General features: G+C 69.7%; 55 protein-coding genes and 1 riboswitch (1 of these 56 cut by a window edge). Of the genes, 27 read left to right on the top strand and 28 right to left on the bottom strand.

The window, feature by feature from the left end; genetic code table 11:
* Together A5700_RS25355 and A5700_RS12715 are read right to left on the bottom strand one after the other, a co-directional pair.
* The coding region (locus A5700_RS25355; protein WP_156671207.1) for a helix-turn-helix domain-containing protein at positions 1-217 on the bottom strand (217 nt) is incomplete at its 3' end.
* 2 nt (positions 218-219) lie between these two features.
* A complete protein-coding gene (locus A5700_RS12715) occupies positions 220-1,203 on the bottom strand; it encodes a pirin family protein (protein ID WP_068068574.1) in 984 nt (327 codons plus the stop codon).
* 141 nt (positions 1,204-1,344) lie between these two features.
* On the opposite strand from A5700_RS12715, the gene A5700_RS12710 reads away from it, so the two are divergent.
* The gene (locus A5700_RS12710; RefSeq protein WP_068068573.1) at positions 1,345-2,811 is read left to right on the top strand and encodes a chloride channel protein; all 1,467 of its coding nucleotides are present in this window, start codon (positions 1,345-1,347) and stop codon (positions 2,809-2,811) included.
* Between the two features lie 6 nt (positions 2,812-2,817).
* Here the strand turns inward: A5700_RS12710 and A5700_RS12705 are convergent, their stop codons facing one another.
* Both A5700_RS12705 and A5700_RS12700 read right to left on the bottom strand, forming a co-directional pair.
* Positions 2,818-3,357: a Dps family protein gene (locus A5700_RS12705; RefSeq protein WP_068068572.1), complete on the bottom strand. Its 540-nt coding sequence runs from the start codon at positions 3,355-3,357 to the stop codon at positions 2,818-2,820.
* A gap of 87 nt (positions 3,358-3,444) precedes the next feature.
* A complete protein-coding gene (locus A5700_RS12700; RefSeq protein WP_068068690.1) occupies positions 3,445-4,356 on the bottom strand; it encodes a DNA-3-methyladenine glycosylase in 912 nt (303 codons plus the stop codon).
* 63 nt (positions 4,357-4,419) lie between these two features.
* Between A5700_RS12700 and A5700_RS12695 the strand changes: the two genes are divergently transcribed.
* The gene (locus A5700_RS12695) at positions 4,420-4,821 is read left to right on the top strand and encodes a nuclear transport factor 2 family protein (protein WP_068068569.1); all 402 of its coding nucleotides are present in this window, start codon (positions 4,420-4,422) and stop codon (positions 4,819-4,821) included.
* On the opposite strand, the gene A5700_RS12690 is transcribed toward A5700_RS12695, so the two are convergent.
* A complete protein-coding gene (locus A5700_RS12690; RefSeq protein ID WP_068068687.1) occupies positions 4,815-5,195 on the bottom strand; it encodes a DUF427 domain-containing protein in 381 nt (126 codons plus the stop codon). The two genes, A5700_RS12695 and A5700_RS12690, sit on opposite strands and share 7 nt — an antisense overlap.
* A gap of 129 nt (positions 5,196-5,324) precedes the next feature.
* Here A5700_RS12690 and A5700_RS12685 point away from each other — a divergent pair, with 129 nt between their 5' ends.
* Positions 5,325-5,723 carry a PPOX class F420-dependent oxidoreductase gene (locus A5700_RS12685; RefSeq protein ID WP_068068567.1) on the top strand — a complete coding sequence of 133 codons (399 nt, stop codon included), beginning with the start codon at positions 5,325-5,327 and terminating at the stop codon, positions 5,721-5,723.
* Between the two features lie 9 nt (positions 5,724-5,732).
* Here the strand turns inward: A5700_RS12685 and A5700_RS12680 are convergent, their stop codons facing one another.
* Both A5700_RS12680 and A5700_RS12675 read right to left on the bottom strand, forming a co-directional pair.
* Entirely contained in the window at positions 5,733-6,755 is a 1,023-nt protein-coding gene (locus A5700_RS12680) for an NAD-dependent epimerase/dehydratase family protein (protein WP_068068683.1), read from the bottom strand.
* 14 nt (positions 6,756-6,769) lie between these two features.
* The gene (locus A5700_RS12675; RefSeq protein WP_068068565.1) at positions 6,770-7,279 is read right to left on the bottom strand and encodes a nuclear transport factor 2 family protein; all 510 of its coding nucleotides are present in this window, start codon (positions 7,277-7,279) and stop codon (positions 6,770-6,772) included.
* A gap of 103 nt (positions 7,280-7,382) precedes the next feature.
* Between A5700_RS12675 and msrA the strand changes: the two genes are divergently transcribed.
* Positions 7,383-7,895: a peptide-methionine (S)-S-oxide reductase MsrA gene (gene msrA / locus A5700_RS12670; RefSeq protein WP_068068562.1), complete on the top strand. Its 513-nt coding sequence runs from the start codon at positions 7,383-7,385 to the stop codon at positions 7,893-7,895.
* 63 nt (positions 7,896-7,958) lie between these two features.
* On the opposite strand, the gene A5700_RS12665 is transcribed toward msrA, so the two are convergent.
* Complete coding sequence (locus A5700_RS12665; RefSeq protein ID WP_068068559.1) at positions 7,959-9,284, bottom strand: cytochrome P450; 1,326 nt, start codon at positions 9,282-9,284, stop codon at positions 7,959-7,961.
* 129 nt (positions 9,285-9,413) lie between these two features.
* Between A5700_RS12665 and A5700_RS12660 the strand changes: the two genes are divergently transcribed.
* The 3 genes from A5700_RS12660 (at position 9,414) to A5700_RS12650 (ending at position 11,368) form a co-directional block, all read left to right on the top strand.
* Positions 9,414-10,031 carry a TetR/AcrR family transcriptional regulator gene (locus A5700_RS12660; RefSeq protein WP_068068555.1) on the top strand — a complete coding sequence of 206 codons (618 nt, stop codon included), beginning with the start codon at positions 9,414-9,416 and terminating at the stop codon, positions 10,029-10,031.
* Between the two features lie 71 nt (positions 10,032-10,102).
* Positions 10,103-10,315 (top strand): molybdopterin-binding protein, encoded by a 213-nt coding sequence (locus tag A5700_RS12655; protein WP_068068552.1) that lies wholly within the window; start codon positions 10,103-10,105, stop codon positions 10,313-10,315.
* A 9-nt stretch (positions 10,316-10,324) separates the two neighbouring features.
* Positions 10,325-11,368: a zinc-binding dehydrogenase gene (locus A5700_RS12650; protein ID WP_068204780.1), complete on the top strand. Its 1,044-nt coding sequence runs from the start codon at positions 10,325-10,327 to the stop codon at positions 11,366-11,368.
* Here the strand turns inward: A5700_RS12650 and A5700_RS12645 are convergent.
* Both A5700_RS12645 and A5700_RS12640 read right to left on the bottom strand, forming a co-directional pair.
* On the bottom strand, positions 11,358-12,242 hold the full coding sequence (locus tag A5700_RS12645; protein ID WP_068073863.1) for an alpha/beta fold hydrolase: 885 nt from the start codon (positions 12,240-12,242) through the stop codon (positions 11,358-11,360). The genes A5700_RS12650 and A5700_RS12645 overlap by 11 nt on opposite strands.
* Positions 12,243-12,246: 4 nt before the next feature.
* Positions 12,247-13,431, bottom strand: coding sequence for a sulfotransferase (locus A5700_RS12640; protein WP_082960650.1), 1,185 nt, complete (start codon positions 13,429-13,431; stop codon positions 12,247-12,249).
* 115 nt (positions 13,432-13,546) lie between these two features.
* Between A5700_RS12640 and A5700_RS12635 the strand changes: the two genes are divergently transcribed.
* Both A5700_RS12635 and A5700_RS12630 read left to right on the top strand, forming a co-directional pair.
* Positions 13,547-14,122 (top strand): TetR/AcrR family transcriptional regulator, encoded by a 576-nt coding sequence (locus A5700_RS12635; RefSeq protein WP_068073864.1) that lies wholly within the window; start codon positions 13,547-13,549, stop codon positions 14,120-14,122.
* On the top strand, positions 14,119-15,216 hold the full coding sequence (locus A5700_RS12630) for a DUF1214 domain-containing protein (RefSeq protein ID WP_068073866.1): 1,098 nt from the start codon (positions 14,119-14,121) through the stop codon (positions 15,214-15,216). The genes A5700_RS12635 and A5700_RS12630 overlap by 4 nt, the downstream gene beginning before the upstream one ends.
* On the opposite strand, the gene A5700_RS12625 is transcribed toward A5700_RS12630, so the two are convergent.
* Genes A5700_RS12625 through A5700_RS12610 form a run of 4 tightly spaced genes read right to left on the bottom strand, consistent with a single transcriptional unit; the run spans position 15,213 to position 19,068 of the window.
* Entirely contained in the window at positions 15,213-16,262 is a 1,050-nt protein-coding gene (locus A5700_RS12625; protein WP_068073867.1) for an LLM class flavin-dependent oxidoreductase, read from the bottom strand. The genes A5700_RS12630 and A5700_RS12625 overlap by 4 nt on opposite strands.
* Positions 16,262-16,786 (bottom strand): SRPBCC family protein, encoded by a 525-nt coding sequence (locus A5700_RS12620; protein ID WP_197502928.1) that lies wholly within the window; start codon positions 16,784-16,786, stop codon positions 16,262-16,264. The genes A5700_RS12625 and A5700_RS12620 overlap by 1 nt, the downstream gene beginning before the upstream one ends.
* A gap of 56 nt (positions 16,787-16,842) precedes the next feature.
* On the bottom strand, positions 16,843-17,949 hold the full coding sequence (locus A5700_RS12615; protein ID WP_068073868.1) for an acyl-CoA desaturase: 1,107 nt from the start codon (positions 17,947-17,949) through the stop codon (positions 16,843-16,845).
* Positions 17,950-17,973: 24 nt separating this feature from the next.
* On the bottom strand, positions 17,974-19,068 hold the full coding sequence (locus A5700_RS12610) for a ferredoxin reductase (protein WP_068073870.1): 1,095 nt from the start codon (positions 19,066-19,068) through the stop codon (positions 17,974-17,976).
* Between the two features lie 70 nt (positions 19,069-19,138).
* Between A5700_RS12610 and A5700_RS12605 the strand changes: the two genes are divergently transcribed.
* A complete protein-coding gene (locus A5700_RS12605) occupies positions 19,139-19,813 on the top strand; it encodes a TetR family transcriptional regulator (protein WP_068073871.1) in 675 nt (224 codons plus the stop codon).
* 40 nt (positions 19,814-19,853) lie between these two features.
* On the opposite strand, the gene A5700_RS12600 is transcribed toward A5700_RS12605, so the two are convergent.
* Positions 19,854-20,237: a hypothetical protein gene (locus A5700_RS12600; RefSeq protein ID WP_068073874.1), complete on the bottom strand. Its 384-nt coding sequence runs from the start codon at positions 20,235-20,237 to the stop codon at positions 19,854-19,856.
* 36 nt (positions 20,238-20,273) lie between these two features.
* Entirely contained in the window at positions 20,274-20,879 is a 606-nt protein-coding gene (locus tag A5700_RS12595; RefSeq protein ID WP_068073993.1) for a GNAT family N-acetyltransferase, read from the bottom strand.
* A 64-nt stretch (positions 20,880-20,943) separates the two neighbouring features.
* Here A5700_RS12595 and A5700_RS12590 point away from each other — a divergent pair, with 64 nt between their 5' ends.
* Positions 20,944-22,044, top strand: a complete 1,101-nt coding sequence (locus A5700_RS12590) for a F420-dependent hydroxymycolic acid dehydrogenase (RefSeq protein ID WP_068073875.1) — start codon at positions 20,944-20,946, stop codon at positions 22,042-22,044.
* Between the two features lie 110 nt (positions 22,045-22,154).
* Positions 22,155-22,733 carry a hemerythrin domain-containing protein gene (locus A5700_RS12585; protein ID WP_068073876.1) on the top strand — a complete coding sequence of 193 codons (579 nt, stop codon included), beginning with the start codon at positions 22,155-22,157 and terminating at the stop codon, positions 22,731-22,733.
* A 78-nt stretch (positions 22,734-22,811) separates the two neighbouring features.
* On the opposite strand, the gene A5700_RS12580 is transcribed toward A5700_RS12585, so the two are convergent.
* A complete protein-coding gene (locus A5700_RS12580; protein ID WP_068073878.1) occupies positions 22,812-23,708 on the bottom strand; it encodes a manganese catalase family protein in 897 nt (298 codons plus the stop codon).
* Positions 23,709-23,870: 162 nt separating this feature from the next.
* Between A5700_RS12580 and A5700_RS12575 the strand changes: the two genes are divergently transcribed.
* Together A5700_RS12575 and A5700_RS12570 are read left to right on the top strand one after the other, a co-directional pair.
* A complete protein-coding gene (locus tag A5700_RS12575; RefSeq protein WP_068073879.1) occupies positions 23,871-24,593 on the top strand; it encodes a GAF and ANTAR domain-containing protein in 723 nt (240 codons plus the stop codon).
* Positions 24,594-24,660: 67 nt separating this feature from the next.
* The gene (locus A5700_RS12570; protein ID WP_068073995.1) at positions 24,661-25,956 is read left to right on the top strand and encodes an acyl-CoA dehydrogenase family protein; all 1,296 of its coding nucleotides are present in this window, start codon (positions 24,661-24,663) and stop codon (positions 25,954-25,956) included.
* A 9-nt stretch (positions 25,957-25,965) separates the two neighbouring features.
* Here the strand turns inward: A5700_RS12570 and A5700_RS12565 are convergent, their stop codons facing one another.
* Positions 25,966-26,421 (bottom strand): MaoC family dehydratase, encoded by a 456-nt coding sequence (locus A5700_RS12565; RefSeq protein ID WP_068073880.1) that lies wholly within the window; start codon positions 26,419-26,421, stop codon positions 25,966-25,968.
* 124 nt (positions 26,422-26,545) lie between these two features.
* Here A5700_RS12565 and A5700_RS26595 point away from each other — a divergent pair, with 124 nt between their 5' ends.
* The 6 genes from A5700_RS26595 to ag85C all read left to right on the top strand — a co-directional run bounded on the left by A5700_RS26595 (position 26,546) and on the right by ag85C (position 30,674).
* Entirely contained in the window at positions 26,546-26,719 is a 174-nt protein-coding gene (locus tag A5700_RS26595; RefSeq protein ID WP_197502929.1) for a hypothetical protein, read from the top strand.
* Between the two features lie 37 nt (positions 26,720-26,756).
* Entirely contained in the window at positions 26,757-27,257 is a 501-nt protein-coding gene (locus tag A5700_RS12560; protein WP_068073881.1) for a metallophosphoesterase, read from the top strand.
* Between the two features lie 47 nt (positions 27,258-27,304).
* Positions 27,305-27,760 carry a MarR family winged helix-turn-helix transcriptional regulator gene (locus A5700_RS12555; protein ID WP_068073883.1) on the top strand — a complete coding sequence of 152 codons (456 nt, stop codon included), beginning with the start codon at positions 27,305-27,307 and terminating at the stop codon, positions 27,758-27,760.
* The gene (locus tag A5700_RS12550) at positions 27,757-28,572 is read left to right on the top strand and encodes an ATP-binding cassette domain-containing protein (RefSeq protein WP_068073884.1); all 816 of its coding nucleotides are present in this window, start codon (positions 27,757-27,759) and stop codon (positions 28,570-28,572) included. Before A5700_RS12555 ends, A5700_RS12550 begins: the two co-directional genes overlap by 4 nt.
* Positions 28,562-29,392 carry an ABC transporter permease gene (locus tag A5700_RS12545; RefSeq protein WP_068073886.1) on the top strand — a complete coding sequence of 277 codons (831 nt, stop codon included), beginning with the start codon at positions 28,562-28,564 and terminating at the stop codon, positions 29,390-29,392. Before A5700_RS12550 ends, A5700_RS12545 begins: the two co-directional genes overlap by 11 nt.
* A gap of 244 nt (positions 29,393-29,636) precedes the next feature.
* A complete protein-coding gene (ag85C, locus tag A5700_RS12540) occupies positions 29,637-30,674 on the top strand; it encodes a diacylglycerol acyltransferase/mycolyltransferase Ag85C (RefSeq protein WP_068073887.1) in 1,038 nt (345 codons plus the stop codon).
* A 75-nt stretch (positions 30,675-30,749) separates the two neighbouring features.
* On the opposite strand, the gene A5700_RS12535 is transcribed toward ag85C, so the two are convergent.
* The 4 genes from A5700_RS12535 to A5700_RS12520 all read right to left on the bottom strand — a co-directional run bounded on the left by A5700_RS12535 (position 30,750) and on the right by A5700_RS12520 (position 35,805).
* Positions 30,750-31,439, bottom strand: coding sequence for a YoaK family protein (locus A5700_RS12535; protein WP_068073889.1), 690 nt, complete (start codon positions 31,437-31,439; stop codon positions 30,750-30,752).
* Between the two features lie 50 nt (positions 31,440-31,489).
* Entirely contained in the window at positions 31,490-32,830 is a 1,341-nt protein-coding gene (locus A5700_RS12530; protein ID WP_068073891.1) for a phosphotransferase, read from the bottom strand.
* Between the two features lie 49 nt (positions 32,831-32,879).
* Positions 32,880-34,652, bottom strand: coding sequence for a maltose alpha-D-glucosyltransferase (gene treS / locus A5700_RS12525; protein ID WP_068073996.1), 1,773 nt, complete (start codon positions 34,650-34,652; stop codon positions 32,880-32,882).
* A gap of 100 nt (positions 34,653-34,752) precedes the next feature.
* Entirely contained in the window at positions 34,753-35,805 is a 1,053-nt protein-coding gene (locus A5700_RS12520; protein WP_068073998.1) for a S1C family serine protease, read from the bottom strand.
* A 189-nt stretch (positions 35,806-35,994) separates the two neighbouring features.
* Here A5700_RS12520 and A5700_RS12515 point away from each other — a divergent pair, with 189 nt between their 5' ends.
* The gene (locus A5700_RS12515) at positions 35,995-36,423 is read left to right on the top strand and encodes a TIGR03668 family PPOX class F420-dependent oxidoreductase (RefSeq protein ID WP_068074000.1); all 429 of its coding nucleotides are present in this window, start codon (positions 35,995-35,997) and stop codon (positions 36,421-36,423) included.
* A 105-nt stretch (positions 36,424-36,528) separates the two neighbouring features.
* Positions 36,529-38,682 carry an elongation factor G-like protein EF-G2 gene (locus A5700_RS12510; RefSeq protein WP_068073893.1) on the top strand — a complete coding sequence of 718 codons (2,154 nt, stop codon included), beginning with the start codon at positions 36,529-36,531 and terminating at the stop codon, positions 38,680-38,682.
* A 5-nt stretch (positions 38,683-38,687) separates the two neighbouring features.
* On the opposite strand, the gene A5700_RS12505 is transcribed toward A5700_RS12510, so the two are convergent.
* Positions 38,688-40,262, bottom strand: coding sequence for a FadD7 family fatty acid--CoA ligase (locus tag A5700_RS12505; RefSeq protein ID WP_068204778.1), 1,575 nt, complete (start codon positions 40,260-40,262; stop codon positions 38,688-38,690).
* A 251-nt stretch (positions 40,263-40,513) separates the two neighbouring features.
* Here A5700_RS12505 and oxc point away from each other — a divergent pair, with 251 nt between their 5' ends.
* Positions 40,514-42,250, top strand: a complete 1,737-nt coding sequence (gene oxc / locus A5700_RS12500; RefSeq protein WP_068073897.1) for an oxalyl-CoA decarboxylase — start codon at positions 40,514-40,516, stop codon at positions 42,248-42,250.
* Here the strand turns inward: oxc and A5700_RS12495 are convergent.
* Entirely contained in the window at positions 42,234-43,166 is a 933-nt protein-coding gene (locus A5700_RS12495; RefSeq protein WP_068074001.1) for a LysR family transcriptional regulator, read from the bottom strand. The two genes, oxc and A5700_RS12495, sit on opposite strands and share 17 nt — an antisense overlap.
* A gap of 219 nt (positions 43,167-43,385) precedes the next feature.
* Here A5700_RS12495 and A5700_RS12490 point away from each other — a divergent pair, with 219 nt between their 5' ends.
* Both A5700_RS12490 and car read left to right on the top strand, forming a co-directional pair.
* Positions 43,386-44,141, top strand: a complete 756-nt coding sequence (locus A5700_RS12490; protein ID WP_068074003.1) for a L,D-transpeptidase family protein — start codon at positions 43,386-43,388, stop codon at positions 44,139-44,141.
* A gap of 142 nt (positions 44,142-44,283) precedes the next feature.
* Positions 44,284-47,820, top strand: coding sequence for a carboxylic acid reductase (gene car / locus A5700_RS12485; RefSeq protein WP_068074005.1), 3,537 nt, complete (start codon positions 44,284-44,286; stop codon positions 47,818-47,820).
* A gap of 10 nt (positions 47,821-47,830) precedes the next feature.
* Here car and A5700_RS12480 read toward each other — a convergent pair whose 3' ends face one another.
* Complete coding sequence (locus A5700_RS12480; protein WP_068073899.1) at positions 47,831-48,439, bottom strand: hypothetical protein; 609 nt, start codon at positions 48,437-48,439, stop codon at positions 47,831-47,833.
* Positions 48,440-48,592: 153 nt separating this feature from the next.
* Here A5700_RS12480 and A5700_RS12475 point away from each other — a divergent pair, with 153 nt between their 5' ends.
* Positions 48,593-49,531, top strand: coding sequence for an NADP-dependent oxidoreductase (locus A5700_RS12475; RefSeq protein ID WP_068073901.1), 939 nt, complete (start codon positions 48,593-48,595; stop codon positions 49,529-49,531).
* Between the two features lie 19 nt (positions 49,532-49,550).
* On the opposite strand, the gene A5700_RS12470 is transcribed toward A5700_RS12475, so the two are convergent.
* Positions 49,551-49,766, bottom strand: a complete 216-nt coding sequence (locus A5700_RS12470) for a hypothetical protein (RefSeq protein ID WP_068073903.1) — start codon at positions 49,764-49,766, stop codon at positions 49,551-49,553.
* A 232-nt stretch (positions 49,767-49,998) separates the two neighbouring features.
* Positions 49,999-50,178: riboswitch (M-box (ykoK) riboswitch) on the bottom strand.
* Positions 50,179-50,255: 77 nt separating this feature from the next.
* Here A5700_RS12470 and A5700_RS12465 point away from each other — a divergent pair.
* Positions 50,256-50,912, top strand: coding sequence for an O-methyltransferase (locus A5700_RS12465; protein ID WP_068073905.1), 657 nt, complete (start codon positions 50,256-50,258; stop codon positions 50,910-50,912).
* Between the two features lie 4 nt (positions 50,913-50,916).
* Here the strand turns inward: A5700_RS12465 and A5700_RS12460 are convergent, their stop codons facing one another.
* Positions 50,917-52,914 (bottom strand): acyltransferase family protein, encoded by a 1,998-nt coding sequence (locus tag A5700_RS12460; RefSeq protein ID WP_068074006.1) that lies wholly within the window; start codon positions 52,912-52,914, stop codon positions 50,917-50,919.
* 227 nt (positions 52,915-53,141) lie between these two features.
* On the bottom strand, positions 53,142-53,385 hold the 3' portion of the coding sequence (locus A5700_RS12455; RefSeq protein ID WP_068073907.1) for a CaiB/BaiF CoA-transferase family protein. Its footprint extends 941 nt past the window's final position; only the last 244 of its 1,185 coding nucleotides appear in the window; its start codon lies beyond the right edge, outside the window; its stop codon occupies positions 53,142-53,144.

Below are 53,385 nucleotides of genomic sequence, written 5' to 3'. Positions count from 1 at the left end.
CGTCCAGCACTTCCCGATACAACGTCCGCTTGCTGGAGAAGTAGTGGTTGATCGCCGGCCGGGTCAGGTCCGCGCGCGCCGCAATGGCCTGAAAAGTGGCGCCGTCATAACCCCGCTCGCTGAAAACCAGACGTGCAGCGTGGATTATGCGCTGACGTGTTTCGTCAGCCTTCGCGGCGGGTGGGCGACCCGGCCGGCGATTACCCCTCTGCGGCACCGCTAAATTGTGCCACCGCCTCGGTGCGGCATTAGCGCATTCGCCGGAATGGTGCCGAATTTCCCGCTTCGGTAGTCCTCGAGGGCCTCGATCAATTCCACTCGGCTGTTCATCACGAAAGGCCCGTAGTGGAATACCGGCTCGCGGATCGGGCGGCCGCCCAGAAGCAACACCTCGACGGCGGTGGTGTGCCGCGACTCCTGCACGGTGCCGGCGCCCACCGAGATCCGGTCACCGGGACCGAACACCGCCAGCTGACCCTGGCGGATGGGGGCGGCCGCCGGACCGACGTGGCCGCTCCCCGACAACACGTAGAGCAGCGCGTTGAAATCCTTGCGCCATGCCAGGTTGAGCTGCGCGCCCCGCTCGATGGTCGCGTGCGCAAGCGTGATCGGGGTGTGCGTGACCCCGGGCCCACTGTGGCCGTCGATGCCGCCCGCGATGATCCGGATCAGGGCCCCGCCGTCGTCGGACGCCAGCAGCGCGGCCTGCTCACCCTCGATGGCCTGGTAGCGCGGCGGTGCGAACTTGTCCTTCTTGGGCAGGTTCACCCATAACTGGACGCCGTGGAACAGGCCGCCGCTGCCGACCAGTTCGGCGGGCGGGGTTTCGATGTGCAGGATGCCCGACCCGGCGGTCATCCACTGCGTGGCGCCGTCGGTGATCAGGCCGCCACCGCCGTGGGAGTCCTGGTGTTCGAACTTCCCGTCGATCATGTAGGTCACGGTTTCGAAGCCCCGGTGGGGATGCCAGTCGGTTCCTCGCGGCTCGCCGGGCTGGTATTCGACCTCGCCCATCTGGTCCATGTGCACGAACGGGTCCAGGGCGGCGCTGCTCACACCGGCGAACGCCCGGACGACGGGGAAACCCTCCCCCTCGAAGCCGCGGGGACCGGTCGTGATGGAGCGGACCGGCCGTTCGACGTCGGCGGGACCGGGGCGACCCAGGCGGGGCAGCGTGAGCGTGTTGGCGGTGATGGCGGGCATATCGACCCCTTTCTTCGATGGTCACCCGTATAACCGGACTTCGGTCCGGTTATTCCGCGGGCGGCCCGGCGCGGCGGCTGCCTAGGATGACGTGATGGTGTCTGGGGGGCGGGACCGCGCTGTGGGCGCCGGATCGGCGACATGAGCGAGCCGGCCGACGATCAAGCCCACCCGTCATTCGCGCCGGCGCCGGCGGCCGGCGGCCGCTTCGGAGCGCGCATCCGGCAGTCCGGCTATCTGCAGAAATGGCTGGTGCTCGGCACCGCGATCGGCGTGATCTCCGGACTGGGTGCCGTCGTGTTCTACATCGGGCTGCGCTACACGGGTCAACTCCTGCTCGGCCACCTAGCGCTGTATGACACCCCGACGCCCGTCGGCGAAGGCGGCAGGCACGGATCCGCCGGCTTCGCCCGGCCGTGGGCGATCCCGTTGCTGACGACGGCCGGCGCCCTGCTGTCGGCCCTCATCGTCACCCGGCTGGCGCCGGAGGCCACCGGTCACGGCACGGACGAAGCCATCGAGGCGGTGCACACCAACCCGCGCGGCATCCGCTTCCGGGCGGTGCTGGTGAAGATGGTGAGCAGCATGCTGACCATCGGTTCCGGTGGCTCGGCCGGCCGCGAGGGGCCGACCGCCCAGGTCTCGGCCGGCTTCTGCTCGCTGCTGACCCGGCGGCTGCGGCTGTCCGACGAGGACGGCCGGACGGCGGTGGCCCTGGGCATCGGGGCGGGAATCGGTGCCATCTTCGCCGCGCCCCTGGGCGGCGCGGTGCTGGCGGCGTCGATGCCCTACCGCGACGACTTCGACTACGGCTGCCTGCTCCCCGGATTCATCACGTCCGGAACGGCCTACGCGGTGCTCGGCGCGTTCCTCGGGTTCGACCCGCTGTTCGGCTACATCGACGCCGAGTACCGCTTCGAACGGCCCTGGCCGTTGCTGTGGTTCGTCGTGTTGGGTCTGGCCGCGGCCCTGATCGGCTACCTGTACGCGCGGACCTTTCACGTGGCGGTGTCACTCACCCGCAAGCTGCCCCTGCGGCCGGTCTTCAAGCCGGCCCTCGGGGGGCTCCTGGTGGGCTCGTTGGCGTTGCTAATCCCACAGATCCTGGGCAGTGGATACGGGTGGGCGCAGCTGGCGGCCGCCCGCGATTCCCTGCTGCACATCCCGCTGTGGGTCGTGCTGGTGTTGCCGATCGCCAAGATCGTGGCCACGTCGCTGTCGATCGGCTCCGGCGGGTCGGGCGGGTTGTTCGGCCCCGGCATCGTCATCGGCGCCTTCGTGGGCGCGGCGATCTGGCGCCTGGGCGACCTGTTCGCGCTGCCGGGGATCCCGCACGAACCCGGGGCCTTCGTGGTGGTCGGGATGATGGCGTGCTTCGGCAGCGTCGCGCGCGCGCCGCTGGCGGTCATGATCATGGTCGCGGAGATGACGGGCTCGTTTTCCGTCGTGCCCGGGGCCATCCTCGCGGTCGGCATCGCCGCGCTGCTGCTCTCGCGCAGCAACGTCACCATCTACGAGGCGCAGCGGCTGAATCGCGAAACCGCCGAGGCCGAACGCGCTCGCTCGGCCTCGGCGGTCTCCGACGATCAATCGGCTAGCGCCGCATAACGATTCCTACCGGGCCGCGCTCGCGGCGTCCTTCTCGGAGCTGGCGCCCTCGTGGGTCAGCTGGCCGCCGGCGCTCTCCAGGTGCGCCCGCACGAACCACTGGAACTTCTCCAACTGCCCGGCCTGCCCGATCAGCAGGTCTTGCGTCACCTGGTCGAGCTCGTCGGTCTCGGCGATGGACTGCCGGATGTCCTCGATGACTCCGGTGTACACCAGATCCAGGGCCGCCAGATGCGCCTGCACCGTGTCGCGGCCGACGGAGTAGTCGTCCCAGGACCGGTCCTTGATGATCGCGCCCGGCGTTCCCTGTGGCGATGCACCAAGGGCCGCAATGCGTTCCGCGACGTCGTCGGCGTAACCGCGCACCGCGTCCACCTGCGGGTCGATCATCTCGTGCACGCCGATGAAGTTGGGGCCCACCACATTCCAGTGGATGTGCTTCAGGGTGAGATGCAGGTCGTTGTACGTGCTCAGTTGCTTTTGCAGGAGCTCGGTGAGTCGCGCCGCCTGCTTGTCGCTCAGGCCCGGAATGGTGAACTGAGTCATGCTGGGTTCCTAGCTTCCTTCCTCGGAATTCACACTCGTTGCTTGCGGTGAGGTGTACCCGATGGCCACCGGCGAAAACACCTGCGCTCACAGCGAGTGGATGTGCTGCACGGCCAACCGCGCGCCGCGCCGGGGCTCGTAGGCCAGTCCGCTGACCTCCAGCAGGCGCACCACCCGGTGGCGGTGCGGCCGCATCGGCTCGAGCAGTTCCAGCATCAACGCGTCGTCGCCCCGGCGGCCCGCCAGGGTCCAGCCGATCATCTTCGGCACGTGGTAGTCACCCACCGACAACGCGTCGGCGTCGCCGAAGGCCCGCTGCGCGGTCTCGGCCGCCGTCCACTCCCCCACGCCCGGCAGCGAGGTCAACGCCGCCCGGGCCGCCGCCGCCGGCCGCGTCGTCAACCGTTCGAGCGCGTCGGCGCGGCGGGCGCAGCCCACCACGGTTTGCGCGCGCCGCGGGTCGACGTTCGCGCGGTGAAACTCCCACGACGGAATGTGCCGCCAGGCCTCCGGTGACGGTGGCACCCGCATGCCGGCGGGCGCCGGTCCGGGCGCGGGCGTCCCGTACTTCGACACCAGCAGCCGCCACGAGGAGAACGCGTCGGCGCCGGGCACCCGCTGCTCGATCACCGCCGGGATCAGGGCCTCCAACACCGACCCGGTCCGCGCCAGGCGCAGGTGCGGCACCCGCCGGTGCGCGGCGGCCACGGTCGGGTGCTGCGGCTGGAAATCCGACGCGTCGTCGTCGAGGCCCAGCAGCGCCGGCAGCCGGTCGAGGAACTCCTGCGCGCCGCCGCCCCAGGCCTCGCAGTGGGCGGCGTTGACCGCCGCGCGGTTCACGCGCGCGGTGACCGGCCCGCTCGGCAGCAGGCTGGTGCGCCAGATCGCGCCGTCACCGGCCGTGCGGAAACACGGGTCGCGGTGTCCCCGGCGCAGCGGCGCCAACGTGTGCCCGAAGCTGGCCACTCCGGGAAACACCACCGTGCGTGCGCCGTGCACCGCCACCCCTTCCTGCGCCGTTGGTGATTGACCGTCAACTGCGTCCCACGTCAATATTGCGGTGTGATGACGCCGTTCGATGACCCGCAGGGCGAATTGGCGTGGATGTTCCTGCAGAGCACCTGCGACGGCGGCGACCTGGACGAGGGCTTCGCGCTGCTGCGCGACGACTTCTCCTACTGGACGCTCTACACCCGGACCGCCTGCGACAAGGCCACCTTCCGGCGGGCGATCGAAGAGCGCAAGCGCGATCTCGAACTCACCATCGACCTGGTGCGGTGCGTCAACGAGGGCGAGACGGTGGTCGTCGAGGCGCAGGCCGCCGGCACCACCGCCGACGGTGCCGCGTACGACAGCCCGTTCGTGTGCATCTTCGAGACCCGTGACGGGTTGATCGTCTCGATGCGCCTGTACAGCGACACCCGGGCGGTGGCCACCGCCCTGCCGGGATGGAATCCCTACTGAGCGGCGACGGTGATGTCGGCCTTGTCCGCGTAGAACGCGACGTGCCCGGCGATCGCCGCGACGGCGGGGTAGGGCTGCTCGTAAGTCCAGATCACGTCGTCGACGGTGTCGCCGTCGGAAGTGGTCACGCTGTAGTAGCTGGCGTCGCCCTTGAACGGACAGTACGTGCTGGTGTCGGTGCGGGTGAGCCGTTCCTGCACCACGTCCGACAGCGGGATGTAGCGCACCACAGGCAAAGTCGCCTCACGCAGTTCCAGTGCCGCCGTGGTGTCCGCGACGAGCTCGCCGTTCACGCGGACCTGAACGCGGCCGTTGGCCGGTTCGATCGTGATCGGGTGCCCGGCGGACGGTTCGAGTACTTGCCGATGACTCATGGTCGATTCCTCCTCAGACGCGAGTGCTTGGTGCAACACCCCGCGGGCCGCGCGGCTTCCCGGGACCGCCGTGTCGAACATACATTCGTGTAGCTTCAACCGGAAAAATCTGTCGCAGAAGGAGTCCCGTTGCCCGTACCCCTGCCCGCCGGACTGCTCGACCTGCTCCGCCGGCCCAGCCCGTGTTTCGTCGCCACGCTGATGGCCGACGGGTCGCCGCAACTCACGCAGACGTGGGTGACCACGGACGGCGAGCACCTCGTCATCAACATCGTCGAAGGCATGCAGAAGGCGCGCAACATCGCCCGGGACCCGCGGGTCGCGGTCAACGTCGTCGACCCCGACAACACCGCCCGCTTCTACGCCGTGCGCGGCCGCGTGGTCGCGACCACCACCGAGGGCGGCGCGGCGAGCATCGACGCACTGTCGCACAAGTACCTGGGCCGGCCGTACCCCAATTTCACCGGCAGGCCCGAAACCCGGGTCATCGTCACCATCGCAGCCGACTCGGTGGCCGAAACGGGCTGACGGGCCGCCTCACTCGGCGCCGGTGCGGCTGGCGTCCCCGGCCGGCGACCGCATCGCCGCCCAGAACCGGGCCGCCTCCCGAATGGACTCCTCGGTCGGGCTTGGCCGCCAACCCAATTCGCGGACGGCCTTGCTGTGGCCGACGGGCGCCTCGGCGCGCATCATCTTCACCGACGCGAGGCTGAGCTCCGCGTCCTTCCCGGACAGCCGGGCCCGCAGGCTGCCCAGCGCGCCCAAAGCGTAGAGCACCGGGACGGAGATCGAGCGGCGTGGCGGCGGCACCCCGGCCTCGTCGGCCGCGATGCGCACGACTTCCTTGAGCGGCATCATCCGTTCCGAGATCAGGTACCGCTCACCGACGCGACCGCGCTCGGCGGCCAGGATCATCGCCCGGGCGGCGTCGTCAACCCCCACGACTTCGAGCGCGATGCCGTTCATGATCACCGGCAGCTTGCCGAAGACGGCGCCGGCGATGAACGCGCCGTGCGGGGTGCGGCCCCAGTCGCCGCTGCCGTAGGTGGTGGACACGCACATCGCCACGGCGGGCAGCCCGGCCTCCTTGGCGTATCGCAGCACCATGTCCTCGGCCTGCACGCGGGATCGCACGTACGCGCTGACCCGGCGGGAGCCGATCGCGTCCCGCTCGGTCGCCACGTGCCCGCGCCGGCGGCCGACCGTCGCGTACGTGCTGGTGAAGACGAACCGGCGCAGCGACCGGGTGACGGCGACGTCGAGGACGTTGCGCAGGCCGTCGACGTTGGTGCGGAACAGCGGCGCGGTGTCGCGCAGCCACGCCCGGGTGTCGACCACGCAGTAGTACACGTCGTCGACGCCGTCCATCGCCTCCCGCAGCGCGGCGGTGTCGAAGACGTCGCCGTAGCAGCGGGTGACGTCCAAATCGTCGATGGCTCGGGTGTTCGCCGACGGCCGCACCATGGCGCGCACCTGCGCGCCGTCGGCGACCAGTTGGCGCGTCACGTGCGAGCCCAGGAAGCCGTTGGCGCCGATGACGAGTTTGGGCTTGGTGCCCACCGATCCCTCCTCGGTCACTGTTGGCCGCCGCCGTTCTCGCGCATCCAGCCGGCGGCCGCGTCGTCCAGCGTGCCCAGCGCCTGGGCCGTGCGGCACCATTTCATCGCGGCGCGCAGGAAGCGCAGCGGGTTGTAGACGTCCTCCTGGCGGCACCACTGGCCGTCGCCGGCGTAGGTAAGGATCGAGATGTTGGTGGCGGTGATGACGCTGCCGTCGCCGGGGTCGCGCATCGGGTTGTCCAGTTCGCAGATGATCCGGCCGGTCGGCTCGTCGATCACCGACCACAACGACGGGAACGCCACCATGTGGCTGCCGGGGAAGGTCGTCATGGTGCGCTGGATCCACGTACGCACCTCGTCGCGGCCGCGCATGGTGCCGGCGGCGTGCTCGACGTAGTCGACGTCGGGGGTGTAGTGCTCGACCCAGGCGTCCCAGTCGCGGGTCTCGGCGGCACGGGCGACGGTGCGTTCGAACGTTTCGAAGGCGTCGGACAATTCGTCGCGGGTGAAGTGACGCGCCGTCACGACGCGACGTCTTCCGGTCCCGCGGCCGGCCTCAGCGCACCGTTGCACGTCATCGGCGGAGTGTAGCCTGGGCGGCAGTGCGCCGATGAGGAGGACGAGCCAAATGACGACTCAGAAAGCGATCCTTGCGGGCGGCTGCTTCTGGGGCATGCAGGAGCTCATCCGCAAGCAGCCGGGCGTGGTGTCCACCCGCGTCGGGTATACCGGCGGCGACGTGCCGCACGCGACCTACCGCAACCACGGGACGCACGCCGAGGCCATCGAGATCGAGTTCGACCCCGCGGTCACCGACTACCGCACCATCTTGGAGTTCTTCTTCCAGATCCACGACCCGACAACGAAGAACCGCCAGGGCAACGACCGGGGCACCAGTTACCGGTCGGCCATCTTCTACCTCGACGAGGAGCAGAAGCGCGTCGCCCTGGACACCATCGCCGACGTCGACGCGTCCGGCCTGTGGCCCGGCAAGGTGGTGACGGAGGTCAGCCCGGCGGGGGACTTCTGGGAGGCCGAGCCCGAACACCAGGACTATCTGCAGCACTACCCGAGCGGGTACACCTGCCACTACATTCGCCCCGGGTGGAAGTTGCCGCGCCGCGCCTCGTTGAACCAGTGACCCCGCGCGACGTCGAATTGCGTTGTCGCGCTTGACTTATCGCATGGGCTTCGTCGCCACGGCCTAGCGCCGGTGCACGACCACCCGGCCGCCGCCCTTCGGTGTGTAGGCGACGCCGCGGCAGTGCCGGCGTTCGTCCGGCTCTGCGGTGGTCTCGATGACGAAGTGGCGCAACACCGTTCGCAACACCACATCCATCTCCATGTTGGCGAACGCCGCGCCCACGCACCGGCGGGTGCCCCCGCCGAAGGGGATCCAGGCGAAGGACGACGGCTTGGTGTTGAGGTAGCGGGACGGGTCGAAGCGTTGCGGCTCGGGGAACACAGCGGGGTCCTCGTGGATCTTGGCGATGGCCACCAGCAGCGAGTGCCCCTGCGGCAGGACCCACTCGCCCAGGCGGTAACGCGGGACCAGCACGCGGCGGGGGGCGAAGTCGATGACGGTCCGCACCCGCTGCACCTCCAGGATCGTCGCCTGCCGCAAGTCGTTGCCGCCGTCGTCGGCCTCGCGCGCCAGCGCGGCCAGCGTGTCCGGGTGCCGGGTCAGCCGCTCGAACGCCCACGCCAGGGTGGCGGCCGTCGTCTCGTGGCCGGCGGCCAGCAGGGTGAGCAGCTCGTCGCCGATGTCCTTGGCGGACATGGCGCTTCCGTCCTCGTAGGTGCTGCGCAGCAGCAGCGCCAGAACGTCGGTACGGTCCTCGAAATGCGGGTCCGCCCGCTCGGCGTCGATCAGCGTGCCGATGACGCGGTCGTACTGGCTGCGCCACAGTTCCAGCCGCCCCCAGGGCGTGTAGCGCCCGTAGCTGCGTTTGGGTTTGGGCACCGTCGCCATGCGCGACCCCAGCGTGACCCACGGCGGGATGAGCCGGCGCAGCTCGTCGAGTTCGGCGCCTTCGGCCCCGAACACGGCGCGCAGGATCGCGTTGAGCGTGATGTGCATCATCGACGGCAGCGTCGCGAAAGGCTCGCCTTCGGGCCAGCCGGCGGCCTCACGCAACGTCTCTTCCTCGATGATCGCCTCGTAGTTCTTCATGCTCTTGCCGTGAAACGGCGGGGCCAGCAGGCGCCGCCGGCGGCGGTGCGCCTCGCCGTCGAGCCCGAAGACGGATCCCGACCCGAACAGGCGGCTGAGGTTGGGTTGGATGTTGCCCAGCTCGTCGGGGCTGGTGGTGAAGACCTGCTTGGCCAGCTGCGGATCGCCGACCACCACCACGCGGCCGTACATGGGCAGCCGCAGTCCGAACACGTCCCCGTGACGGCGGCTCAGCCACTGCATCATGCTGCGTCGCGACGCGGCAAAACCCAGACCCTGCGCCATCTTTGGGAGACGCGTGGCCGGGGGCAGGTGGACGGCGGGCGACGCCGGTGCGGCGGTCACTAGTTCGCTCATGGCGCTGCTGCTCCCAACTGTGCGCAAGCGGCCGCAGGCTTGGTACTGCGATGTACCGCGGTTCTAGACAGGGACGGTACTCTGGTGTACCGAGCGTGACAAGCTTCTGCCGGAAAGGGGGCCACCGCTATGACGGCAGCAGCGCGCACCGCGACGGGCGATCCGGCCGCCGCGACGGTCGATCCGTTCCGGCTCCGGCTGCTCGACGGTCTGGCCGCCTCGATCACCGAGCGTGGCTACCGCGCCAGCACCGTCGCCGACGTCGTCCGTCACGCCCGCACGTCCAAGCGCACGTTCTACGACCAGTTCGCCGGCAAAGAGGAGTGCTTCCTCGAGCTGCTGGCCACCGACATCGAGCGGCTCGGGGGTCGCATCCAGGCGACGGTGGATCCCGAGGCCGATTGGCACGAGCAGATCCGGCAGGCCGTCGAGGCCTACGTCGGCTACATCGAGTCCCGCCCGGCCATCACGTTGAGCTGGATCCGCGAGCTGCCCTCGCTGGGCGCCGCCGCCCGCCCGGTGCAGCGGCGCGGGCTCGAACTGCTGTCGAGCCTGCTCATCGACCTCAGCGCCAGCCCGGGCTTCCGGCGCGCCGAGCTGCCGCCGCTGACCACGCCGCTGGCCGTGATCCTGCTCGGCGGCCTGCGGGAGCTGACGGCGCTGGCCGTCGAGGACGGCAAGCCGGTGCGCGGCATCGTCGACCCCGCAGTCGACGCGTCGATCGCCCTGCTCGGCCCGCGGCGTTAGCCGCCGCAACGACGCGTCGCGGGGCTAGGCTCACCGCAGTCCCCGACCCACCCTCACCTAAGGACCTTGCGATGCGGCTATCGACGCGAAACCAGCTCAAGGGAATCATCACCGAGGTCGACCTCGGCGCCGTGATGGCCGTCGTGAAGGTGCAGCTCGACGGCGGCGACCAGGTCATCACCTCCTCCATCACCAGGGACGCCGCGACCGACCTCGATTTGCAGGTGGGCCAGTCGGCGACGGTGTTCATCAAGTCGACGGAAGTCACCATCGGCGTCGAGTAACATCGCGACATGGCTTCGACCATGCGCGCCGAGCGCTTCTACGCGGACACTAAAACGGTTGTGCTGGAAGATGTTCCGATTCCGCAGCCGGGCCCGGGCGAAGTTCTGGTCAAGGTCGCGTTCTGCGGCATCTGCCACTCCGACCTCAGCCTGATCAACGGGACGTTTCCGGCCCAGCGTCCGGTCGTGACGCAGGGCCACGAGGCGTCGGGCACGATCGCGCAACTCGGACCCGGGGTGACCGGTTGGACGGAGGGCGACCGCGTCGTCGTCGCGGCGGGCCGGCCGTGTCAGTCCTGCGCCAACTGCCGGCGCGGGGACGCGGTGAACTGCCTGCGCATCCAGTTGATGGCGTTCGCCTACGACGGGGCGTGGGCCGAATACACCGTGGCCCAGGCCGCCGGCCTCACCCGGGTCCCCGACAACGTCCCGTTGGAGCAAGCCGCGATCCTGGCCGACGCCGTGTCCACGCCGTACGGCGCCGTGGTCCGCACCGCGCGGGTGGCCGTCGGGGAATCGGTCGGCGTGTGGGGCGTCGGCGGGGTCGGCACGCACATCGTGCAGCTCGCGCGATTGGTCGGCGCCGTCCCGGTGATCGCGGTCGACATCAACCCCGCGGTGCTCGAGCGCGCCCTCGACATCGGCGCCGACCATGCGTTCGACGCGGCCGACGCGGGGCTGCACGACAAGATCGCCGAGGTCACCGGCGGCCGCAAGCTCGACGTCGCCTTCGACGCCGTGGGGCTCAAGAGCACGTTCGAACAGGCCCTGGGCTGCCTCACCTCCGGCGGCCGCCTGGTGGGCGTGGGGATGAGCGCCGAGTCACCGACCGTCGGGCCCACCGCCATGTTCGGGCTCAGCCGCAAGCAGGTGCTCGGCCACCTCGGTTATCAGAACGTCGACGTCGAGACCCTCGCCAAGCTGGTTTCCCTTGGCCGGCTTGACCTTTCCCGTTCGATCAGCGAGGTCGTCGCGCTGGAGGAGCTGCCGCTGGGCATCGAGAAGTTGGAGCGCCAGGACGGCAACCCGATCCGGATCCTGGTCAGGCCTTGAGAAACGCCCGCAGCCGGTCGAGGACCAGCTCGGGCCGCTGCTCGACGATCCAGTGGCCGACGCCCTCGACCAGCTCGACCTCGAAATCGCTGATGTGGTCGCCGTATCCGCTGATCAACTCCGGCCTCATCACCGGGTCTTCGGTGCCGCTGAGCCAGCGCACCGGGACGTCAACGCGGGCGTCGGCGTACTCCCCACGCATCCAGCGCAGCATCTCCGTGGTCTGGAACGTGCGATACCAGCGGGACCCCGCCTCGGCGTGCCCCGGCTGCTGCATGCACTCGGCGTAGAGGCGGACGGCGTCGTCGGGCAAGGAGAAGCCGGCGCCCACCCACGAGCCCAACATCTTCAAAAACCGCGAGTTGGGATGGCGGATCACCCGGGGGCCGATGCCGGGCAGCGATATCGGGATCTGGTACCAGAACCGCCAGATGTTGCGAACCGTGGCGAGGTCGCGCTTGACGAACGGCGCCGCGGTGTTGAGCCCGAAGAATCCGGAGACCTTCTCCGGGTGGCGCAGCATCATGATGAACGCCACCGGCCCGCCCCAATCGTGCGCAACCAGCCGCACGGTCGAGACGCCCAGGCGGTCCAGGACGCCCGCGAGGTCGTCGGCCATCTCGTCCTTGCGGTAGCTGCTGCGCGGCGCCGAACTCCATCCCGCCCCACGCAGGTCCGGGCACAGCACCCGGTACCCCTCGGCCGCCAGCGGCGTGATCAGATTGCGCCACTCCCACCAGTTTTCGGGGAAGCCGTGCACCAGCATGACCGCGGGCCCGGCGGCGGGACCCGCGTCGGCGACGTGAATCGTGACCCCCTCGCCCAGTTCGACGTAGCGATGTTCGACCCCGTCCAGGGCGGGCATGGTGACCATGTGTTCAGAAGGTAGCGCCTCGGGCGCCGTTGAGGAAGCGGTCGGTGTAGGCGGCGAACCGCGCGCGCAGATCGGCCTCGTCGAGGCCGAACATCTCGCAGGACGTCGCGACGTTGCCCAGCCGGCCGCGGCGGTGCCCCGCGAGGTAGTCGGCGACGGCCGCGCGCGCCTGGTCGGCGAACGGCTCGCCGGACAGCTCGTAAACCCGTTGGGCGACCGCCATTTCGTCGGCCATGAAGTCGTCGAAACGCACGTCGGTCGAGCGGTCGGCACCGAGCACGTCGCGGTCGCGCAGCAGTGCCGCGAGCATCTGGCCGAGCCGGTCGACCCAGGAGGCGGCGATGTCGTGCACCGGCACGGCCGAGCGGTGCATGCGCGCGGAGTAGGTGATCATGGCGATCATCGACAGCGCGACGGGCACGGGATCGCGGTGGGTGAACACGACGACGCTGCCGGGAAACACCCGGTTGAGCACCGGCACCTGCTCCAGGTGCTGCGGGGACTTCAGCAGCCAGCGCCGCCCTCCCCGCAGGAACTGCATGGCCTTGAGCTGGCGGGCCAGGTATCGGTAATGCGGTGTCTGGTCGTGGCTTTGGTAGTAGTCCCGCCAGGCCGGCACGTCGGCCAGGGTTTCGAACAGCATCGTGGAGAAATCGTTGGCCAACAGCTGGATCTCTTCGTGGACGTGGTCGGTCGTCATCTCGTGCATCAGCGCGAAGTGGGGCATCACCACGTCGAGCACGCCGACCGCGACGTCCATGCGCGCGCGGCGCGGGTCGGGCACCACGCCCCGCTCGGCCGGCATGGGAAACGGCTCGACGCTTTCCCAATACGGCATGGTGCGAAAGGTGGGCGCCGCCGCCAGCATGTTGTGCAGATGGGTGGTGCCCGTGCGCGGCAACCCGGCGATCACCACCGGCGGCTCAAGTTCGATTTCGTCGATCTCGGGGTGGCGGGTCAGCAGATCCGTCAGCAGCAGCCGGTTCTTCAGCAATTGCAGCAGTTGGGCGTAGAAGTTGACCGTACCGGCGGGGTGGCGTCCCGGGATGTCCCGCAGCGCCGCGAGATAGACGTCCAGGCGCTCGCGGTAATCCTGCGGCCCGAAATCCCGGAGGCCGGTATCGGCGCTCGCCCGCGCGTGCAACGCGTCGGCATCGAGGGCGCAGTCGGGTTCCAGCGCGGCCATCATGTCGAGGATCTGCTGGGCCTGCGCGCTGTAACGGGGCGCGGCGAGGTCGTCCAGATGCACGGGCGGGTCGACGGTGATGTCGGTCACGCCGACTTATGTTACTCTAGGTTTCGTAATGGTTGTAGATTTTGGCCGGCCCCGCGATCCGCGCATCGACGCCGCGGTGCTGCGGGCCACGGTGGAGCTGCTCGCCGAGACCGGATACCAGGGCCTGCTGGTCTCCGCCATTGCCCAGCGCGCGGGCACCAGCAAGCCGGCCATCTACCGGCGCTGGCCGAGCAAAGCGCACCTGGTGCACGAGGCGGTGTTCCCGATCGACGCCGCCACCTCGGTGCCCGACACCGGGTCGCTGCCCGACGACCTGCGCGAAATGGTCTGTCGCACAGTCACTTTCTTAGCCACCCCGGCGGCCAGGGCGGCGCTGCCCGACCTGGTCGGAGAGATGGCGGCCGACCCCACGCTGCACGCGGCCCTGTTGGACCGGTTCGCCGACATCATCACCGGCGGCCTCGCCGCGCGCCTCCGCCGCGCCGCGGCCGACGGCGTCATCCGGGCGGACGTCACCGCCACCGAACTGGCCGAGACCATCGCCGGAGTCGCGCTGGTCGCCGTGCTCACCCGAGGCGACGTGCTCGACGACTCCTGGGTCGAGCGCACCACAACCCTGCTCCTGAAGGGAATCAGCGCATGACACACCAGTCGACGGCCGCGTGGCGCGACCTGCTGAGCACGCTGGGCGACCTGGACGGGTCGTTTCTCTCCGGTGACCGGGCCGTCACCGACGACCGACACGTCGCCGACGGCTACCGCATGCTCGCCACCTCGCTGGGCGTCGCGCTGGACACGTACCTGTTCACCGAGCCCGGGCGCCCGCAGTTCGTCGCCGTCAACACGCCGTTTCGCCGGGACCGCCGCTGGGGTGGGGACAACACCGACGCCTACTATCACCTGTGCCCCGTCGATCCGCGGCGGCGCTACCGCGTCAGCGGCAATGCCGGTGACAGCGTGTATTTTTCGGTGACCGCCTACAACGAGCCCACCCCCGGGGCGTGGTCGGACCGGGTGGTCGCCATCGTCCGCGACACCGATCTCGACGTCGACGCCGACGGCAACTTCACGTTCGACTTCCCCGCGACGCCCGACGCGGCCGTCCTGATGACCCGCGATTATCAGGCCGACCCGCTGACCGGCCGGCCCGTCACGTGGCGCATCCACGCGCTCGACGAGCCGGACCCCATCCGCCACGGTGACGCCGAGACCGCCGCGCGGCTGCGGGCCGCCGCGACCTGGATGCGCACTCTGTTCGCCATCGTGCCGCTGGCCGTCGGTAGCCGCGCCACCGAGGAGCACGCGCTCGGCCACGAAACCGCCCACACCGCAAACCAATTCGCCGAGCCCTATCAAGTCCCGGACGCAAATTTCGGCTGGTCGGCCCGCGACGCCTGCTATTCCTACGGCAGCTTCGTGCTCGACGACGACGAGGCGCTGGTGATCACGCACCGGCCACCGGCGTGCCGGTTCTGGAACCTCGTGGTGTGGAACCAATTCATGGCCACCTACGGTGCGGCCGACGCGCGCTGCTCCATCAACGGCCACAGCGCCGTGCCCAACGGTGACGGCTCGGTGACGGTGGTGTTGTCCCGCGAGCCCACCGCGCACCCCAATTCGCTGACGACGCTGGGCTATCCGCGCGGCAACCTGGCCTTCCGCTGGTTCCTCGCCGACGAGGTGCCGGCGCGGCCCGACGTCCGCCTGGTCAAGGCCGCCGACGCGCCGACGGCTTAGACCGCGCGTACCAGGTCGATGGCCCGGCCCAGCGTGGTCAATCTGGCGTCCAACGTGTCCCCCGCCGGGTACAGCCGCACGGTGTTCACCCCGGCGTCGCGCCACACCGCCAACCGGGCCCGCACCATCTCCTGGGTGCCGATCAGCGTCGTAGCCAGCACCATCTCGTCGGTTACCACGTCGGCCGCCCCCTCGCGGTCGCCGCGCTGCCAGCGCCGGCGCACCTCGGCGGCGGCCTCGGCCCAGCCCTGCCTGCTGTAGGCCCGGTTGTAGTAGTTCGTGCTCGACGAGCCCATCCCGCCGAGGCTGAACGCCAGCTCCTTCTTGCGGCCGGCGACCATGCGGCGCAGCTCGTCGTCACCGGCGGCGAAGGCTACTTCGGCGCCCTGGCAGATGTCGATGTCGGCGCGGTTGCGACCGGCGGCGTTCAGGCCCGCGTCGAGATGCGCGAAGTAGGCGGCGCCGGCTCCCTCGGGGACGAAGCTGGTGCCCAGCCAGCCGTCGGCGACCCGCCCGGTCAGCCGCAGCATCGCCGGTGACAGGGCCGCGAGGTAGATCGGGATGTGATGCTCCACCCGGGTGGACAGACGCATCGGCACCGCCTCGCCGCCCGGCCGGGGGATGCGAAATTGCTCGCCCTCGTACGCGATCTTGCCGCCCGCGAACGCGTCCCGCACGATGTCGACGGTTTCGGCGATGCGGGCCAGCGGGTGATCGAACGAGGCGCCGTGCAGTCCCTCGATCACCTGCGGGCCGGAGGCCCCCAGCCCGAGCATGAACCTGCCGCGCGACAGATTGGACAACGTGATCGCGGTTTGCGCCACCAGCACCGGGGACCGCGTCCCGGCCTGCAGCACCCCCGAACCCAGCAGCATCCGGTCGGTGCGCGCGGCGACGTAACCCAGCGCGGACACGGCGTCGGCGCCCCACGCCTCGGCGACCCAGCACACGTCGAGGCCGAGCCGCTCCGCCTCGACGGCGAACGTCGCCACGTCGGCGACCTCGGCTGCGCCGCCGGAGAATTCGACCGTGGTAGCCGTGCGCATCAGCGCACTCCGTGCTCGGCCAGCCGTTTGATTGCCGCCAGGGTCTTGTCGATCGCGGCCTCGAATTCGCGCATCCGCACAAAGACGATCTTCTGTTCCTTGTCGGGCATCGAATCGATCGCCACCGACAAGCCCGACCGCCCGGGCCCCATCTGCATCCAGTAGTTCAGGGCGGTGCCCCCGTCACGCGGCGTCAGCCTGAAGCGCCAGGTCGCCGACGGGCGCTCCGGATCGCCCACCACCCAGCCGAATTCGCGCTGCCGCTCGCAGGCAAAGATCTGCGAGGTGGTGCTCCACACCCCGAACGCGTCGTGTTGGTTGTGCCCCACGAACCGCGCGCCCACCCGCGGCCCGTCGGCGCCCTCGGCCCACTGCACCGACTGCAACTCGTTGCTCAGGCTCGGCATCAGGTTGATGTCGGCGACCAAGCTCCACACCCGGGCGGGGTCCGCGTCGATCCACGTCGAGGCTTCCACCGTCGGGGTATCCGCGTAACGGGCGCCGGTCCACTCCACGCCCGCCATTGTGCCCCGCCCGGGACCGCGTCGATCCGCGGCCCACGGGCGGGGCGACACCGGGGTCAGGCGGCGACGAGATCCCGCTCGGCGGGCTTGTCCGGCGCCACCACCCGCAACACCTGATCCGGCACGGTGAGGCGGACGATCTTGCGCACGACGGTGCCGAACTGCCGCAGCAACGGGCCCTTGTTGTAGGGAATCCCGTAGCGCTCGCAGACCTCCTGCACCTGGGGCGCGATCTGGGCGTACCGGCGGGCCGGCATGTCCGGGAACAGGTGGTGTTCGATCTGGTGGGACAGGTTGCCGGAGAGCAGGTGGAACAGCTTGCCGCCGGTGAGGTTGGCCGAGCCGAGCACCTGGCGGAAATACCACATGCCCCGCGACTCGTCCTTGGTCTCCTCGACGGTGAATTCCTGTGTACCGTCCGGGAAGTGGCCGCAGAAGATGATCATGTACGACCACACGTTGCGCATCAGGTTGGCGGTCAGGTTGCCGGTGAAGACGAACGGGGCGAACGGCCCGGCCAGCAGCGGGAAGGCCACGTAGTCCTTGAGCGTCTGCCGACGAGTCTTCTTCCAGATCTCGCGCAGCACCTCACGCTTGTCCTCCAGCCGGATCTCGCCGGCGCGGATCCGCTCGGTTTCGAGTTCGTGCAGCGCGACGCCGTACTGGAACAGCACCATCAGGAGGAACGCGTAGAGGGGGTTGCCGAGAAAATACGGCTCCCAGGGCTGGTCCTCGCTCATCCGCAAGATGCCGTAGCCGATGTCGCGGTCCATCCCGACGATGTTGGTGTGGGTGTGGTGCATGTAGTTGTGCGAGTGTCGCCACTGGTCGGCCGGGCAGGCGGTGTCCCATTCGAAGGTGCGGCCCGAGATCGTGGGGTCGCGCATCCAGTCGTACTGGCCGTGCATGATGTTGTGGCCGATCTCCATGTTGTCGAGGATCTTGGCCACGCCCAGCATCGCGGTGCCCGCCAGCCAGGCGGGCGGCAGGAAGAGCAGCATCCGGCCGCCCACCTCCAGCCCCCGCTGGATCTTGATGACCCGACGGATGTAGTCGGCATCCTCTTCGCCGAGCTCGGCCATGATGCGTTCCCTGATGGCGTCGAGTTCGCGGCCGAAGGCGTCGGCCTGCTCGGGGGTAAGGGCGATCTTGTTCTGCGACATGATGTTTCCCTTTCTAAGCGTTGGTTACAGCGATAGGTCGACGTCGCCGACCGGGACGGATACGCAGATCTGCACGTCCTCGTCGGGGGCGGTGGAGACGGCGCCGCTGATCAGGTTGCGCACCGTGCCCGCGGTCTTGCGGCGCGTGCAGGTGTGGCAGATGCCCATCCGGCAGCCGTTCTCGGGTGTCAGGCCCGCGGCCTCGGCCTGTTCCAGCAGGGGGCGGCCGTCGTCGATCACGTCGATCCCGCTGTCGGAGAAGGTGACTCGCCCGCCCGTCGGGTTGGCCGGCGGCTCGAAGGTCGGCGGCACGAAGCTTTCGGTGTAGACGTTGTCGCATACCGCCCGGGCGGCGTCGACCAGAGGCGTTGGGCCGCAGACGAACACCGCATCGGGCGACGGCAGCGCGGCGGCCAGGTGCGCCGGCCCGAAGCGCCCGGTCAGGTCGCCGTCGGCCGAGCGCGTGTAGCCGTGCAGGACCCGCACGCCGGCGAGCGTGGCCAGCTCGTCGCGGTAGCAGGCCTCCTCGGGCGTCCGCGCGTAGTGCACGAACGCCAGCTCGCCGCGATACCCCTCGGCGAGCAGGGTGCGCAGCATCGCCAGCACGGGCGTGATGCCGCTGCCGCCCGAGACGAACAGGATGCGGCGCGGGCGCTGCGCGGGCAGCACGAAGTCCCCGCCGACACCGGTGAGCCCGACCACCATGCCGCGGTGGGCGTGCTCATACAGGTAGTTCGACACCAGACCGCCGTCGTGGCGGCCGATGGTGAGTTCGAGATCGGCGGCGCCTTGGGCGTTGGCCGGCGAGTAGCAGCGGGAGTGCCGGCGGCCGTCGATGTCGACGGTGAGGTTGACGTACTGGCCGGCCTGGACCGGTCCGCGCGACCGGAAGGCGGCGTTCGGCGCCAGGGTGAGCGTGACGCTGCGCGGTGTGGCGCGGCGCACGGCCACCACCTTGGCGCGCGGCTCGCCGAGCGTCCACGTCGGGGCGACGAGCTCGGTGTAGCGGTCGACACCGTGCGGTCCGGTGAGCAGGTCGAGGAGGTCTGAACCCAACACCCGCTGCCCAATGGTCCGGGCGAGGGAGCGCCGCGGAGTGTGCGTGGTTTGAGTAAACATATGTACACCGTGCGCGGTGATCGCCCAGGCAGTCAAGGGTTTACTGCCTCGTTGTGGTAGGCTTCACATAGTGAACAGCCGTACTCCTAGCTCACGGGCGCGGAGCTCGGGCCGGGAGCGTGTTCGCGAAAGCCAGTCGCGCGAGGAGCGCAAGGAGGCGACGCGCCGGGCCATCATCGCCGCAGCCCTCAAGTTGCTGCAGGACCGCAGCTTTTCCAGCCTGAGCCTGCGTGAGGTCACCCGCGAGGTCGGCATCGTGCCGGCGGCCTTCTACCGCCACTTCGAGTCGATGGAGGCGCTGGGGCTGGTCCTGATCGACGAGTCGTTCCGCAGCCTGCGCGACACCTTGCGGGATGCGCGGGCGGGCAGGCTGGATCCCAACCGGGTGATTGAGTCGTCAGTCGAGATCCTGGTGGCCAGCGTCGCCCAGCGGCGCGAGCACTGGCGGCTGATCGGTCGCGAGCGCAACAGCGGGCTGTCGGTGTTGCGCTACGCCATCCGCACCGAGATTCGGCTGATCACGTCCGAGTTGGCCACCGACCTCGCGCGCTTCCCCGGCCTGCACGAGTGGACCACCGAGGACCTCAACGTGCTGGCGAGCCTGTTCGTCAACGCGATGATCCTGATCGCAGAGGCCATCGAGGACGCGCAGAGCGGCGAGGCGCTCGAGGACATCCGCCGCACGGCCGTCAAGCAGCTGCGGATGATCGCCATCGGGATAGCGGGTTGGCGCTCAACCCCCTGACGCCGCGCCGCGCCCGGGCAGTAAACAGCCGAGCACTGAACTACTCGTCGACGACCTCGTAGAGCGAGTCGCCGTCCTCGGGCGCGCCGTCGATCTGGCCGCGGTGCGCGCGCCCCGGGGGGCCGTCATCGAGCGAATCGTTCGACGCGTCGTCGAGCGCCTCGACCGGCACCTCGGACACGTCCGGCTCCTCCTCCGCGAGCCGGGCGTCCAAGGACTCCCCCTCGCGCTCTTCGCGCGCCGTCACGCCGAACCGATTCGCCTCGCTCCAGCGCTCCGGGGGGTCGACCACGATGTCGCCGTCGTCGTTGTGCAGCTCGTCGGAGTCGGTGCCTTCGCTGGCGTTCAGGGTGTCGCCCGGACCGCCCTCCTCGGGGAAGTCGGCGGGGTCCACCAGATCGTCGGCCTGGGGGTTATCGCTCATGGCCCACGGTTGCCCGCCCGATCAGGGCGTTAAACGCTAGCGCGGTTCTCGCCACATGGCCCACAGCTTCGGGCCGCCGTCGGGTAGCGGGATCTCGCGGGTCACCGCGAACCCGAAACGCTGGTAGTACGGGACGTTTTCGGCCTTGCTCGACTCGAGGTAGGCCGGGCTGTATTCGGCGTCGCAGCGATCCAGCCGCGACCGCATCAGCGCCTGGCCGAAACCCTGGCCGCGCACCGTCGGGTCGCTGCCGATGACGGCCAGGTACCAGTGCGGTTCCTCGGGATGTAGGCGTTTCATCAGGTCCTGCACCGCGCGCCCGCGCATCGACTGCGCGCCGAAGACCCGCAGGAAGGTCGGCGTCATCAGCAGTTGCGCCAGGGTGGACTCCTGCCACTGGTTCGGCGGATCCCACAGCGACGCCGCGCCGATGGCGGGCCCCGCGCAGGCCACCTCGACGCCGCCGCGCGCCAGGTGGTGGTGCCGGGTCATCGTCGCGAACAACCGGCGCAGGTTCGCCGTGCGGGTCCGCGCGTCCGGGAGCAACCACATCATGACGGGGTCGTCGTAAAAGGCCCTGGCCAACGTGCTCGACAACGCACGCACTTCACCCTTGCGCGCCGGGCGCGCCTGTGCAGCCATCTGCACGAGCCTAGTGGCCGCTGCCGCCGGGTGTCGTCGGCGGGGCCGCGGGTATTACTGCCGGATGACCGGCATCTCGCGGCGCACGTTCGGGCGAGTGACCGCGGGCGTGGGGGCCCTCGGCGCCGCCGGGCTCTCGGCCGGCTGCCATTCGGGGGGCGGCCACGGTGGCGCCCCAGCCAGTCCCCCAGCGCCCCCAGCGCACCCGGGCGTCGGCCTGACGCTCTCCCACGAACAGTTCCGCACTGATCAACTCCTGGCCCAGGCAAAAGCCGCCGAACAAGCCGGATTCCAGTACGCCTGGGCCAGCGACCACATCCAGCCGTGGCAGGACAACGAGGGCCACGCGATGTTCCCGTGGCTGACGCTGGCCCTCGTCGGCAACGGCACCAGCCGGCTCTCCTTCGGGACGGGCGTGACGTGTCCGATCTACCGTTATCACCCCGCCACGGTGGCACAGGCTTTCGCGTCCCTGGCCCTGTTGAGCCCGGGCCGGGTCTTCCTCGGGCTCGGCACCGGGGAACGACTCAACGAGCAGGCCACCACCAACACGTTCGGCAATTACCGGGAACGGCACGACCGGCTGGTCGAGGCCATCGACCTGATCCGGCAGCTGTGGAGCGGCCAACGGATCTCGTTCTCCGGGCGCTACTTTCAGACCAATGCGCTCAAGCTTTACGACGTGCCGCCGACACCCCCAGCGATCTTCGTCGCCGCGGGTGGTCCCAAGAGCGCGCGGCTGGCCGGGCAGTACGGCGACGGGTGGATCAGCCAGGCGCGCGATATCGCCGATCCAAAGTTGTTGGCGGCGTTCGCCGCCGGTGCCCAGGCCGCCGGCCGCGACCCCGCCACGCTGGGCAAGCGCGCGGAGATGTTCGCGGTCGTCGGTAACCGCGACGAGGCGGGGCGCGCCGCGGCCCTGTGGCGGTTCACCGCCGGGGCGGTGGATCAGCCGAACCCGGTCGAGATCCAGCGCGCCGCCGAGGCCAACCCCGTCGACAAGGTCTTGAGCAACTGGACCGTCGGGACCGACCCCGCCGTCCATGTCGCCGCGGTGCAACGGGTGCTCGACGCGGGCGCGACACCGTTTCTGCACTTTCCGCAAGGCGATCCGTTGTCGGCCATCGAGTTCTACCGCACCAGCGTGCTGCCCAAGCTGCACTGAGCGGCGGTGGCATGGTTCCGGGCCCGTCCCGGGGCTTGCTTGTTTCGGAGCCGACCGCCCGGGTATCCCGCAGGCCACTTCGAGTTTCAGCCCAACTGGAAGGCACAACTATGGACGCATTGACATTCCTCCGCCACGACCATAAGAGCGTGCTCGGCATGTTCGAGGTGCTCGACGGGGCCCCGACGGGTTCCGGTGCTCAGGCGAGCGGCCTGGAGACCATGGTCAACAACCTGATCATCGCCGAGTCGCAACACGAGGCCATCGAGGAGCAGTTCTTCTGGCCGGCGGTACGCAAGGCGATCGGAGATGGCCTCGCGGACAAGGCCATCGAGCAGGAGCAGGCCGGCAAGAAGCTGCTGCAGCGCCTCGAGGACTCGCACCCGGGCGATGCCGACTACCACGAGGCGTTGCGGGAGTTCATCAAGCTCGGCCGCGAACACATCGCCTACGAGCAGGACGTGGTGTGGCCGCAGGTGGAGACGGCCATCGACCGCGAGGAGCTGGAGAAGATCGGCGCAAAGCTGGAGCAGGCCAAGAAGATCGCGCCGACCCGACCCCACCCGGACACCCCACCCAACCCCGCCGTGCTCAAGACGATGGGAATGGGCGCCGCGGTCGTCGACCATGTGCGTGACGCGCTGACCGGCCGCGCCGAGGACAACCCGCCCGACCCGCAGATCAAGTAGGAAAACCGCGGCAAACCGCGGCAAAGGCCGGGCACCGCAACCGCGCGGTGCCCGGCCTTTTCGCCGCTCAAAGACGGATCAGCTTGTGGCGGTGTGCTGTTCGTGGGTGAACGGCTTCTCGGCCTCGACGGCCGGCGACCCGTTCGGGTTGAGCTCGGCACCCTTGTTCCGCCGCGTGGAGCCGCCCAGCCATTGCTGCTCGGGCTTTTCCACGTACTCCCACTCGATGCCCTCCGGCCACGGACCCTGGCCCTCGTTCCACGGGCCGCGGACCGACTCGCCGCCCCCGTTGGACATGTTGAACGCCACGTTCTGGAAGCGGGGGTCGCCGGGCAGCTGGCCCGGCGGGAAGTTGACCGGCAACTCGTTGAGCGCCGCGGTGAACTGCTGGTAGTGCGCGACCTCGCGCGTCATCAGGAACGTCAGGGTGTCCTGGCAACCCGGGTCGTCGGTGAACTGCTTGAGGTACTCGTAGACGACCTTCGCGCGGGACTCCGCGGCCACGTTGTTGCGCAGATCCACCGTCGGGTCGCCGTTGGCGTCGATGTAGGCGCCGGTCCAGTTGTTGCCCGCGGAATCCTTCACGTCCGGCCCGCCGCCGCTCAGCACGAGGAACAGCGGGTTGACGGCGACCTGATCGATGATCGAGTCGCGGCCGTTCGCGCTGGCAACTGCCGGCATCCAATCGCACCGCTGGTTCGCGATCTTGAGGTCGTCGTTGAGCCCGTCGAGCAACATGGTGATCATCGACCCGACCATCTCGAGGTGGCTCAGCTCCTCGGTGGCGATGTCCATGAACAGGTCGTAGAGCTTCGGGTTTTTCTGGCGCAGCACGAAAGCCTGGGTGAAGTACTGCAACGCCGCGGTGAGTTCCCCATTGGCGCCGCCGAACTGTTCCATCAGCAGAGATGCGAATCGCGGGTCGGGCCGGTCGACCCGTACCTCGAATTGAAGGTCTTTGTTGTGCACGAACACGGGAGCCTCCCAGGGCTGTAGGAAAGGTGGTGCTCGACGGCGGGTACCCGCGGGCTAACCGGACAAACGGTGCCCGTCAGCAAATGCCCGAGCGGTGCGGCGACCGGCGCGAGCGAAGAGCCCAAGTTACGCATGGGGAGGACATCGTGCACAATCCGGTCTATGGAGCCGTCCGATCCGGGTTCGAGGCACGCGCTGGCCAGGCGCATGGCCGAGCTCTCGCGGGAGATCGCCGCGCCCCGCCGACTGGAGCAGATCCTCTCCGACGTCACCGCCACGGCGGTGGAGCTGATTCCGCGGGCCGCGGTGGCGGGCGTGCTGTTGGTGAAGCGGGGCGGGGAATTCGAATCGCTGGCCGACACCGACAGCCTGGTGGCGAAGCTGGACGCGTTGCAGCACGAATTCGGTGAGGGCCCCTGCGCGCAGGCGGCCCTGCACGAGACACTGGTCCGCACCGACGATCTGCGCGAAGAAACCCGCTGGCCCCGGTACGCGCCGGCCGCCGTGGAACATGGCGTGCTGAGCAGCCTGTCGTTGAAGCTGTACACGGCGGAACGGACCGCCGGCGCGCTGAACCTTTTCAGTTTCGAGGCCGGCGTGTGGGACGCCGACGCCGAGACCATCGGGACCGTGCTGGCCGCGCACGCGGCCGCCGCGATCCTGGCGGCGCGCCACGGTGAGCAGCTGCAGTCGGCGGTGACCACCCGCGACCGCATCGGTCAGGCCAAGGGCATCATCATGGAACGCTTCGCCGTCGACGAGGTCCGCGCATTCGAGCTGCTGCGCATGCTGTCGCAGGAGAACCAGACCAAACTGGTCGACATCGCCCAGCGCGTCATCGACACCCGCGGCGGCGCCGGGGAAGGGCCGGCGCTGTCGCTGTAAGCCTTACGATGGTGTGGCCTCATCAGCGAGTCCGGCGCGACGCTGCGCCGGGGAACGGTTGGCCACGGTGTGGGATTTCGAGACGGACCCCGAGTACCAGGCGAAGCTGGACTGGGTCGAACAGTTCATGGCCGACGAGCTGGAACCGCTCGACCTCGTGGCCCTCGATCCCTACGACAAGCACAACGCCGAGGTGATGGCCGTGTTGCGGCCGTTGCAGCAGCAGGTCAAGGATCAGGGGCTGTGGGCCGCGCACCTGCGCCCGGAACTCGGCGGTCAGGGTTTCGGCCAGGTCAAGCTGGCCCTTCTCAACGAGATACTCGGCAGGTCCCGCTGGGCCCCGTCCGTGTTCGGTTGTCAGGCACCCGATTCGGGCAACGCCGAGATCCTCGCGCTGTTCGGCACCGACGAGCAGAAGGCGCGCTACCTGCAGCCGCTGCTGGACGGCGAGATCACGTCCTGCTATTCGATGACCGAACCCCTGGGCGGGTCCGACCCGGGGCAGTTCGTCACCGCGGCCACCCGCGACGGTGACGATTGGGTGATCAACGGCGAGAAGTGGTTCTCCACCAACGCCAAACACGCCTCGTTCTTCATCGTCATGGCCGTCACCAATCCCGAGGCGCGCACCTACGACAAGATGTCGCTGTTCATCGTGCCGGCCGAGACGCCGGGCATCGAGATCGTGCGCAACGTCGGGGTCGGGGCCGAATCCGCCAAGCGGGCCAGCCACGGTTACGTCCGTTACCGCGACGTGCGGGTGCCCGCGGATCACGTCCTGGGCGGCGAGGGAAAGGCCTTCATGATCGCGCAGACCCGGCTCGGCGGCGGCCGCATCCATCACGCGATGCGGACAATCGCGTTGGCGCGCAGCGCTTTCGACATGATGTGCGAGCGGGCGGTGTCCCGCAAGACGCGCCACGGACGCTTGGCCGATTTTCAGATGACCCAGGAGAAGGTCGCGGACAGCTGGATCCAGATCGAGCAGTTCCGGCTGCTGGTCCTGCGCACCGCCTGGCTGATCGACAAGCACCACGACTATCAGAAGGTGCGCCGCGACATCGCCGCCGTCAAGGTCGCCATGCCGCAGGTGCTGCACGACGTCGCGCAGCGGGCCCTGCACCTGCACGGCGCGCTCGGTGTCTCCGACGAGATGCCGTTCGTCAAGATGATGGTGGCCGCCGAGTCGCTGGGCATCGCCGACGGCGCGACCGAACTGCACAAGATGACCGTCGCCCGCCGCACGCTACGCGAATACGAGCCCGTGACAACGCTTTTCCCGTCGGCTCACATTCCGACCCGGCGTGCCGAGGCGCAGGCGCGCCTGGCCGAGCGCCTGGAGCACGCGGTCGCCGAGTTCTGAGCGCGGCGCTCAGGCGACGTAGCGGACGATGCTCTCGGCCACGCAGGCCGGCTTGGCCGAGCCGTCGATCTCGACGGTGGTGGACACGGTCGCCTGCGCGGCGCCGTTGCCCAGGTCGTCGACGCTGACCAGCGTGCTTTCCGCCCGCACCCGCGAGCCGACCGGCACCGGTGCGGGAAAGCGAACCTTGTTGAGCCCGTAGTTGATTGCCAGTTTGATGCCGTTGACGGTGTAGATCTGGTGCTGCAGGCGGGGCAGCAGCGCCAGCGTCATGAACCCATGGGCGATGGTCGTGCCGAACGGGCCGGAGGCGGCGCGTTCGGGGTCGACATGGATCCACTGGTGGTCGCCGGTCGCGTCGGCGAACAGATTGACGTCGTCCTGGGTGACGGTCACCCAGTCGCTGTGCCCGAGGCTCTCGCCGGCGGCGGCCGCGAGGTCGGCTACTGATTCGAACGTGCGCATGGCGGTTTCTCCTTGACTCGGCTGGTAACAATAGCCCGGCCGTCCCGGCCGCCCGTCGGCCGGGTTTCGCGCCACCCGTCGCGGGAACTCTGATGCGAAACGACCGCGGAGGGGTAGCGCATCCATGCCAGAACACAAGGGCCACAAGGCTGAGGAAGACGTCGAGGCCGACACCCATCAGACCCGTTCGCGCGCCGCCGCGGGCGAAGAGGATGGCAGCTACGTGGGCGCCGCCGGCTCCGACGACACCTTCGACGCCGGCGAGAGCGGCGCCGAGGCGCGCAGCGAGCGCGGCTGACCGCGGCCGGCGTAGTGCGGCGCCACCCGACGGGCCCGTGAGACTGCTGCTGATCGCGGACACCCACGTCCCTAAGCGCGCCCGCGACCTGCCGGCGCGGGTATGGGACGAGGTGGACCGCGCCGACGTTGTCGTACACGCCGGCGACTGGGTGACCGAACAGCTCGTCGACGACCTTCAGACCAGGGCCGAGCGCCTGATCGCGTGCTGGGGCAACAACGACGGCCCCGCGCTGCGGGCCCGGCTGCCGGAACGGGCCGACGTGATCCTGGGCGGCGTGCGGCTCACCGTGGTCCACGAGACCGGCGCCGCCGGCGGGCGCGACGCCCGCATGTCGCGGCTCTACCCCAACACCGACGTGCTCGTGTTCGGCCACAGTCACATTCCCTGGGACACCACGACCCAGACCGGCCTACGCCTGCTCAACCCCGGGTCGCCCACCGACCGCCGCCGGCAACCGTTCTGCACCTACATGACCGCGCGCATCAACGCCGGCACGCTGGCCGACGTCGAGCTGCACCTCCTCGACCGCACATAGCGAACGCTTAACCCCTCCATATCGATAGCTCGGCTATAGAGCTAACAATGGGAGAGGTGAAACAACGCACCGATCTGGCCGGCGAGGTGTCCGGCGTCGTCGGTCGGTTCGGCCGGCAGCTGCGCAGGGCCACCGGGCGCGGGTTCGACACCCTGTCCGAGTCGCAGTCCGAGCTGCTGTGGTTGGTCGGGCGGCGGCCGGGCATCTCGGTGAGCGCAGCCGCCGCGGAGCTCGGTCTGGCGCCCAACACCGCGTCGACGCTGGTGACCAAGCTGGTCGCCGGCGGGTTGCTGCTGCGGACCGTGGGCGACGCCGATCGCCGGGTGGGGCAGCTGCGGCTCGCCGGGCCCGCCCAACAGGTGGTTGACGATTCGCGCGCCGCCCGGCGCGCGTTGCTCGGCGACGCGCTCGACCAGCTCGACGGCGACCAAATCGAAGCATTGACAAGGGGATTGGAGGTCCTTCAGACGATGACCGGGATACTACGAGAGCGCCGATCATGAGCGGATCCCTGCCGTTGGCGATCGACGCCAGCCACTTGACCTATCGTTACGCCCAGTTCACCGCCGTCGACGACGTGACGCTGCAGGTGCGGCCGGGCGAGACGATGGGCCTGCTGGGCCCCAACGGGGCCGGCAAGACCACCATGGTGCGCATGCTCACCACGCTCACCCCGGTGCAGCGCGGTGAACTGCGGATCTTCGGCATGGATGCCCGTCGCCAGACGACCGACATCCGAAGCAACATCGGGTATGTGCCGCAACAACTTTCGATTGAGCCGGCGCTGACCGGTCGGCAAAACGTCGAGTGGTTCGCCAGGCTCTACGGCGTGCCCCGCGGACAGCGCGCCGCCCGCGTGGCGCAGGCGCTGGCCGCCATGGACCTGCTCGACGTGTCCGACCGGTTGGCGGGCGCGTACTCCGGCGGCATGGTCCGCCGCCTCGAGGTGGCGCAGGCGCTGGTCAACCGGCCGTCGCTGCTGGTCCTCGATGAGCCCACCGTGGGGCTGGACCCGATCGCCCGCGACGGGGTCTGGTCCCAGGTGCGCGACATGCAGGCCCGATACGGCATGACCGTGCTGCTGACCACCCACTACATGGAGGAGGCCGACGCGTTGTGCGACCGGGTGGCGTTGATGCACCGCGGCGAGTTGCGCGCGGTCGGGACGCCCGACGCCTTGAAGGCGACCGTGGCCCCGCGCGCCACCCTCGAAGACGTGTTCCGCCACTACGCGGCGTCCGATCTGGCCGAGCCGGCGGAGGAGTCGTTCCGCGAAATCCGTTCCAGCAGAAAGGTGGCCCGCCGTGTCGGTTGACAGTGCCCTCGGTAACCATGCCCCGGGTCCGCTGATCCGCGCCCCGCGGGGGCGGCAACGCCTGGGCGCCGTGTCGAGCCGGGTCGGGGCCTTCGCCATCGTGGAATTGCAGAAACTGCGCCACGACAGGACCGAGTTGATCACCCGGATGGTGCAACCGGCGCTGTGGTTGCTGATCTTCGGCAACACCTTCAGCCACCTGCACGTGATCAAGACGGGGTCGGTGTCCTACCTCGCCTTCCTGGCGCCCGGGATCATCGCCCAGTCGGCGTTGTTCATCTCGATCTTCTATGGCATCCAGATCATCTGGGACCGCGACGCCGGCATCCTCGCCAAGCTGATGGTCACTCCCGCCCCGGCGTCGGCGCTGGTCACCGGGAAGGCGTTCGCCGCCGGGGTGCGGTCGGTGGCACAGGTCGTCGGCGTGACCGCCCTGGCCTACCTGATGGGCGTGGGGTTGACGATGAATCCGCTGCGCATCCTGGCGGCGATGGCCGTGGTCATGCTCGGCGCCGCCTTCTTCGCCTGCCTGTCCATGACGCTGGCCGGGTTGGTCCGCAGCCGCGACCGGCTGATGGGTATCGGGCAGGCGATCACCATGCCGCTGTTCTTCGCCTCCAACGCGCTCTACCCCGTCGACGTGATGCCGGGGTGGCTGCACGTGCTCAGCAAGGTCAACCCGCTCAGTTACGAGGTTGACGCCTTGCGGGCGTTGTTGATCGGCACACCGTTCAACCCAGCCGACTTCATCGTGTTGCTCATCGCTGCGATCCTCGGAATCTGCACGGCCGCAACGTTATTGCGCCGCCTGGTCGCTTAGCCGGTCGCCGAGCGCGGCGACCGGACGCGGAACGCCGTCGGCGGTTGTCAACCGCTGCCGGCGTTTTGATGAGGGATCGTTACCCCACCGCGACGATTCGCCCCCGACGCCCAATCGTTGCCCAACCGCGACATCGAGCCGCGGCCCTGACAGGCGAAATGTGCCAGTTGCGCGTGATTCACTGCGCTGCGAACACATTCGACCGCGTCACGCGGCAGATGAAAGTTGGGATGGGTAGACAGCTATGACGTTCATCGAAGAGTTGCGGAAGTTGCGCGCCGCAGCGGCGACCATGCCGCGCCGGCTGGCGATCGCTGCCGTTGGGGCTGCCCTGCTGTCCGGGCTCGTCGCCGCCGGCGGTGGCGCCGGCACCGCCAGCGCCTTCTCGAAGGCCGGCCTGCCCGTGGAATACCTCGAGGTGCCCTCACCGTCGATGGGCCGCAACATCAAGGTCCAGTTCCAGGGCGGCGGGCCGCACGCGGTCTACCTGCTCGACGGCCTGCGGGCGCAGGACGACTACAACGGCTGGGACATCAACACCCCGGCGTTCGAAGAGTTCTACCAGTCGGGCCTGTCGGTCATCATGCCCGTCGGCGGGCAGTCCAGCTTCTACAGCAACTGGTACCAGCCGTCGTCGGGCAACGGCCAGAACTACACCTACAAGTGGGAGACGTTTTTGACCCAGGAGCTGCCTTTGTGGTTGCAGGCCAACAAGCAGGTGTCGCCGGCCGGCAACGCCGCCGTCGGCCTGTCGATGTCGGGCAGCTCCGCGCTGATCCTGGCCGCCTACTACCCGCAGCAGTTCCCCTACGCCGCGGCGCTGTCGGGCTTCCTCAACCCGTCCGAGGGCTGGTGGCCGACGCTGATCGGCCTGGCGATGAACGACTCGGGCGGTTACAACGCCAACAGCATGTGGGGCCCGTCGAGCGACCCGGCGTGGAAGCGCAACGACCCGATGCTGCAGATCCCGCGGCTGGTCGCCAACAACACCCGGATCTGGGTGTACTGCGGCAACGGCACTCCCAGCGACCTCGGCGGTGACAACATGCCGGCGAAGTTCCTGGAAGGCCTCACGCTGCGCACCAACCAGCAGTTCCAGAACGCCTACGCGGCCGCCGGCGGGCGCAACGGCGTGTTCAACTTCCCGGCCAACGGGACCCACTCGTGGCCGTACTGGAACCAGCAGCTGATGGCCATGAAGCCGGACATCCTGCAAACGCTCAACGCGGTAAACGCCGCGCCGGCGCCAGCGGCGCCAGCGGCGCCCGCACCCGCCGCCTGATAACCCCAACAAGCCGAGCATCGGCAGCAGCGCACCCGGTCAGCGCTGCTGCCGATGCTCTTTTGGGCGGCGGGCTCAGCCGGCGTCGTCGAGCAGGGCGCGGCGGTCTGAGTGGAAGTAGGTGATCGCGGTGGTCACCGTGCACACCACCGCGGCGACGACGAGCATGGCGGTCCCGTTGACGACGAGGCTGATCAGACCGCCCAGCGTCGCGCCCAGCACGAAGCTGCTGAACAACAGGAAGTAACCCAGCCAGTCGGCGGCGGTGCCGCCGGCGAGGTGGCGTTCGATGCCCTGCCCCATCTTGACCAGCGTTCCCGTCACGTAGCTCAGCGGCACCGACACCTCGCCGTCCTTGACGAACGACGTGTTCAACGCCCCGACGCCGAATACCACCAGCATGATGGGCGCGAAGTCCAGGAAGTTCTCCTCCCAGCCCTCGTCGATGACGTCGACCACCGTGGCCGCGATCAGGCTGACCGTCGTCAGCACGGTCGGGCCGTGCGGGTGGGCCACCCAGAAATGGCGCCGGCACACCGACGCCACGACCACCCCGGCGACGAAGCACAGCAGCAGCAGCCCCGCGCTGATGGACAGCCACACGTCGTCGCGGAAGTAGCCCAGCACGGCGCGCTGGGCGTTCCCGGTCATGAACGTGACGAAATACCCGGCGGAGTGGGTGAACGCCGTCGCCCCCAGCACACCGGCCAGCGCCGCCAGCAACCACGACAGGCGCGCCTCACTGTTGTATGTCTCACTCGGCACAGGCTCATGCTGTCAGAGACGGCCGGCGCGCGCAGCCGAGCGAACGCCGGTCAAACTGCGATCAACCTCGCGATGGAGCGCAGCGGAATCGGCAGCCACGACGGTCGGTGCCGCGCCTCGTAACCGGCCTCGTAGACGGCCTTGTCGAGCTCGTAGGCGGCCAGCAGGTGGGCGAAGTCGCGGGGGTCCACGCCCGACGCGGCCGCGTAGCCCTCGCAGAACGACGTGCGGTTGCGCTCGACCCATTCCCGGGCGCGGGCCGCCAGCTGCTTGTCACCGGCCTGGTTCACCAGCGGCCCGTAGGCGGCGTACTCGAAGGAGCGCAACACCCCGGCGACGTCGCGCAGCGGCGAGTCGGGCGCCCGCCGCTCCTCGAGCGGTTGGCCCGGCTCCCCCTCGAAGTCGATCACCAGCCAGCTCTCGGGCGTGCGCAGCACCTGCCCCAGGTGCAGGTCGCCGTGCACCCGCTGGACCGTGATCGTCTCGTTGGCGAGCTTGGCGAAGCGCTCTTCGACGGCGGCCGCGTACTCCTGCAGCTCCGGCACCAGGGCCACCGCCGACGACAGCCGCGCCAGCACGTTGTCGACCGGGAAGGGCTGCTGCGACGTGCCGAGGGTCTCGGCGAGGGTGGCGTGCACGGACGCCACGGCCTCGCCCAGGCGGCACGACTCGCCGGCGAAGTCGCCGCCGACCTCGTGGGCGTACAGGTCCGCCTCGGCGAACAGGTCGCGGACGCTGGCGGTCGCCATCGCCCAGCCCTCCGTCGCGTTGGCGGCGAACTCGGTGATCATGCCCAACGGCCACGGCGTGCCGGCCGAATCGGTCAGGTCGTAGGTGCCCAGCAGCTGCGCCACGTGCGGGTTGCCGGCGCGCCCCAACACGCGGTTCAGCTCGACGTCGGGATTGATGCCGGGGCTGACCCGGCGGAACACCTTGAAGATCGCCTCGCGGTCGAAAATCACGCTGGTGTTGGACTGCTCGGCGTCCGAGACGTGCGCCATGGCCTGCAAGGGCAGCCGGGCGCCCGGCTCCTTGGTGAACGTCACCTCGGCGCCCGACGCGGCGCGCGTCGCCGAGGAGTCGATCAGCGACAGCAGGAACGTCGGCGCGCTCTCGTCGTACAGCGCATCGAAGCCGGTCCGGTCGCCCGCTGCACCGATGGTGGCGACGGTGCTGTATTCCGACACCGGCGCGGAATCCCAGCCGACGATCACCTGGTAGCGGTGTTGCGATCCGTCGGCGTAGTCGACGTCGACGAGGACCAGATCGAGGCCCTCGCGCAGCGGCACCACCACGCTGGGCTGAGCGCTGGTCAGCTCGCGGTTGCGTCCGGCGTACCAGCGTTGCTGCGGCAGCCACTCGGACCAGGGCAATTTCTCCGGGGAAGTCATCGACACCCCTCCTCTTTGTCGTTCGGCGTGGCGCGGTCGGGGGGGTTCGTCACGATTCCTCCTCGCACGCGGTCAGCTGGAACCAGTAGAACCCGTGGCCCGGCAGCGTCAGCAGGTAGGGCAGGTGACCGATGCGCGGGAACTCGACCTGCCCGGTCAGCTCGACCGGGGTGCACCCGGCCCACTGCTGCAGATTGAGTTCGATCGGCTGCGGGAACCGCGACAGGTTGTTGACGCACAGCACGGTATCGCCGTCGTCGGGCTCCTGACGGACGAACGCCAACACCGACGGATTCGACCCGCCCAGCTCCTTGAAACTGCCGACGGCGAACGCCTTGTGACGGCGGCGCACGGCGAGCATGGTGCGGGTGAAGTTGAGCAGCGACGTGGACGTGTCACGCTGGGCCTCCACGTTGACCGCCTGGTAGCCGTACACCGAATCCTGGCTGGCGGGCAGGTACAGCCGGCCGGGGTTGGCCTTGGAGAAGCCGGCGTTGCGGTCCGGCGTCCACTGCATCGGGGTGCGCACCCCGTCGCGGTCACCGAGCCAGATCACGTCGCCCATGCCGATCTCGTCGCCGTAGTAGAGCACCGGCGAGCCGGGCAGCGACAGCAGCAGCGCGGTGAACAGCTCGATCTGGTTGCGGTCGTTGTCGAGCAGCGGGGCCAGCCGGCGCCGGATGCCGACGTTGGCCTTCATCCGGGGGTCCTTGGCGTACTCGGCGTACATGTAGTCCCGCTCTTCGTCGGTGACCATCTCGAGTGTGAGCTCGTCGTGGTTACGCAGGAAGATGCCCCACTGCGCCATGTCGGGGATCTCCGGCGTCTGGGCCAGGATCTCCGAGATGGGAATCCGCGATTCGCGGCGCACGGCCATGAAGATGCGCGGCATCAGCGGGAAGTGGAACGCCATGTGGCACTCGTCGCCGCCGGTGCTGGCCTCGCCGAAGTACTCGACCACGTCGGCCGGCCACTGGTTGGCCTCGGCCAGCAGCACCCGGCCCGGGAATTCGTCGTCGATGACCTTGCGGACCCGCTTGAGGAACGCGTGGGTCTCCGGGAGGTTCTCGCAGTTGGTGCCCTCCCGCTCGAATAGATACGGCACCGCGTCCAGCCGGAAGCCGTCGATGCCCAGGCCCAGCCAGAACCGCAAGACGTCGATCATGGCCTCCTGCACGGCCGGGTTGTCGTAGTTGAGGTCCGGCTGGTGCGAGAAGAACCGGTGCCAGTAAAACTGCTTGCGCACCGGGTCGAAGGTCCAGTTCGACTCCTCGGTGTCGATGAAGATGATCCGGGCGTCGGTGTAGCGCTCGCTGGTGTCGCTCCACACGTAGAAGTCGCCGTACGGGCCGTCGGGGTCGTGCCGCGACTCCTGGAACCAGGGGTGCGAGTCGGATGTGTGGTTCATCACGAGGTCGGTGATGACCCGGATGCCCCGCTCGTGCGCGGCGTTCAGCAGCGCGACGAAGTCCTCGACCGTCCCGAATTCGGGTAGCACCTTGTAGAAGTCGCGGATGTCATAACCGCCGTCGCGCAGCGGCGAATCGTAGAACGGGGGCAGCCAGATGCAGTCGATGCCGAGCCACTGCAGGTAGTCCAGGCGCCCCAACAATCCCCGTAGGTCGCCAGAGCCGTCCGCGTTGGCGTCGAAGAACGCCCGGACCAGCACTTCGTAGAACACGGCGTGCTTGAACCACGTCGGATCGGTGGGCAGTGCGGCGGCGTTGTCGAAGTCATCGGAGTCGGGGTGTTCCACGACGCCGTCTTGGACGTGGCTGCCCCCCTCTGGATGGTGTTCGAGCGCTTCTCTTGCGTCGTTCATCAAATCCACGATGCCACGGATACCCGAGGCGCGACATTCGAAATCACTTCGACGCAGACGCGGCGAAATAGTTCCGGCGCCAACGGATTCGACGCGGCGATCAGGCCGGGGGCCCCTCCGCCAGGGTCACGTTGACCGTGCGGTCGCCGTTGCCGCCGGGACGATAATGCACCGCGATGGTGTCGCCCGGGTGATGCGGGATGAGCACTTCGGTCATGGAGGTGGCCCCGTTGATGGGCACGCTGTCGACGCCCGTGATCACGTCGCCGGGCGAGATGCCCGCGCCGCCGGCCGGGCCGGTGTTGACCACGCGCTCCACCCGCGCGCCGTTGCCCCCGTTGTCCGTCACACCCAGGCCGAGGAAGGCGGTCGGGCCGACGTGAACGGTGTTCGAGCCGGCGCCGGACCGGATCTGCCCCGCCACGCCCATCGCTCGGCCGATCGGGATCGCGAAGCCCTGCCCGCCCGACATCTTGTAGCTGTCGGTGGCCGCGGTGTCCACGCCGACCACCCGGCCGTCACCGGTCACCAACGGGCCACCGGAATCACCCGGCTTGATCGGGGTGTCCGAATGGATCAGCCCGCTCAGCGACTCGTTGGCGCCGGTCAACGTGTCCGTCGCCGACACCGTCTGGTTCAGCCCGATGACCGTGCCGCTCACGGCACTGGGCGTTCCGCCCTGGCCGCCCGCGTTACCCAGCGCGACCACCGGCGTGCCCACCGAAACGCCCCCGCCGATGGCGGCGGTGGGCAGGCCGGCGGCACCGCGCAGCTGCAGCACCGCGATGTCGGCGTTGCGGTCGTAGCCGATCACGTCGACGCCGTAGGTCTGGCCGTTGCCGACGTCGAACGCGCTGATGTCGGTGGCGGCCGAGATGACGTGATTGTTGGTGAGCACGACGCCGCTCGGGTCGATCACGATGCCGGTCCCGGCGCCCACGGCGTTGTTGTAGCCGAACTTGGTGTCGATGTTGACCACCTGCGGCCCCACCTGGCCCACCAGCGCCGATGGGTCGAGCGGCGCCAACGGGCGGTCGAGCGGCGCCGGGGCCGGCGCCGCGGACGCCGGCGCCACGGCCGGACCCACCCCCAGGCCGATCACCGTCAGCGCGCTCACCAACCACCGAACCGAGCGGCGGTGCGATTTGCTCATCTCGTCGCCTTCCTGCGTCGCGGAAACCACCAAGCCGTCCCGGCCTGAGGATCTGGGCGGCACTAGTTTGTGTATATAACCGTAATGCAGGTAGCTATTCCCGGCACGGGTCAGGTTTGTGCCGGCCGGCCTGGCGCGGGGCCCGGTTGGTGCCCGGCCGCGCGGCTGTCGTCGCCCTAGGCTGTGACGGTGGGCGACTTCGATCCCCGGGCCCGGTTCGCCGCCGCCGCGGTGGCCCGGCTGGCGACGGTGACGCCCGACGGCTCGCCCCACGTGGTGCCCGTCGTGTTCGCGGTCGACCCCGACGGCCGCAACGTCGTGTACACCGCCGTCGACGCCAAACCCAAGACCACCCGTCGGCTGCGGCGGTTGGCCAACGTCGACGCCGAACCCCGGGTGAGCCTGCTCGTCGACCACTACGCCGACGACTGGACGCAGTTGTGGTGGGTGCGCGCCGACGGCGACGCCTCGGTGCACCCCGACGGCGCGGTCGCCGACCGGGGCTTACAGCTGTTACGAGCGAAATACCCGCAGTACCAATCGGTTCCGGTGGCCGGCCCGGTGATCGCGGTCACGGTGCACCGCTGGTCGGACTGGCGTCACACCGGCGGGCGCTGAGCCGGGCCCGCCGAACTGCCCGCGAGGTCTTGTGGTCGGCCGGTCCTTGGGTGAATCGTGGCTAGATGGGCGCGCAACGGCGCGCGCCCGAACCTGGAGGATGCCATGGCGGACAGGACGAATTCTTCCCGCGGCGCGTCGCCCGCCCCGACTGCCAACGGCCCAGGCGGGATCCGCAACGTCGTCCTGATCGGTCCCTCGGGCGCCGGCAAGACCACGCTCGTGGAGGCGCTGTTGGTGGCCGGCGGCGTCCTGACCCGAAGCGGTTCCGTCGCCGACGGCAGCACGGTCTGCGACTACGACGAGGCCGAGATCCGCCAGCAGCGATCGGTGGGCGTGGCCGTCGCGTCGCTGTCGCACGACGGCGTGAAAATTAACCTCATTGATACGCCCGGCTACGCGGACTTCGTGGGCGAATTGCGCGCCGGCCTGCGAGCCGCGGACTGCGCGCTGTTCGTCATCGCGGCCAACGAGGGCGTGGACGAACCCACCAAGTCGCTGTGGCAGGAATGCGATCAGGTCGGCATGCCCCGCGCCGTGGCGATCACCAAGCTGGACCACACCCGGGCGAACTACCCCGAAGCGTTGGCCGCCGCCCGAACCGCGTTCGGCGACAAGGTGTTACCGCTATACCTGCCGATCGGGCTGCCCGCCTGCGAAGGACTGATCGGGCTGCTGTCCCGGCAGCGGTACCGCTACCGCGGCGGCGAGCGCACGGTGCATCCGCCGGATCCCGCCGATGCCGAACTCGTCGAGGAGGCGCGGGGCGCCCTGATCGAGGGAATCATCGAGGAATCCGAGGACGAGTCGCTGATGGACCGCTACCTCGGCGGCGAAGCCATCGACGAGGCCGCGCTGGTCGAGGACCTGGAACGGGCTGTCGCCCGCGGCTCGTTCTTCCCGGTGATCCCGGTCTGCAGCGCCAGCGGCGTGGGGACGGTCGAGCTGCTTGAGGCCGCCACCCGCGGCTTCCCGTCGCCCATGGAACACCCACTGCCCGAAGTGTTTACGCCGCTGGGCGCCCCGCACGCGGCCCTGGTTTGTGATGCCGGGGCGCCGCTGCTCGCGGAGGTGGTGAAGACGACGTCGGACCCCTACGTCGGGCGGCTCAGCCTGGTCCGGTTGTTTTCCGGCACCATTCGGCCCGACGCCACCGTGCACGTGTCAGGACATTTCGCGTCGTTCTTCGGCGCCACCGACCGGGCCGGGGGCACGCATCCCGACCACGACGAGGACGAGCGCATCGGCGGCCTGTCGTTCCCGCTGGGCAAGCAGCAGCGCCCGGCGCCCACCGTGGTCGCGGGCGACATCTGCGCGATCGGCAAGCTCAGCCGCGCCGAGACGGGCGACACCCTGTCGGACAAGGCCGAGCCGCTGGTGCTCAAGCCGTGGACGATGCCCGAACCGCTGTTGCCGGTCGCGATCGCCGCGCACGCCAAGACCGACGAGGACAAGCTGTCGCTGGGCCTGGGCCGCCTGGCGGCCGAGGACCCGACGCTGCGCGTGGAGCAGAACGCCGAGACCCATCAGATCGTGCTGTGGTGCATGGGCGAGGCGCACGCCGGCGTGGTCCTCGACGCGCTGGCCAAGCGGTACGGCGTCGCGGTCGACATCGTCGAGTTGCGGGTGCCGCTGCGAGAGACGTTCGGCGGCAAGGCAAAAGGCCACGGCCGTCACGTCAAGCAGTCGGGTGGCCACGGCCAGTACGCGGTGTGCGACATCGAAGTCGAGCCGCTGGCCGAGGGCTCCGGGTTCGAGTTCGTGGACAAGGTGGTGGGCGGCGCGGTGCCGCGGCAGTTCATCCCGAGCGTCGAGAAAGGCGTGCGCGCCCAGATGGACAAGGGCGTGCACGCCGGCTACCCGGTGGTCGACATCCGGGTCACCCTGCTCGACGGCAAGGCGCACAGCGTGGACTCGTCGGACTACGCCTTCCAGATGGCCGGAGCGCTGGCGTTGCGCGAGGCCGCCGCGGCGGCGAAGGTGACGCTGCTCGAGCCCCTCGACGAGGTCGCGGTGCTGGTCCCCGACGACTTCGTCGGCGCGGTGCTCGGTGACCTGTCAGCCCGCCGCGGGCGGGTGCTCGGCACGGACGTCGCGGGCCGCGACCGTACCGTGGTCAAAGCCGAAGTGCCGCAAGCGGAATTGACTCGCTACGCGATCGACCTGCGGTCGCTGGCGCACGGGGCGGCGTCGTTCACGCGCTCGTTCGTGCGCTACGAGCCCATGCCCGACGCCGCGGCCGTGCGGTTGAGCGGCTGAGGCCCTCAGGCACCGCCGAATTGGCGAGCGACGGCCCGGCGGTCCAGCGACCCCTTCGCGGTATGCGGCAGCTCGGCGGCCGGCTCGAAGCTGGCCGGCACCTCGAACGGCGCCAGCCGCTCGCGGCAGAACTCGGTGAGCTCGTCGGCCGTCGGTGCGGCGGACCCCCGGGCGACGAACGCCGCGGCCACCGCCTCGCCGTACAGCTGGTCCGGCACCGCGAAGACGGCCACCTCCAGCAGGTCCGGGTGGCTGGCCAGCACACCCTCGACGTGCTCGGGCGAGATCTTCTCGCCGCCGCGGTTGATGAGCTCCTTGATGCGGCCACGGATCACCAGATCGCCGGCCGGCGACAGGGTGCCCAGGTCGCCGGTGTGCAGCCACCCCTCGGTGAAGTTGGCCGCCGTGATCTTGGGGTCACCGAGGTACCCGCGCACCACCGTGGGGCCGTGCAGTTGCACCTCCCCGACCTGCTCCGCGGGCAAGACGCTACCGTCCGGGCCGACGATGCGGATCTGGGGTCCGGTCGACCTGCCCACCAAACCCGGTGTGGCGCCCGGGTTTTCGTCCGCCCCGCTGCCCCCGATGGGGGTGGTGGCCACCTGGTGGGTGGCCTCGGTCATGCCGAAGGCGCACACCACCGGCGCGGAGAAGGTGTCGTGCAGCGCCTGCGCCGTCTCGCCGGTCAGCGGCGCGCTGCAGCTGCGGATGAAGCGCAGCGTGGCACCGCCCGCCTGCTCGGTCTTGGCTCGCTCCAACAGGATCTGATGGATCGTCGGCACCGCCGTGTACCAGGTGGCCTGCACGGCGTCGATGTCGTCCCAGAACGTGTGCGCCGAGAACCGGCCGCGCGCCGGGAGCAGCACCGCTCCCCCGGACGCCAGGGTGGCCAGCAGCGCGGCCAACAGCCCGTGGCCGTGATACAGCGGCATCACCGCGACGGTCGCGTCGTCGGGGCCCAGCCCGTAGCCGGCGATGATCGCCGCCACCGAGGCGGCGATGTTGTCCCGGGTCCAGGGCACCATCTTCGGCACGCCGGTCGTCCCGCCGGTGAACATGATCATGGCGTCGTCCTCGCGCAGGCCCTCGGGCGTGGCGACGTCGCGGCGCGGCGGGACGGCGGCGTCGAGGTGGGCGGCCGGAGCGTCACCCGCCGTCACCGCGATCGGCCACCACGGCAGGGCGTGCCCATCGTTGTCGCCGGGGGCGGCGCCGTCGACGAGCACGTCGCGGGCGCCCACGGCGTCACCGCGGGTGCGCTGCTCGGCCACGGGCAACGCCGGGTCCAGCGGCACCAGCACCAGGTCGGCCCGCGAGGCCGCGAGCAACCCGACGACGAACTCCGCGTTGCTGCCCGCACGCAGCGCGACCCGGTCGCCCGCGGCCAGGCCGGCCCGCTGCAGTTGCCCGGCCAGGTCGTCGACCAGCCCGGTGAGCTGCCGGTAGGTGATGGGTTTGCGGCCGGCGGTGACCACCAGCGCGCGGACGTCCGGCGACCGATCGGCCACCGCCGCGATCAGATCGGCCACCCGTCGGCTCGCGGATCCCGTCGTCGTGCCGACCTCGCTGCTGACGGTCATCGCCGCCTCCTTCGTCTGGGATGAATGGCTTCCCTTGGCACCATGCCGGGTAGTTTGCCCGGGCGTCCAATATCGATTCGCTCACGCCCGATAACCCTCGGCTATCGAGGCGGCCGAGCAGCGGTAATAACCGCGGTGGATGGTTGCATAGCGGCGAAGTCTTGGACAACGCGGCGGCCGCGACGGCACAGTGAAGGCAAGGCGCGAACACCACGATCCTCTTAACAAGATCCTCTTAAGGAGCCGTCACCATGAGCACCAACTCGGCACCGCACAGCCCGGCCGGTCTGATCGACGGCTTCCACCTGGTGGTCGACGCGCTCAAGGCGAACGACGTCGACACCCTCTACGGGCTCGTCGGCATCCCGATCACCGATTTGGCGCGCGTGGCGCAGGCGTCGGGCATCCGCTTCGTCGGGTTCCGGCAGGAGGCCTCGGCCGGTAACGCGGCGGCGGCGGCCGGGTTCTTGACCCGACGCCCGGGCGTGTGCCTGACGACGTCGGGCCCCGGTTTCCTCAACGCCCTGCCGGCGCTGGCGAACGCCACCGCGAATTGCTTTCCTATGATTCAGATCTCCGGTTCCAGCAACCGCGCGCTGGTCGACTTGCAGCGCGGCGACTACCAGGACCTCGACCAGCTCAGCGCCGCCAAGCCGTTCGCGAAGGCGGCCTACCGGATCAACCGGGCGGAGGACATCGGCCGTGGGATCGCGCGCGCCATCCGCACGGCCGCCTCCGGCCGGCCGGGCGGGGTTTACCTCGACATTCCCGGTGACGTGCTGGCCCAAGTGGTGGACGCGTCGGCCGCGGAAGCCGCGGTGTGGCGGGTGGTCGACCCCGCTCCCCGGCAACTGCCCGCGCCGGATGCGGTCGACCGCGCGCTGCGCGCGCTGGCCCGGGCTCGGCGCCCGCTGATCGTCCTCGGCAAGGGGGCGGCGTACGCCCAGGCCGACGAGGTGATCCGCAAATTCGTCGAAGGCACCGGGATCCCGTTCCTCCCAATGTCCATGGCCAAGGGCCTGTTGCCGGATTCCCACCCGCAGTCCGCCGCCGCCGCGCGGTCGCTGGCGATCTCTCGCGCCGACGTGGTGCTGCTGGTCGGCGCGCGGCTCAACTGGCTTCTCGGGCATGGCCAGTCGCCGCAGTGGGCCGCCGACGCCGAGTTCATCCAGGTCGACATCGACGCGGCGGAGTTCGACAGCAACCAGCGGATCGCCGTGCCCCTGGCCGGCGACATCGGTTCGGTGCTCGAAGCGCTCGCTGACGGCGCCACGGCGCACCCGATCGCGGCGCCCGAAGACTGGACCGGTGAGCTGGCCGCCCGCCGGGCCCGCAACGACGAGAAGATGCGCGAGCGCCTGGCCGACGACCCGCATCCGATGCGGTTCTACAACGCCCTGGGCGCGATTCGCGCTGTGCTGCAGGAACATCGCGAGGCGTACGTGGTCAACGAGGGCGCCAACGCGCTCGACCTCGCCCGCAACGTCATCGACATGGAGGTGCCCCGGCACCGGCTCGACACCGGGACCTGGGGCGTGATGGGGATCGGCATGGGCTTTGCCATCGGGGCCGCCGTCGAGACCGGGCAGCCGGTGGTGGCGATCGAGGGCGACAGCGCGTTCGGGTTCAGCGGCATGGAGGTCGAGACCATCTGCCGCTACCGGTTGCCGGTGACCGTCGTGATCCTCAACAACGGCGGCGTGTACCGCGGCGACGAGGCCCCGCACGGTGACCAGCCGGCGCCCACCGTGCTCAACGCGCGGGCCCGCCATGAACTGCTCGCGGAAGCGTTCGGCGGCAAGGGTTTCCACGTGAGCACGCCGGCCGAGCTGCGGCAAGCGCTGACGCAGGCGATCGAGTCCGGCGGACCGGCGGTCATCGACTGCGAACTCGACCCGGCGGCGGGAGTGGAAAGCGGGCACCTGTCCAACCTGAACCCCGCCAGCGCGGCCAAGGCGGCCCCCGCCACCGTCAGCGCCGGCGCGTAACCCCCCGCAGCTGCGCCGCGAAAAACTCGTCGAGCCCCAGGCTCTCCGCGGACGCGGCGAAGGCACGGGCGATCGGCGAGCCGGGCCCGGCGGAGTTGATGGCCAAGGCGATGTCGGCCTTGAGCACCGGCTCGACCATCTCCACCGCGCGAATCGACGGCCCCAGCGGCGACGTCCACAGCCAGGTGTGCGGCACGATGCAGGCGGAGTTACCGGCGGTGACCTGAGCCAACAGCGAAGCCACCGAATCGGTTTCGACCTGCGGGCTGACCACGATGGAGTGGTCGGCGAAGGCTTTGTCGATGATCTGGCGGTCCCGCATCTCCGGGGTGAGGAGCGCCAGCGGCAGCTGCGCCGCGTCCGCCCACGTCATCGTCGACGCGGTGGACGCCAACATGTCCGCCGGCGAGAGCAACACGTAGCGCTCCTCGTACAGCGGCACCAGGCTCACGTCGTGGGCCTCGTCGGGCGAGGCGTGCACAATTGCGGCGTCCAGCTCGAATTCCCGTAAGCGCCGGTACAATTCGGAAGCCGCCAGCCGGGACAGGATGTGCACCTTGACCAACGGATGCGCGGAGCAGAACGCCGAGAGCACCAGCGATGCGGTCGTCGACGCGGTCGGAACCGTGCCCAGGCGCAGCGTGCCGGTGATACCGGAGCGCACCGCGTGCACCTCCGCCTTGAACGCGTCGTGCTCGGCGAGGATGCGCCTGGCCCACACCACCAGCCGTTCACCCTCCGGCGTGAGGCCCTCGAAGCTGTGCCCTCGGTTGATCAGCGTGACGTTGAGCTCACGCTCCAACTTGGCGATTGCGGCCGAGAGGGCGGGCTGGGAGACGAAGCACTTCTCCGCCGCCCGGGCGAAATGGCGCTCGGATGCGACGGCGACGAAGTACTCCAGCTGACGGAAGAGCACCCGCACCTCCTCCGCCTCGCAGGGTCGACTTTGCTGAGGCTAACCCGTCTTTGGCGGGCCAGCCAGTGCGCGCGGCGGGGGCCGGATCGGTGCCGACCCGTGTCCGGATCGGTATCGCCGCCGGGCGGCGTTGCTGGCATCGTTTGCTGGCAGCGGCGGTCGGCGCGCAGCCAGTAGTATGACGACGTGTTGATCGCACCATCTCGAAGGGTGGTCGCCATGCGGCGAGGTGTTCGTTATCTATTTGTTATGGTCGCGATCACGGCGGCCGGCCTCGTGGTCCCCGCCGGCACCGCCGGAGCCGCCATCCCGTCGCCGCAGCCCGTTCCCGGCGTCGCCTCGGTTTTGCCCGCCGCCGGCGCGGTGGTGGGGGTCGCCCATCCTGTCGTGGTGACGTTCAGCGCGCCGGTGGCCGACCGGCTGGCCGCCGAACGGTCGATCCGGGTGACCTCGGCGAGCCACACCACCGGCCACTTCGAGTGGCTCGACAACAACGTCGTGCAATGGGTGCCGAACCAATACTGGCCGGCCCACACCCACGTCTCCGTCGGCGTGCAGGCCCTGAGCACCGGGTTCGACACCGGCGACGCCTTGCTCGGCGTCGCCAGCATCTCCAAGCACACCTTCACCGTCAGCCGTAACGGTGACGTCCTCAAGACGATGCCGGCGTCGATGGGCAAGCCCAGCCGCCCCACGCCCGTCGGTAACTTCACGGCGTTGGAGAAGGAACGGTCCGTGGTGATGGACTCGCGGACCATCGGCATCCCGCTCAGCTCGCCCGAGGGATACAAGATCACCGCCCAGTACGCGGTTCGCGTCACCTGGGGCGGCGTGTACGTGCATTCGGCGCCGTGGTCGGTCGACTCCCAGGGATACGCCAACGTCAGCCACGGGTGCATCAATCTGAGCCCCGACAACGCGGCCTGGTACTTCAACCAGGTCAACGTCGGCGACCCCATCCAGGTCGTGGCGTGACCTGCCTCTTGTGACAACCGTCACAACAGATGAACGGAAGAGCACCCCGCTGCGGTGAGTTCTCGGTAGAGGAGTGATCCGAACCGAGAGGCTGGCCATGACCGATGCTGCGCGACGCGACGACGACAACCCCGCAGACCGGATGGGCCCGCACCGGGCGCGGGTCGCCGACCGCATCCGCCGGCTCGAGGCCGGTGACGAGCAGTTCCGCCGTGCGAAGCCGGATCTCGACGTGCAACGCGCCGCGCGCGAACCCGGCCAGCGGTTGCCGCAGATCCTGCAGACCTTCGTCGAGGGCTACGCGGATCGGCCCGCGCTGGGCTGGCGCGCCCGCGAGCTGACCACGGACCCCGCGACCGGACGCACCGGCTCGCGGCTGCTGCCGCGGTTCGACACGGTGACCTACCGCGAACTGTGGGACAACGTGGCGGCGATCGCCGCGGCCTGGCGCAACGACGCGGCCAATCCCGTTGCGCCAGGCGACTTTCTGGCCACCGTCGGCTTCGCCAGCGCCGAATACCTGACCCTCGACCTGGTTTGCGCCTACCTCGGGCTGGTGGCGGTGCCGTTGCAGCACAACGCCTCCGCGACGCGGCTGCAGCCTATCGTCGCCGAGGTCGAGCCGCGGGTGCTGGCCGCCAGCGCCGGATACCTCGACCTCGCCGTCGACGCCGCGGTGGGCAGCGCGTCGCTGCAGCGCCTGGTGGTGTTCGACTACCGGCCGGAGATCGACGAACACCGCGACGCGCTCGAGCGGGCCCGGGCGAAGCTGTCGGCGGCCGCGATGGCGGTGACCATCGAGACGCTCGACGAGGTGCTCGCCCGCGGGCGCACCCTGCCACCCGAGCCGATTTACACCGGTGACTCCGACGAGCGCCTCGCCATGATCATGTACACCTCGGGCAGCACCGGGTTGCCGAAGGGCGCGATGTACACCGAGCGGACGCTGTGCAAGCTGTGGACCCTCGAGATGCTCCCCGACCTGGCCGACGTGCCGGTGCTCAACGTCAACTTCATGCCGCTCAATCACCTGGGCGGCCGGATTCCGCTCGCGACGTCCTTCCAGAGCGGCGGCACCAGCTATTTCGTCCCGGAAAGCGACCTGTCCACGCTGTTCGACGACTGGAACCTGGTGCGGCCGACGGAGATGGGGCTGGTACCGCGCGTGGCCGAGATGCTCTACCAGCGCTACCAGAGCGCCGTCGACCGACGCCTGGTCGACGGGGCCGACGCCGCCGACACCGAGGAGCAGGCCCGTGCCGAGCTGCGCGACCAGGTGCTCGGGGGTCGGGTGGTGACCGCGTTCTGCGGCACGGCGCCGCTGACGGCGGAGATGCGTAACTTCGTGGAGACCAGCCTCGGGGTGCACATCCTCGACGGGTACGGCCTGACCGAGCTCGGCATGGTGACCAAGGACGGCTGGATCGCGCGGCCGCCGGTGCTGGACTACAAGCTGGTCGACGTCCCCGAGCTCGGGTATTTCCGCACCGACAGGCCGTATCCGCGCGGCGAGCTGCTGGTGAAGTCGTTGACCGCCACGCCCGGCTACTTCAAACGGCCGGACGTGACGGCCGCGGCCTTCGACGAGGACGGCTACTACCGCACCGGCGACGTGATGGCCGAGCTCGAACCGGACCGGCTGGCCTACGTCGACCGCCGCAACAACGTGCTGAAGCTGTCGCAGGGCGAGTTCGTCGCGGTGGCGCGGCTGGAGGCGGTGTTCGCCGCCGCGGCGCTGGTCCGCCAGATCTTCGTGTACGGCAACAGCGAACGGCCCTATCTGCTGGCCGTCATCGTCCCGACCGACGACGCGGTGCGCAGGTTCGCCGGTGACCCCGACGGTCTGAAGGCCGCGCTCGCCGAGTCGCTACGGCACGCGGCGCGGCTCGCCGAGCTGCAATCCTACGAGGTACCGATCGACTTCCTGGTGGAGTCCGAGCCGTTCACCGAGGACAACGGCCTGCTGTCCGGGGTGGGAAAACTGCTGCGCCCCAAGCTCAAAGAGCGCTACGCCGACGAGCTCGAGCAGCGCTACGCCGAGCTGGCCACCAACCGGGCGACCGAGCTGCGGGCGTTGCGCGACGGCGCCGAGGACCGGCCGGTCATCGACACGGTCGCCCGCGCCGCCGAGGCGCTGCTGGGTCTGCCCGACGGCCCGCCGGCGCCCGAGGCTTCGTTCATCGACCTGGGCGGCGACTCCCTGTCGGCGTTGAACTTCTCGAACCTGCTGCGCGACATCTTCGACGTCGAGGTGCCGGTCGGAACGCTCATCGGCCCGACGACCGACCTGCGTCAGATCGCCGCACTGATCGAGGCCGGGCGCGAATCGGGGAACCTGCGGCCCACGCTGGCCAGCGTGCACGGCCGCGACGCGACGTCGGCACGCGCCGCCGACCTCACGCTCGACAAGTTCATCGACGCGCAGACCCTGGCCGCCGCGCCGACGTTGCCGCACGTCACCGGCGCGCCGACCACGGTGTTGCTCACCGGGGCCAACGGCTACCTCGGCCGCTTCCTGTGCTTGGAGTGGCTGGAACGGCTGGCCGTCTCGGGCGGCCGGTTGATCTGCGTGGTGCGCGGGGCGGACGCCGCCGCGGCCACCGCACGCCTGGAGGACGCCTATCGCAGCGGCGACCCTCAGTTGTTGCGGCGGTTCCGCGAACTCGCCGCCGAGCACCTCGAAGTGCTCGCCGGTGACATCGGTGAACCGAACCTGGGCCTGGGTCAAGATCATTGGCACCGGCTCACCGAGACCGTCGACCTCATCGTGCATCCGGCGGCGCTGGTCAACCACGTGCTGCCCTACGACCAGCTGTTCGGCCCCAACGTCGTGGGCACCGCCGAGGTGATCCGGTTGGCGCTCACCGCCCGCATCAAGGCGGTCACCTACCTGTCGACCGTCGCGGTCGCACTGTCCATCGACCCGGCCGAGTTCGCGGAGGACGGCGACATCCGCGTCGTCAGCGCCGAGCGGCCGATCGACACGAGCTACGCCAACGGCTACGCCAACAGCAAGTGGGCCGGCGAGGTCCTGCTGCGCGAGGCGCACGACCTGTGCGGCCTGCCGGTGGCCGTGTTCCGGTCCGACATGATCCTGGCGCACAGCCACCACGCGGGGCAGCTGAACGTCCCCGACGCGTTCACCCGGCTGCTGATCAGCCTACTGCTCACCGGGATCGCGCCGGCGTCGTTCTACGAGGTCCCCGCCGGCGGCGGGCGGGCCAACGCCCACTACGACGGGCTGCCCGCCGATTTCGTGGCCGAGGCGGTGACCACGCTCGGGGAGCGGCTGGCGAGCACGCCCGCGGCGTACGGGGGATACCGCTCCTTCGACGTGATGAATCCGCACGACGACGGCATCTCGCTGGACGTCGTCGTCGACTGGCTGATCGGCGCCGGCCGCGACATTCGCCGCATCGACGACTACCAGGAATGGCTCGGCCGGTTCAGCACCGCGTTGCGGGCCCTGCCGGACAAGCAGCGCGCGCAGTCGGTGTTGCCGCTGCTCGACGTCTACCGCAGTCCGCAGGAGGCGCTGCGTGGTGCCCCGGCGCCCACCGAGGTGTTCCGCACCGCGGTCCAGAGTGCGAAAATCGGTGCCGACCAAGACATTCCGCATCTGTCGGCAAAGCTGATCGAGAAGTACGTCTCCGACCTGGCGCTGCTGGGCCTGGCCTGAGCAAGCCCGGTCAGCCGGGCAGCCCCTTCTTGATCGCGTCGTCCTGCTTGCCGGCGATGGCGGTGGCCAGCGCCGGGTCGACGGGATCGCCGGGTGCGCCGTCGAATTCGAGGGTGCCCAGCGCCCGGCCCTCGGTGAACAGTACGACGGTGACGGCCTGGGCGTTGTCGGGCGAGACGCCCGTGATCAGGGCGCCGGCGCCGCCCAGGCCGAGCGGCTGCCACGTGCCGATCACCTTGTCCGCGTAGGTCGCTTTCGCGGTGGCCAGCTCGGCGGTGGCGGCGTTGGGGTCCGCGAAGACCTGGACGGTGTCCCACACCCGCCGCGTCTTGTCGGCGTTGGCGAACAGCTGGGTGGCGCCGGGCGTGTTGTCGGGGTTGAGCAGCGGTGGCTGCGACGCCGTCAGCTCCCCGCCGATGTCGCGGGGCTTGACCAGCAAGAAGCTGTAGTCGGTGGGCTGACCCGGGGGCGGCCCGGTGACGGCGGTCGGCGAGCCGGGCGAGGCCGACGACGTCGCGGCCGGCGGCGCGGGCGCGGGGGTCACGCCGCAACCCGCGGCGACGGCGGCCGTCAGCGCCGCCGCGATCGTCAACGCCGGGCCGCGTCTGCCGCTGCGCACGCGTCTCCCTTCCGATCGCCCCCTGATGATTCGGGGCCGTCATTTTGCCGGCGAAATGCCGGGGTACCCCGCTGGCGTTAGGAGAACATAAGCCCGCCGGGACTCGGTGGGCGCGATTTCGGTGCCGGTGGCGGCACGCGGGAGGAGATGACAATGGGGACAGCGGCAGCGCGAGCGGTGCGGTTCGACCGGTACGGAGGCCGGGACGTCTTGTATGTGGCGGACATCGACGTGCCGACGCCCGCGGCGGGCGAAGTCGTGGTCGAGGTTCGCGCCGCGGGAATCAACCCCGGCGAGGCCGCGATTCGGTCCGGCGCGATGGAGGAGATGTTTCCCGCCACCTTCCCCTCCGGCGAGGGCAGCGACTTGGCCGGGGTCGTGACCGCCGTGGGCCCCGGTGTCACCGAGTTCTCCGTCGGCGACGAGGTGCTCGGGTTCAGCGCCCAGCGCTCCAGCCACGCCACGCACACCGTCGTCCCGGTCAACCAGCTGATCCGCAAACCGGCCGAATTGAGTTGGGAGGTGGCCGGGTCCCTGTATGTGGTCGGCGTGACGGCCTACGCGGCAGTCCGCGCCGTCGACCCGCAACCCGGCGAGACCGTTGCCGTCTCGGCCGCCGCGGGCGGTGTCGGCAGCGTGACGGTGCAGCTGCTGGGTCTGCGCAAGGCGCGGGTGCTCGGCATCGCGGGGCCGGGCAACGCCGACTGGCTGCGCGCCCACGGCGCAGTCCCGATCGCCTACGGCGACGGGCTCGCCGACCGGCTTCGCGAGGCGGCGCCGGACGGCATCGACGCGTTCATCGACCTGTTCGGGCCCGACTACGTGCAGCTCGCGGTGGACCTCGGCGTGGCGCCCGACCGGATCGACACCATCATCTCGTTCGCGAAGGCGGGCGAGGTCGGCGCCAAGACGGAGGGCAGCTCCGACGCGTCGACGCCGGAGGTGCTGTCCGAGATCGCCGACCTCGTCGCCGCCGGAACCATCGATTTCGAGATTGCCGCCACCTATCCCCTGGACCGGGTGGCCGACGCGTACGAGGAACTCGAGAAGCGGCACACTCGCGGGAAAATCGTTCTGCTGCCGCAGAATTGACGCGGGCTCAGACGTGGGCTCAGTGGCGGTGTTCGGGACGGTCCGCAGGGCGCCCACCCAGCGGCGGCGTCACCACCGCGATCGGCATCCGCGACACGTACAGGTTGGCCCGCTCTTGCGGGGTCAGGCAGAGCCTGCTGTGCATCCTGCTCGCCAGCAGCTTGCCGGCGCGCAGCATCGACATGCCGCGGGTCCTCGTGGCCCCCGAAAAGCGGTGCGAGATAACAAAGGTCATGATGTTTTCCTCCCCTGGAGCCGATCACACCGGCCCGCCCTGCGGGGCGCCGAACGAAAGTTCAGGCGGCAGAACGCTTGCCGGATCCGGATCGGGTGAAGACGACTATCGGATAGGGACTATCGCCGGGACTCATCTCGCCCTCACCTCCTCACGGCCATGACACACGCGGGTGTCAACCATCCTCACCTGTAACGAGGGAGCGCGAATGCCCGGTATAGCCGAGCCGCCGACAACACCCCCTCGTCGGAGCTTCGGCACTGCACGGCGTATCCGACCATCATTGGTGGTCCGGAAGCCACTTGGGCTCAACCCTTGGGTCCGGGAAGAGCTGTCCTGACCCGGGGCGTCTCTCGACGTTCGGGGTCAGTGGCCTGTGTCCGTGCAGACGCCTCACCTACCGAGGTGCTTGCGAAGACATGTCTACACCCCGGATTGAGGCTCGTCAAACACGTTTACAGTTTCGTGACGGCGCCTACCCTCGAGGGCATGACCACAACGCTGCAGGACCCCAGGGTCGCGTCGACGCTCGACCGCATGTACACCGAGTCGAAGAATCAGATGTCACTGCTGCGCGAACGGCGGGGCACCTTCGATCGGCCGATGAACGCCCAGGAACGTGCCGAGGCGATGAGCGAGTTCTACATCCCGGTGACGCCCGAAGCCGGCCGCCTGCTGTACTCGCTGGTGCGCGCGACCCGGCCCGCGACCGTCGTCGAATTCGGGATGTCGTTCGGCATTTCCGCCGTGCACCTGGCGTCGGCGGTGCGCGACAACGGCGCCGGCCGAGTGGTGACCACCGAGCTCAGCACCACCAAAATCGCCGCCGCCAGAGACACTTTCGCCGAAACCGGCCTCGACGACCTCATCACCATCCTCGAAGGCGACGCCCTGGTCACGCTGTCCGAGTTGTCGGGCAGCGTCGACTTCGTCTTGCTGGACGGGTGGAAAGACCTCTACCTGCCGGTGCTGGAACTGCTCGAACCGCGGTTGTCGCCCGGGGTGTTGATCGTCGCCGACAACACCAACGCCGCCGACACCCAGCCGTACCTGGACCGGGTCCGTAACCCGGACAACGGCTACGTGAGCTTCAACTTCAACGTTCGCGACAGCGACAGCATGGAGGTCAGCTGCCGCACCGGCTAAGTGTTCAGCGCAGCGATTCCTCGAGCCACGGCGTGAGCCACTTCACCCCTTCGGGGGTGAGGTGGACACCGTCGCTGCGCACCTTAATGCCGTCCACCTTCGCGGTGTAGACACCGTCCGGGCAGAGTTTCTTGTTGAGGTCGAGGATCTGGACGTTCGGGTGGTGGCCAACGGTCTTGCGCAACATGGTGTTCCACAGGTTGACGCGGTCGGGTTGGTCCTCGGGGTAGAGCCGGCCGTCCGGCTTCTCCCCGCCCCGGCTGTACGGCACCGAGGCCACGACGACGCGAACACCGTTGGCGCTGACGATGTTCAAGGCCCGCTCGAGTTCACCGTTGAGGTACGCGTCGAATGTCGGGTCGCCGATGTGCGTCCACTGGCCCTCGTTGACGCGGTCGACGGTTTCCCAGCGGCCGATGATGAGCAGCGCCACGTCCGGCTGGTCCTGGCTGACCTGCGTCGACCACCGGATCGGCCACCCGTCGCATTCCGACCGTTGCTCCAAAGTCTGCCCGAGGTAGCGGTACGGGGTGCCGCGGACCAGGCTGCAGCCGATGACGGTGTGGTCGAGGAACGCGAACCCCGGCGTCGGGGGCAGGTAGTGCATCCAGGTCCACCCGATCGAGTCGCCGAACACCGAAACGGTGAAGGGGCGGTTGGGGTCTCGCGGGCCCGGGCGCGCCGCGGGCAGCGACGGCGTGACGGCGGCCACCGCCGAGACCCCGGGCGGCAGGCCGACCTCGCGCAGCCCGGGACCGGTGCCCACCGGCACCACGAACAGGGTGATCGCGGCCGCGCTGGCGACGGTCGCGGCGGCCAGCGGCAGCAGCGGCACCCGCGCCGGGCGCCAGCGGCGGATCGGTTGTTCCAGCAGCCACCACGACGCGGCCGCCAGCGCGACGGTGGCGCCACACCGCGCGGCGAACAGCGGCAGCCCCGACCACCCGGTGCGTTCGCCGTTGAGGGCCAAGAAGATCGGCCAGTGCCACAGGTACACGCCGTAGGAGATGGTGCCCAGCCACACCAGCGGCCGCACCGCGAGCAGCCGGGCGACCAGGCCCCGCTGCTCGAGCGCCACCGGGGCGACGACCAAGACGGCGGCCACCGCGACGCCGACCAGCAGACCGCGCCGGAACTCGCCCGCGCTGCCCGTCGCGTAGTGGGTGGCGGCCGCCAACCCGGCAAGGCCGAACACGGGCAGGATCCGGGCGACCCGGCGCCCCCACCGCGTCCGGATCAGGCACCAGCCGCGGTTCAACGACGGCCAGTCCCGCACCAGCAGGGCCGCCGCCGCGGACCCGATCAGCAGCGCCTGCGCGCGGGTGTCGGTGCCGAAATACACCCGGTCCCTGGTGCCGTCGGACACCAGCACGATGGCGGCCGCGGCCGAGGCCAAAGCTCCCAGCGCGGCGACGAGGAAGGCGACGAACCGGACGTCGCCGACGGTGGCCCAGCTGCGCCGCCGCCGGGCGCGCGCCGCCAGGGCCAGCGCCACCGCGATCAGCAGCAGCGGCCACACGAAGTAGTACTGCTCCTCCACGCCCAGGGACCAGGTGTGCTGCAGCGGTGACGGCGGCGCCCCCTGGGTGAAGTAGTCGGTCTTCTGGGCGACGAAGCGCCAGTTCGCGATCCACAGGAACGCCGCGATGGCGTCGTTACGCAGGCCGGTGAGCGCCTGTTCGGGGAGCAGCCCGCGGGCCGCGGCCACCGTGAGGACCATCAACACCAGCGCGGGCAGCAGCCTGCGCACCCGCCGGATCCAGAAGCCGGTCTGGTCGATGCGGCCGGTACGGCCCAGCTCGTCCAACAGCAGGGAGGTGATGAGGAATCCGCTGAGCACGAAGAAGACGTCGACGCCGATGAAACCGCCGCTCACTCCGGGGATTCCACCGTGCCCGACGAGGACCAGCGCCACCGCGATCGCGCGCAGCCCGTCGAGCGCGGGGATCCCGTTGCGCCGCTCCGGCCGATCCCAAATCGCCAGCCGGCCGGCCCTGCGCACGGGCGCCACCCACCGGGGGTGAGCGCCACGAGCCGGTGCGGATTTCGGCCCGCCCGGCTCGGTGTCTGTCGTCAGCGCGCCCTGACCACTATCTCGTCCGGCGCCATAGTTGATGCCGATACGTCGCTGCCCCTCCTGTTGATCGGAGCCAGCTTAAGGGCGGCCGCGCCGGATCCCGGCGAAGACACGCGGGCGCCCCCGCGCCGCGGCGGCCGACGCCGCGGGGCCTAGCTGGGCCCGGCCTGCTCGGCGTCGACGGGAGCCAGGCCGAGCTCGTCGAGCACCTGCTCGGTGTGGGCCCCGAGCTGCGGCGCGGGTCCGGCGACCCGCCCGGGCGTCCGGGAAAACCAGGTCGGCACACCGGGAAAGCGCACGGGGCCGTGCTCGGTGGGCACCGTCTCGAAGAAGCCGACGGCGTTGAGATGTTCGTCGTCGAACAACGTCGCCGGGCTGGACAGCGGGGAGGCGGGG

Source organism: Mycobacterium sp. E1214 (assembly GCF_001666755.1).
Taxonomy (GTDB): domain Bacteria; phylum Actinomycetota; class Actinomycetes; order Mycobacteriales; family Mycobacteriaceae; genus Mycobacterium.
This window is presented reverse-complemented; position numbering and strand designations above follow the sequence as displayed.

Bases quoted from the DNA above. Each gene is read 5' to 3' on its own strand.
- ag85C (WP_068073887.1), top strand. From the start codon at position 29,637: ATGACGTTCATCGAAGAGTTGCGGAAGTTGCGCGCCGCAGCGGCGACC.
- A5700_RS12640 (WP_082960650.1), bottom strand. From the start codon at position 13,431: ATGATGGCCGCGCTGGAACCCGACTGCGCCCTCGATGCCGACGCGTTG.
- A5700_RS12645 (WP_068073863.1), bottom strand. From the start codon at position 12,242: ATGGTCACCATGCCCGCCCTGGACGGGGTCGAACATCGCTACGTCGAA.
- A5700_RS12660 (WP_068068555.1), top strand. From the start codon at position 9,414: ATGACGGCAGCAGCGCGCACCGCGACGGGCGATCCGGCCGCCGCGACG.
- A5700_RS12585 (WP_068073876.1), top strand. From the start codon at position 22,155: ATGGACGCATTGACATTCCTCCGCCACGACCATAAGAGCGTGCTCGGC.
- A5700_RS12530 (WP_068073891.1), bottom strand. From the start codon at position 32,830: ATGACTTCCCCGGAGAAATTGCCCTGGTCCGAGTGGCTGCCGCAGCAA.
- msrA (WP_068068562.1), top strand. From the start codon at position 7,383: ATGACGACTCAGAAAGCGATCCTTGCGGGCGGCTGCTTCTGGGGCATG.
- A5700_RS12630 (WP_068073866.1), top strand. From the start codon at position 14,119: ATGACACACCAGTCGACGGCCGCGTGGCGCGACCTGCTGAGCACGCTG.
- A5700_RS12470 (WP_068073903.1), bottom strand. From the start codon at position 49,766: ATGACCTTTGTTATCTCGCACCGCTTTTCGGGGGCCACGAGGACCCGC.
- A5700_RS12505 (WP_068204778.1), bottom strand. From the start codon at position 40,262: ATGACCGTCAGCAGCGAGGTCGGCACGACGACGGGATCCGCGAGCCGA.
- A5700_RS12650 (WP_068204780.1), top strand. From the start codon at position 10,325: ATGGCTTCGACCATGCGCGCCGAGCGCTTCTACGCGGACACTAAAACG.
- A5700_RS12510 (WP_068073893.1), top strand. From the start codon at position 36,529: ATGGCGGACAGGACGAATTCTTCCCGCGGCGCGTCGCCCGCCCCGACT.
- A5700_RS12600 (WP_068073874.1), bottom strand. From the start codon at position 20,237: ATGAGCGATAACCCCCAGGCCGACGATCTGGTGGACCCCGCCGACTTC.
- A5700_RS12550 (WP_068073884.1), top strand. From the start codon at position 27,757: ATGAGCGGATCCCTGCCGTTGGCGATCGACGCCAGCCACTTGACCTAT.
- A5700_RS12565 (WP_068073880.1), bottom strand. From the start codon at position 26,421: ATGCGCACGTTCGAATCAGTAGCCGACCTCGCGGCCGCCGCCGGCGAG.
- A5700_RS12610 (WP_068073870.1), bottom strand. From the start codon at position 19,068: ATGTTTACTCAAACCACGCACACTCCGCGGCGCTCCCTCGCCCGGACC.
- A5700_RS12520 (WP_068073998.1), bottom strand. From the start codon at position 35,805: ATGAGCAAATCGCACCGCCGCTCGGTTCGGTGGTTGGTGAGCGCGCTG.
- treS (WP_068073996.1), bottom strand. From the start codon at position 34,652: ATGAACGACGCAAGAGAAGCGCTCGAACACCATCCAGAGGGGGGCAGC.
- A5700_RS12490 (WP_068074003.1), top strand. From the start codon at position 43,386: ATGCGGCGAGGTGTTCGTTATCTATTTGTTATGGTCGCGATCACGGCG.
- A5700_RS12665 (WP_068068559.1), bottom strand. From the start codon at position 9,284: ATGAGCGAACTAGTGACCGCCGCACCGGCGTCGCCCGCCGTCCACCTG.
- A5700_RS12615 (WP_068073868.1), bottom strand. From the start codon at position 17,949: ATGTCGCAGAACAAGATCGCCCTTACCCCCGAGCAGGCCGACGCCTTC.
- A5700_RS12465 (WP_068073905.1), top strand. From the start codon at position 50,256: ATGACCACAACGCTGCAGGACCCCAGGGTCGCGTCGACGCTCGACCGC.
- A5700_RS12595 (WP_068073993.1), bottom strand. From the start codon at position 20,879: ATGGCTGCACAGGCGCGCCCGGCGCGCAAGGGTGAAGTGCGTGCGTTG.
- A5700_RS12475 (WP_068073901.1), top strand. From the start codon at position 48,593: ATGGGGACAGCGGCAGCGCGAGCGGTGCGGTTCGACCGGTACGGAGGC.
- A5700_RS12690 (WP_068068687.1), bottom strand. From the start codon at position 5,195: ATGAGTCATCGGCAAGTACTCGAACCGTCCGCCGGGCACCCGATCACG.
- A5700_RS12575 (WP_068073879.1), top strand. From the start codon at position 23,871: ATGGAGCCGTCCGATCCGGGTTCGAGGCACGCGCTGGCCAGGCGCATG.
- A5700_RS12705 (WP_068068572.1), bottom strand. From the start codon at position 3,357: ATGACTCAGTTCACCATTCCGGGCCTGAGCGACAAGCAGGCGGCGCGA.
- A5700_RS12620 (WP_197502928.1), bottom strand. From the start codon at position 16,786: ATGGCGGGCGTGGAGTGGACCGGCGCCCGTTACGCGGATACCCCGACG.
- A5700_RS26595 (WP_197502929.1), top strand. From the start codon at position 26,546: ATGCCAGAACACAAGGGCCACAAGGCTGAGGAAGACGTCGAGGCCGAC.
- A5700_RS12625 (WP_068073867.1), bottom strand. From the start codon at position 16,262: ATGCGCACGGCTACCACGGTCGAATTCTCCGGCGGCGCAGCCGAGGTC.
- A5700_RS12710 (WP_068068573.1), top strand. From the start codon at position 1,345: ATGAGCGAGCCGGCCGACGATCAAGCCCACCCGTCATTCGCGCCGGCG.
- A5700_RS12635 (WP_068073864.1), top strand. From the start codon at position 13,547: ATGGTTGTAGATTTTGGCCGGCCCCGCGATCCGCGCATCGACGCCGCG.
- oxc (WP_068073897.1), top strand. From the start codon at position 40,514: ATGAGCACCAACTCGGCACCGCACAGCCCGGCCGGTCTGATCGACGGC.
- A5700_RS12715 (WP_068068574.1), bottom strand. From the start codon at position 1,203: ATGCCCGCCATCACCGCCAACACGCTCACGCTGCCCCGCCTGGGTCGC.
- A5700_RS12555 (WP_068073883.1), top strand. From the start codon at position 27,305: ATGGGAGAGGTGAAACAACGCACCGATCTGGCCGGCGAGGTGTCCGGC.
- A5700_RS12655 (WP_068068552.1), top strand. From the start codon at position 10,103: ATGCGGCTATCGACGCGAAACCAGCTCAAGGGAATCATCACCGAGGTC.
- car (WP_068074005.1), top strand. From the start codon at position 44,284: ATGGGCCCGCACCGGGCGCGGGTCGCCGACCGCATCCGCCGGCTCGAG.
- A5700_RS12590 (WP_068073875.1), top strand. From the start codon at position 20,944: ATGACCGGCATCTCGCGGCGCACGTTCGGGCGAGTGACCGCGGGCGTG.